Raw genomic sequence first — 52,574 nt, 5'->3', positions numbered from 1 at the left:
GCCGGCAAGCTCGTCCTGCAGCGGTGGGCCGGCATGCTCGCCGAGCTCGAGCTGACCTCAAGTCAGTACAAGCTCCTGCTGACCCTCGACGAGATCGGTCCACTCGGCCAGCAACGACTGGCCGAATTGGTGGGCATCGACCCCCGCAACGCGGTGCCGATCATCGAGACCTCGGTCGAACAGGGACTGCTGATTCGTCAGGTCGACCCCGCCGATCGGCGCCGACGGGTGCTGAAACTCGCGCCCACCGGCCGACGATTCGCCAAGAAGCTCCGATCACTGAACGCCGACATCGAGGAAGATCTACTGGAGCCGCTCGATCCTGCCGATCGCGTGACCCTGCAACGAACGCTGCGCGCTCTGCTCGACGCATCCGACCCGCACCCCTGAGTCCAGCCCAGCATGAAGTTCCCGACGAGAGGGGTGGCGATATCCGTCGCGGCGCACCTTGGCATGCGGCTCCTCTACCGAGACCGATAACCCGCTGACCAGCAGGTTCAGGTTCGGATATTGCCTTGTCGGGTGCGCACCTGATTTTACGGTCTTGCTGCCCGTTCCGGTGCCGTTGCGGCGACACCTTTAGCCGAGCACCGAAACAACGTACTTGGCGGCTTCGGCGATGATGGGGTACCGCGCTTCGGCGGTGTAGCCCGCGCGATCGGAGAGGATCGCGATGACGAGCGGGTTGCGGCCCGGCGGGGTCACGATGGCGATGTCGTTGGCTCGTCCGTAGTCGCCGTGCCCGGTTTTGTCGGCCACGCCCCAGCCGTGGGGCACTCCGGCGCGAATGCTTTGCGCTCCGGTGGTGTTGCGCTGTAGCCAATCTTTGATGAGGGCCCGTTTTTCCGGGGGAAGTGCGTCATCGAGCACGATCTTCCGGTAGTCGTGGGCGATCGAACGTGGGGTGGTGGTGTCTCGCGGGTCACCGGGAGGGTCTCGGTTGAGTTCGGGTTCGTACTGGTCCATTCTGCTGGCGGTGTCGCCGAGGCCGCGCAGGTAGTGGGTCAGCTGGCCCGGTCCCCCGATGTCGCGCATCAGGAGGTTGCCCGCGGTTCCGTCGCTGTACCTGATGGCGGCGTCGCACAGCTGACGGATGGTCATCCCGGTCCCGATGTGCCGCTCGGTGATGGGCGAGATGGAGTTCACCTCGTTCTTGTCGTAGGTGATGACTTTGTTCAGGTGGGACAAGGGATTCCGCTGCAGTACGGCCGCTGCCGCGAGTGTTTTGAAGGTGGAGCAGAATGCGAATCGCTCGTCTTCCCGGTATCCCAGGGATGCGCCGGTCCCGGTCGCGAGGGCGTAAACACCGAGGCGGGCATCGTATTTCCTTTCCAGGGACGAAAACCGCGTGCTGGCTTCCTCGGCGCTGCTTCGGGATTTTTCCGCGGATTTCGGCGCAGCAGGTGCTCGCCCCTCGACGGTCCCGCACGCTGCCAGTGGGAGCGCGAGCGCTCCCGTGAGCAGTGTTCTGCGCGCGAAAGAAGCGTCTCGAGATCCCATTTCCCCACCGTCCCCGGATCGGCATGCACTGTGTCGATGCCCGCAGTCTGGCCGATCCGTTCGCGGCTGTCCAAGACGGAAATGATCTGGCTCGATGCCGAAATGTCATCACCGCTGTACGGTCGCCGATCAGTCTTCGAGGCGTTCGATGATTTTCGCGATCTCGTCGAGGATCGTGAGGATTTTCGGGATGAGTCCCTCGATCTTGAACGCCCCCTCCACCGCCTTCGCGACGGCCTTCGCCGCGATCCCGCTGGCCCGCACGACCTCGCCCGTGGTCTGTTCGGGAATCGCCGCGGCGCCGACCACGGTCGCCGCCTCGACCAGGTCCTGGACGATCTGCCCGACAACGGCGGCGATGAGTTCTCTGATGAAGTCGTGCACGATGCCGACGATTTCGCTGACGATGCGGATGAGCGTGGCCCAGGAGTGGCACATGACACCGGCGGAAGCGAGGGCGCCGACCAGCTGCCGCGCGTGTTCCCGGTAGGCGTCCGCGGCATCGCCCTGCCAGAACTGCACGGTCCGTTCGACCTTGTCCGCGTAGTTCTTGGACGCCTCCTGCAGGGCCCCGGCCATGTTCTCCCAGGTGTTGGCGACCGCGTTGACGGTGTCCTGGTTGCCGGTCACCTCGTCGAGCAGTAGCCGCAAGGGTTTGACGTGTTCGAGCGCCCAGGACACGACGGGCGCCACCGCGGTCCCGCCCCAATCGCCTTCGGCCAGCGCCACACCGTAGGTGCCGAGGCTGTATCCGGCGGCGAACTGCTCGATCCAGTCGTGCACCTGCAGCTTTTCACCGTGCGCCGCCTTGTCGATGTTCTGGGCGATGGTCACGGCGTCATTGACGATCGGCGCCCCCTCGAACCAGTGGCTGAACCTGTCGAGATCGGTCTTGTCCGTGGTGTAGCCCTGCCCTGGGGTGAACGGGTTCCACCACTGCGTGCCGCCCTGGTCGCCGCCATCCTGGATGGGTGTGTAGTCGCCCCATTCGAACCGGGAGTTCTTGTCGACGAGTGGATTGTCCGAACCGGTCATGCCGCTCACTCCCCCTCGAGGCGCTCGTGGAACCGGCTGCGGCCCTGCGTTCGCTGCCGCTGCTCGTACACCCGTTCCAGTTCCTGCTTGTTGCGCCGTTCCTGATCGGCGTAGTCGGTCGCGGTCTGCTCCAGCTTGGTGGTACTCGTGCCGAGTACCTGATCGAGCCGCTTGATCAGGTCGAGATGGCGCTGCACATGGGCGCGCAGCGCGATCGGAAACCCTTGGCAGGCAAGGCCGTAGGCGTTGTCCCAGCCACCGGGTGTCACCTCGGTGCCGGCGTCGATCACTTGCTGGACCCGCGTGCGGACCTCGGCGATCGAGCTCGCGTGTTCACCGATCCGGTCCGGGTCGACGTGGAAGCCCTTGTCGTTCATCGCGCCTCCTCCGGACCGCCGAACGCCTCGCGCAGCAGCGAAACCGCGCGCTCGGCAGCGGCATCGTGCGCGCCGAACCGCTCCGCGTAGACTTCTTCGGCCAGCTCGGGCAGTTTCGCGTAGGCCCGCCGCACGCAGGCCAGGATCTCCGCGGACAGTTCGGACCGGGACCAGCGATCGGTGCGGTCCCCGAGTTCGAGATCGCGCAGCGTTCCGTTCGCCGCGACGGTCACCCGCACCTCGCCGCGCGCGGATTCAGCGCTGACCGTCCGGTTTTCCAGGTCTTCTCTGGCCGCCCGTGCCCGTTCGTAACGCTGCTCGGCCTCCGCGACGATTCCGTCGATCCGGCTCTGCGCTTGCCGATACGCCTCCTCCGAGGCCCAGGATTCAGTCATGACTCGCCTCCTGTCCGCAGGCCCGCCGACTGTCGGCGGACGGTTCAGACCTGAGACCCACACGGCACCGGCAGGCGTTCCATCGGAGCATGCCTTGTAAGAAGTCCGAAAGAAACCCCGATGCGCAATTCACCCAGGAATGCGTAGCCGCAAAATTACGCCGAGTAGGGGCCGAGAATTTCGCCGGCTGAGCCCCTCCCCCTCAGCGGGCCAAGTACCAGGGGTCCACGGTGACCGATCCCCCGGTTCCGGCCGTCGAAATCGAGGATCCGGCCGTACAGCTTGTACTGGCGCAGCACGATCTGCCGATCCGCGATGCGCCCGTGCGGGAACTGCCGCCGCAGGTTGGTGGCGACCTCGTGCAGGAACCGATCATGCGGCGAAATCCGAGCCGCACCTCGCGCTCGGCGCGCAACCCTCGACGCTGGACGAACAAACCACGACCGGCTCCCCGACCAGAGCGGAATTTCCACCGGACGATGCCACGAGGAGGTTCCGATGCTCCAGCAGATCGGTGTCCACGGCGCGGTGTGTTGCTGGAACCAGGAAACCACGCAGGAGGTGCGCTCGTGACCACGCTGCAGAAACCCGTGCTTTCCTGCGCAAGCATTTCCGGATCCGCACCAGCGGCGGGCTGTTCGCCGCGAAGCACACCCTGGGCGCCGTGGACGGTGTCTCCTTCGATCTACGGTCCGGCGAGACACTGGGCATCGTCGGGGAATCCGGCAGCGGCAAGTCCACCACCGGCAAGACGCTGTTGCGGCTCACCAAGCCGACCGGTGGCAGCGCCCGCTACCGTGGCCGGGCTGTGTTCGGTTCGGACACTCGGGAGCTGCGGGATTTCCGGCGTCGGGCGCAGATGGTGTTCCAGGACCCGTACTCCTCGCTGAACCCACGCAAGCGGCTCGGTGACATCCTTACCGAGCCGTTGGTGATCCACCAGATCGGCGCGCCCGATCAGCGCCAGGACCGGGTCGTGGAGATGATGCGGAAACTGGGGCTGCGCACGGGATTCTTCTACCGGTACCCGCACGAGCTCTCCGGTGGGCAACGCCAGCGCATCTGACTGGCACGGGCCCCGGTCTGCGGGCCGGAGATCCTGGTCTGCGATGAGGCGGTCTCCGCGCCCGATGTCTCCGTGCAGGCACGGATCCTGAATCTGCTCGCGGATCTGCGCGACGAGCGGCAGATCGCGGACCGGATCGCGGTGATGTACCTCGGCAGGGTCGTCGAACACGGACCGGCCGGGCAGGTGATCGAGGAACCGGCGCATCCGTACACCCGGGCGCTGCTCTCCGCGGTCCCGCGCGGCTTGCCGGGCCGCGAACGCGAACGGCGCATCCTGGCCGGAGACATTCCCTCCGGGTTGAATCCCCCGCCCGGCTGCCCGTTCCATCCCCGTTGTCCGGTAGCCGTGGACCGCTGCCGGACCGAAGTGCCCGCACTGCGCACGGGCACCGGGGACACCGGGGCCGCCTGCCATCTGGTGTGACATCCTTGGCGACGAAGGGAACCATGACAACACTGCACGAGGAACTGCGCGCGGAGGTCGCGGCCGCCGAGCTGCCCGGGATCGCCGTCCTGGCGAGCCGGGGCGATACCGCGGTTTTCGAGTTCGCGCACGGCACGCGCAGCGCGAGCGATACCGCGCCGATCGACCGGGACACGATCTTCGGGCTCGCCTCCATCACGAAGTCGGTGGTGGCAACGGCGATCCTGGTGCTGGAGCAGCAGGGCACGCTGCACACCGATGATCTCGTGACGCGCTGGCTGCCGGAGCTCAGGTTGCCGGACGAGCACCAGGATCGGCTGCGGATCAGGCACTTGCTCAACCACACCTCCGGATTCCCGGGTCTGCCGTTGATCAACGGTGCCCGCACCGCGAGCATCACCGCCGATCCGGACCGGGACCGCCTGGACCCGGCGCCACCGATCGAAACCGAGTACGCCGGGATCCGCACGGTGACCGATCTCGTCACCGCACTCGGCACGATCGGTTACCGCCCGCTTGCCGAGCCGGGTGCGCGGTTCAACTACTCCAACGAGGGCTACGGGCTGCTGCACGGGATCATCGAAGCGGCATCCGGAACGGATTTCGCCGGCTTCGTCACCGGTGCCGTGCTCACCCCGCTCGGCATCACCCGGGCCGCGTTCACCGTCCGGGAACTGTCGGGCTTCACCAATGTGGTCGGCCTCCACGCACCGATGCGCGATACCGAACAGCGCTATACCGCTTCGCCGCACTGGTGGGACGTCGCGGAGATCTACTCCAACGGTTCGCTGAAGACATCGGCGGCGGGCCTGTCCGCGTTCGCCGGGATGCTGTCCCGGCCCGGCGCGGTGCTGAGCGCGGAAAGCGTGCGGAAGATGACGACGGCGGACACATTGCCGGACGGTTCGCGCTACGGGTTGGGCATCGAGGTCGGTGCCTACGGTGATCACTCCTGGTTCGGGCACGGCGGCAGCGTGAAGGGCGTCGCCTCGCACTTCCGCTGTGTTCCCGGCGCAGACCTCACCGTCGCTGTGCTGATCAACGCAACCGGTGCGGACGCCGCCCGGATCGCCGATCTCGTCGCACGCCGGTTACTCGGCCTCGAACCGGAACCCGTTGCGCCACCGGTGGAACTGCCCGCCGAGGCCGCGCGCGACTACGCCGGGTACTACCGCTCGGCGGAGCAACAGGCGTTGACGGTCGCGGCCGATGGGCCCGCACTGCGGCTCGGGGCGAACTCCCGGCTGCACCCGGCCGGGCCGGATCTTTTCGTCGACGAAGCAGGCAAGAAACACGCCTTCCTGCGTGCCCCGGACGGCGCCGTGGACCGGGTCTTCAGCGCCAGAAGGGTACTGCCCAAACAATCCGAGCAGAAAGAAGCACACGAGTGAGCACGAACATCGAGCTGCCTGCCGAACTGCGGGAAGCGGTACGCGGATGGCGGCGAGAATTCCACACCTTCGCCGAGACCGGCTGGCTGGAGTTCCGGACCGCGTCCCGGGTGGCCACGGTGCTCCGCGAGCTCGGCTGCACGGTGCGGCTCGGTACCGAGGTCGTCGATGCGGACGCGCGGATGGGGGTGCCGAGCGAGGAAGAGATCAGCGCGGCCCGGAAACGCGCGGTGGAACAGGGCGCCGATCCGGATCTCGTGGACGCGATGGGGAACGGGTTCACCGGCGTGGTCGGGATATTGGACACCGGGCGTCCCGGACCGACGTTCGGTTTCCGGTTCGACATGGATGCCAATGACCTCAACGAATCCACCGCAGCCGAACACGTACCCGCGGCGAACGGGTTCGCCTCGGTCAATCCCGGGGCGATGCACGGTTGCGGCCACGATGCGCACACCGCCATCGGGCTCGGCCTGGCCAGTACGCTCGCCGCGCATCGCGAAGAACTGAGCGGGAAATTCAAGCTCATCTTCCAGCCCGCGGAGGAAGGGGTGCGCGGGGCGCACTCGATCGTCGCCGCCGGAGTGCTCGATGACGTCGATCTGTTCGTGGCCACCCATGTGGGCACCGGTCCGGAACTCGGCGAGGTGGCCTGCGGCGCCGTCGACTACTTCGCCACGACCAAGTTCGACGCCGTGTTCACCGGGCGCGCCGCGCATGCCGCGGGTGAACCCGAAGAGGGCCGCAACGCCCTGCTCGCCGCCGCCGTCGCCGCGGTCAATCTGCACGCGCTGCCCCGGCACAGCGGCGGAACCTCCCGGGTGAACGTCGGCACCCTGCACGCCGGGGACGGCCGCAACGTCATCGCGCCGAGCGCCCGCATCCAGGCCGAGACCCGGGGATCCACCTCGGCCATCAACCAGGACCTGTTCGCCCGCGCCGAGGCCATCATCGCGGGCGCGGCCCAGATGCACGGAGTCGAGGCCAGCATCGACATTCGCGGCGGGGCCTCCAGCAGCGATCCGTCCGAGGAACTGCTGCCGTTAATTCACGAACAATTCCGGAAGGTGCCCGGCGTGACGAACATTCTGCGTGCACATCGGGCGGACGGTTCCGAGGACGCCACCGCGATGATGGACCGGGTGAAGGAACGCGGCGGGCTCGCCAGCTACATCGTGCTCGGCACGGACCTGGCGGCCGGTCACCACACCGCGCGGTTCGACATCGACGAGTCGGTCCTGGAGATCGGCGTACTTTCCCTGTCCCACATGGCTTTCAATGCCGCGGACTGGTACCGGGGTTAGTCAGGGCCGCTGCACGAGGATCCGGCAGACCCGTTTCCCCGAGGAACCGCTCGTCAGCTCGCGGCGGTACAGCACGGTGAATCCGCCGAGCTGCTCGAGAACCTGGTCTGCCGTGATCGCCGTGTACAACCGGCCGCGTTCGTCGCGCCGATCCGTTCCGTCCAGCCGCCAGCTGAGGTACAGGCGGCCACCGGGCCGGAGCAGTTCGCCGAGCCGCCGCACGCTTTCCAGCGCGGCAGCTCGCCCGAGATGCATGATCACGGTCTCGCAGTAGACGTTGTCGAACACCGGCAATCCCGCGAGTTCCGGGAGCACGGCGGTCTCGAACGGCACCTCGGGATGTGCTTGCCGCGCCTGGTCGAGCAGGGCGGGGACGGCGTCGTATCCGGTGACCTGCCAGCCGTGCCCGGCAAGCCAGGCCGCGTCCCGCCCGGAACCGCAGCCGATGTCCGCCACGGTCCCGGGAAGCAGGAATTTCTCCAGCAACGCGTGCAGTTCCTCGTCCGCCGGTTGGGATTCCCAGTCCTGTGCGTAATCCGCTGCCCCGGTCGCGTAGGCCTCGATGGTCTCCCGGTCCGCGCGGCCGACCGGTTCGAAGGCCAGCTGTTTGCTCAACGTCGCCTTCACCGGGGACCGCTCGAGCCGGGCGGCGAGCATGGATCGGTGCGGCTCGAGTTCTTCCGGCAGCAGGAGTTCGTAGCGGAAGGTGGTCGCCGATTCCGCGCGGTCCAGGTGCACCCGCACCCGGACCCCGGCATCGGCGATCCCCTCCTCGGTCAGCGCCATCCGCGCGGAGATGGACATACAGGAGGCGAGCGCGGCCTCGAGCAGTTCGTGTGGCCGCATTCCCGCCGTGCCACCGATTCCGGATTTCTGGGTGTCGGCTATCGCGGTGTTCTCGCCCGCCTGCAACTCGACCTGCCACGGAATCGGGAGCGCTGCCGCGTCGACCACCGTCTCAACCTCTCTGTCACCATCTGCTTGATCCTGACCCTAGTCGCTTCTCACGGGTGCAGCAGCAGCTTTCCGGTGGTGTGCCGTGCTTCCAGTTCCCGGTAGGCCGTGGCAACCTCGTCCAGCGGGTAGTCCCCGCCGATCCGCACCGTCAGCTCACCATCAGCGACCCAGCCGAGCACCTGACTCGCCCTGGCGCGCAGCTGCGCGGTTTCCGCGGTGTAGTGCGCGATGCTGGGCCGGGTCACGTACAGCGATCCGCCGCTGTTCAGCCGCGGGATCTCCAGTGCGGGCGTCGGCCCGCTCGCCGTCCCGTAGATCACCAGCACACCGCGCGGCCGCAGGCTCGCCAGGCTGCCCTCGAAGGTCGCCGCGCCGACCCCGTCGTACACGGCGGCCACTCCGGCGCCATCGGTGAGCTCCCGCACCCGCGCGGCGAAGTCGTCGTAGCCGAGTACCTCGTCGGCCCCGGCATCCCGCACCGCCTGCGCTTTCTCCGCCGAGGAGGTGGTGCCGACGACCCGGCCGCCGCGCAACCGCGCGATCTGCACCAGCAGCTGCCCGACCCCGCCCGCGGCGGCGTGCACCAGCACCGGATCGCCCTCTCCGATGGGATAGGTGTCGGTGGCGAGGTACTGGGCCGTAATACCCTGCATCAGCGCGGCGGTGGCCTGCTCATCGGAAACCCCGTCCGGGATGGCGACGGCCCGCCCGGCATCGACCGTGGCGAACTCGGCATGGCTGCCACTGCCCCCGCTGAACCAGCCGATCCGGTCCCCGGCCGCGAATTCGGTGACCCCGGCGCCCGCTTCGGCCACCACGCCCACGCCTTCCACGCCGAGGGTGAACGGGGTCTGCCTCGGCACGGCACCGGTGCGCTGGTACACGTCCATGTAGTTGATCCCGGCGACCCGCACCTCGACGAGCACCTGACCGGGGCCCGGGGCGGGCCGGTCCACTTCGCTGAGCGCCAGCACCTCGGGTCCGCCGTGTTCGCCGACGATGACCGCTCGCATGTTCATTGCCCTCCGTTGTCCGTATCGGTTTCGGCGTTGATGGGCGCACCGGAGCAGTCCAGGCCCTGTTCGATCAGCCAGTGGTAGTGCGCGACCTTGTCGTCCAGGGCTTCCAGATCCGCCCGCAGTTCGGCCTGGCGGGCCAGGATCCGCTCCCGGTGCGCGGTCAGCAGTTCCAGCCGCTGCCCGTGGGTGGTCGCACCATCGGCGAGCAGTTCGCTGAACCGGCGCATTTCCCGTGTCGGCATCCCGGTACGGCGCAGCCGGGTGAGCAACCGCAGCAGGCCCACCTGGCGTTCGGTGTAGCGCCGCCGCCGGTCGGTACCGCGCAGCACGCGGGGGAACATCCCCTCGCGTTCGTACCAGCGCAGCGTGTTCTGGGTGAGTCCGGTGCGCTCGGCCACCTCGGCGATCCCCAGGTACTGCTCGGTCTCGCCCGCATTCACCGCCATAATCGCCACCTTAGGAATTGGAGTGCACGCGAAGACAAACCCGCGAGACGGAGAATCTATGCCCGAGCCCGGTACCACGGCGGTCCTCGTCCTGCTCCCGGAGGCCGATCCACTGCTCGCACTGGCCGATCCGGGCATGACGCGGCCGGGTATTCCGGCGCACATCGCCCTTTCGTACCCGTTCCTGCCACGGGATCAGGTCACCGCTGCCGTCACCGAGCGGATCGGCGCGCTGCTCGCGGGCACCGGTCCGTGCGAGGTGGTGCTCGAGGAGATCAGCACGGCACCGGGATTCGTCGCGGTGGACGTGCCTTCCCTGCAGCCGCTCGCCGACCGGTTGCGGCGCGCGTGGCCGGAACTGGTGCCCTACGGCGGCCGGTTCGGTTCCGCTCCCCGCACCCATCTGACGGTGGGCATGGGCGGCACGGACCACGAGGCGGCGTTGCTCACCGATCGGCTCCGCGAACGGCTGCCGGTGCGGGGCACGGTGCGCGAGGCGGTACTCGTCACGCTCGGCGGTGCGGGCTGGGAAACCCTGCACACGATTCCGCTGTGCTGAGCCGGTTCAGGACGCGGAATCCGGTTCGGCCGTGCTGCGTTCGAGGATGGCGCGCAGGTTCTCCCCGGTGATGGTGAAGTGCTCGCGCGCGATCCGGGCGGCCCGTTCGGCCTCCCCGGCGAGCACCGCTTCGGCGAGGGCGCGGTGCTCGGCAAGCGAGCGTTCGGTGAGGTTTCCGCTGTAGGGCTCGATGGGGAAACCCGCGGTGATCTCCTGCAGCAGCTGCCTGCTGTACACGGCGAGCGGCTCGTTGTGCGCGGCCCTGGCGATCGCCTCGTGCAGTCCCGCGCTCGTGCTGCGCACCTCGGCGGGCTCGCTCGCGGACTCGTAGGCCGCGAGCGCCGTCCGGATGTCGGTGGCCTCGTCCGCGCCACAGCGTTCGGCCGCGGTCCTGGCGATCAGCGATTCGATGAGACAACGGGTGTCCTGCAGGGTGTGCACCCGCTCCCATTTGGGCATCAGGGTGCGCCGCACCGCATCGGCGGATTCCGCGCGCCATCCGGTGCGCACGTAGTGGCCACCGGAACGGCCGCGCACCACCTCGAGGCAGCCGATCTCGCGCAGCCTGCCGACGGCGATGCGCACGGTCGGCCTGCTCACCCCGAGCTGTTCGGCGAGCTCACGTTCCGGAGGCAGCCGCTCACCGACGCTGAACTCGCCGAGCGCGATCGCGGTGAGCAACCGGTCGGCCACCTCATCGGCCGCGCTCGGTACCCGGACCGGCTCCAGACCGGCATGTCCGGCCCGCCGCTGGCCCTGCCCCATGCTCGCCCTCCTGCCTCTGCTTCCCGTTCAGCATGCCAGGTCGACCCGCCGAACCATTTTAAGGTCTTGTCTATTTACCTTTTATCGCTCAGGATGGGCCGGGCACAAGAACCACGGGAAGAGGTGACCATGGCGACGGACGCGCAGGCGGCGCGCGGAGCACCGGCATCCGGTGAACTCGCGGATTTCGGGTACACCCAGCAGCTCAAGCGCAGCCTCGGGCTCAAGGACCTGCTCGTCTACGGGCTGGTGTTCATGGCCCCGACCGCGCCGTTCGCGATCTTCGGCCCGGTGTTCAACGTCTCGCACGGCATGGTCCCGCTGGTGTACCTGATCGGCGTGGTGGCGATGATCTTCACCGCGATCAGCTACCGGGAGATGTCCCGGGCCTTCCCGATCGCGGGTTCGGTGTACGCCTACGCCGGGCGCGGGCTCTCCGCACCGGCCGGTTTCCTCGCCGGCTGGGCCATCCTGCTCGACTATCTGCTCATCCCCACCCTGCTCTACGTGACCGGGGCCGCGGCGATGTCCGCGATCGTACCCGCGATCCCGGAACCCGCCTGGGTGGTGTTCTTCGTCGTGGTGAACACGGTGATCAACATGCTGGGCATCGAGACGACGGCACGGGCGAACCGGATCATGCTCGCGGCCCTGCTGCTGGTGCTCGCCGCATTCCTGGTGCTCGCGGTCATCGCGATCGTGCAGGGCGTCAACGGGGCGCACTGGAGCACCGATCCGATCTTCAACCCGGCGACCTTCCACCCGGACATGATCTTCGGCGCGGTCTCGGTTGCCGCATTGTCCTTCCTCGGTTTCGACGCCATTTCCACGCTGGCCGAGGAAACCAAGGGCGGACCCAAGGTGGTCGGCAGGGCGACCGTGCTTTCCCTGCTGATCGTGGCGGGCATGTTCATCGTGCAGACCTATCTGGCCGCGTTGTTGTTGCCGGGCAAGACATCCTTTGTCGGCACGGAAGCGATCAACGACGCGTTCTACGGGGTCGCGCATCTGGTCGGCGGCGGCACGTTCAAGGCGATCGCCGCGCTCACCGTCGCCCTTTCCGCCGCGCTCGCGGATTCGCTCGTGGCCCAGGCCGCCACCTCCCGGCTGCTGTTCGCCATGTCCAGGGACGGGCAGCTGCCCCGGTTCCTGTCCCATGTGCACCCGAAACGGCGCGTGCCGCAGCGCGCGGTGCTGCTGGTCGGCGGATTGTCCGTGGTGCTCGGGATCGTGTTCGTCGGCCAGGTGGAGACCCTGTCCAGCCTGGTGAACTTCGGCGCCCTGGCCTCGTTCCTGCTGCTGCACGTCACGGTGTTCGGTTACTACATCGTCAAGCGCCGCAAGCGCAGCTACGGCATGCACCTGGTGATCCCGCTGATCGGGTTCGTGATCATCGGTTATGTGCTGTGGAACGCGGATCTGCACGCGAAGATCGGCGGACTGGTGTGGCTCGCGATCGGCTGCGTGATCCTGCTGGTGCGCAAGTTCACCGGCCGTTCGATCAGTCTGGCGCAGCCGTCATGAGCGAACTCGGGGACACCGCATCGGTGTGGTGCGGGCGGCCCGGTCACGCACCGGTTTTCGCCCACCGGGCCGAGATCGCACACTACGCGGCGAGCCTGATGAAGCTTCCGCTGCTGGCCGCCGCGTATCGAGCCGGTGCGCTGGATCTCACCGAACGGGTACCGGTGCACGCGGAGTTCGCCTCGGCGCACAGCGGCCGGTTCTCCCTCGACCGCGCGGACGACAATGACGAGCAACCCTGGGAACTGCTCGGTGACACGGCAACGCTCGGCTGGCTGTGCGAGCGGATGATCGTGGCCAGCAGCAACCTGGCCACCAACCTGGTGCTGGAACGGATCGGAATCCCCGCCGTGGCAAGGGAATGCCCGCCCGGGATGCGGGTGCGGCGGGGGATCGGCGATGCGACAGCCTCGGCCGCCGGGATCAGCAACACCGTCACGGCGGCCTCGGTCGCCACCTTGCTCGCGCGCTTCGCCGCGGACCGGGAACTGCTCGCCGTACTCGACGCCGCGCAGTACCGCGACTGCATCCCGGCCGCCCTTCCACCAGGAACCAAGGTGGGCAACAAAAGCGGCTGGGTGGACCGGTTGCTGCACGACGCCGCGATCATCCGCCCCGCCGATGCCCCGCCGTACGTGCTCGTGATCTGCACCAGCGGACTCGAGGAGGGCACCGCACTCGAACTGATCCACGAAGTGACCGCGACAACCTGGTCACTGCGCGCCGAGGAGCCGCATGCCGATCACTGAACTGCGCACCCACCGGGTCCGGATCCCGCTGCGCGAACCGTTCGTCACCGCGGTACGCCGGACCGAGGCGGTCGAGGCGGTGCTGGTCGAACTGCGCGATGAGCAGGGCAACCGCGGCTGGGGCGAGGGCACCGAGACCTGGCGGGTCACCGGGGAGAGCGGGGCGGGGATCACCGCGGCGCTCGAGGGACCGCTGCGCGAAACCGTGCTCGGCAGGGATCCCGCGGACACCGAGGAACTGTGCCGGGACATCGAACGCGCGATCGTGGCCAACACTTCCGCGAAATCCGCGCTCGACTGCGCGGTGCACGACCTGGCCGCGGCCCGCAGCGCGGTGCCACTCGTCCGGTTCCTCGGCGCGGTTCCGCGCACGATGCCGACCGATGTCACCCTCGCCGTCGGCGCCCCGGCCGCGATGGCGGAAACGGCGAAAACCCGCGCCGGAGAAGGGTTCGGCACACTCAAGATCAAGGTCGGCGACCGGGGCGAGGACGAACTGGACCGGCTGCGCCGTATTCGCGCGGCGGCGGGCCCCGGGGTGCGACTGCGGCTGGACGCCAATCAGGGCTGGACGGCCAAACAGGCGATCCGGCTGATCCGGCGTTTCGAGGACGCCGGACTGGATGTGGAACTGGTCGAGCAGCCGGTCCCCGCGGGCGATCTCGACGGGCTCGCCCGGGTCACCGCGGCCGTGGACACACCGATCCTCGCCGACGAATCCGTGTGTGTGCCCGCCGATCTGCTCGAGCTCATCCGGCGCGGAGCCGCCGATATGGTCAACATCAAGCTGGCCAAATGCGGCGGACTGCGCCCGGCCCGCGCGCTCGCCGCGATGGCCGAAGCCGCAGGCCTCGGCGTGCTTTTCGGTTCCATGATGGAAACCCATGTCGGCATCGGGGCCACCGCGGCACTCGCCGCGGCCACCCCCGGCGCCGATCCGGTGCCCGATCTGGACGCCGCCTGGTGGCTGTGCCACTCCCCCGTGCTCGGCGGGATCGGTTACCAGGGCAGCGAGATCACCATCCCGGACGCACCGGGTTCCGGGATCGAGCAGGTGCGCTAAACCGTGCCTTCGATGATCGCGGCGAGCGTGGTTCCGGCGCGCAGCAGCGCGCGAGCCCGCGCGCCGATCGCCGCGATCCGTTCGTCGAGCGCGGCAAGGGAGGGCTCGGTGTCCCGCAGCCCGCGAATAGCCGCGAGTGCGCGCTGTACATCGGGGATGCGGTACCCGGCAGCGCGCAGTGCCGCGGTGATGCGGGCCTCGTGAATCGCGGCGAGCGGGTAACTCCGAACCGAACCCGCCGCACTGGCGATCCGTTCGGGGTGCACGAGACCGGCGGTTTCCCAGAACCGGAGCGTGGAGGCCCGCACCCCGAGCGCACCGGCCAGTTCGCGGATGGTCATCGCATCTTTTTCAGTGGGCGCATCCGCCTCGGTGGCCGCCGCCTCCGTCACCGCTTCGGCGTGGATGGCCTGGAGGGCGTTCCGTGCGGCAAGGGTCTGTTCGCGTTCCTCGTTGAGTCGTGCGTGCAGCGAACACACCAGGGCGGCCGCCTCGTCCGATGGCAGTGCACGGATCTCGCGCATCGTGGCGCGGGCCACCACCGGCCCCATCGCCGCCGCCAGGTCCCGGTAGGCGTGCAGATCGCGCACGTGCACCGGGAAGAACCGCCGATACCCGTTGTCCGCGCGCTCCGCTGCCGGAAGGACACCGATCGCCTCCAGGTCCCGGATCTGCTGGGCCGAGTACCCGGTGGCGGCGGAGACGGCGGCCGTGCTCAGCGCTCGGTTCACGAACCCTCCATAAGCACTTCAACCTCATACTTGAACCATGAGTATGGAACAGATCCTGGAAACCGCACGCGGGCTCGACGGCGTTCTCGAGCTGGCGCCCACCGAAGGCAGCGCATTCCCCGAGATCGCCTGGGGTGACCGGTTCTTCTACTACGCCCCGGACGGACAGGTGCCGCAGCGCGAACAGCCCTATGCCACCGTGGTCACCAAGGACTACCCCGGTGACGCTCTCTCCGGTCTCGACCAGTCCGGTCGGCAGCGGCTGAACATCCACGTGGGCACGACGGCGTTCATCGAGCTCATCGGCGAGGAACCGCGGACCGAGGGCGCCGAGGCCGACTTCTCGGCCGTGGACACGGTCCTCCCGCATCCGCTCTATCGCAGGCAGGGCTGGATCGCGATCGTCGATCCGGGTGAGCACACGACCGCGCTGGCGTGCCGCCTCATCCGGCAGGCACACGAGGACGCCGCGCGGCGGGCGAACTCCTAACCGAAGAGGGTGCGCCACTCCTCCAGTGAACGCGGCCGGTAGACGAAGTTGGTGTCGCGCACCGTGGACAACGGCGCGGACGGCTCGGCGGAGTACTGGTGGCCCGGATAGACGACCGGGTCACCGGGAAGATCCGCGAGCGCGCGCAGGCTGTGGTACATCTCCTCGGCATCCCCGCCGGGGAAATCGGTGCGCCCGCAGCCTTCGAGGAACAGGGTGTCCCCGGCGATGATCCGGTCCTCGAGCAGGAAACACTGGCTGCCCGGGGTGTGCCCAGGGGTGTGCAGCAACCGGATCGGGATCTCCCCGACGGTCACCACATCGTCGTGATCGTGGGTGACCAGATCGCTGCTGGACAGCCCGGTCACGGTCTGCACCCAGTCCCGCTCGGCCTGCTGCACGTGCACCGGGGCCGGACGGCTGGCCATCAGCTCGGCGAGCCCGGCCAGGGTGAACCCCATCATCGATCCGCCGACGTGGTCCGGGTGGTGATGGGTGGCCAATACCCCGGTCAGCCGCATGTCGTCGGCGTCGAGCACGGCCAGCAGATCCTCGACCGCGTAGGCCGGATCGATCAGCACCGCCTCGCGCGTGACTCGGTCACCGATCACATAGGCGAAGTTGAGCATCTGGGTCGCGATCGGGTCACCAGAGGCGAAGTCCCGGCCGGAGAGCAGCTGACGGAAATACAAGCGCTCGGACACGCCCCGACCCTACCGCCGCGCTCCCCGGGATGGGCAACTCCCGGGCGGGTAGCCTGCGCACCGTGCTCCCGGTCGAACCCGCCACCGCCGAGGACGTCGCCGCACTGCACGGGCTGCGCCGCCGGCTCGAGGATTGGCTGCACGACAGGGGAATCCGGCAGTGGCCACGCGGCGAGGTCCCGCCCGAGCGGATCGCCGCGCAGCTCACCCGCGGGGAATGGCACGTGCTGCGCGGTGCCACCGGAGTGATCGCGGCCCTGCGGTTGCTGTGGTCGGATCCGGATTTCTGGGGCGCCGACGAGACTCCCGCGGTCTATGTACACGGGCTGATGGTCGACCGCATGCACGCCGGGCGCGGTCTCGGGGCATCCCTCGTGGACTGGGCGGCCGATACCGGCCGGGCCCGCGGCGCCGCGTTCTGCCGGCTGGACTGCGCGGAGAGCAACGGCGCGCTGCGGGAGTTTTACCGGCGGCTCGGGTTCCGCGAGGTCGGCAGGCGCGCGTTCGCACACCTGCACGACGTCACGCTGTTCGAGAAGCCGCTCAGTGCAGCGTCTGGATCGCGTCCTTGCTGAACGGGATCAGTTCCCGTTCGCGCCCCTCGAGGACCTTCTGCCCCCATTCCGGATCGGCGAGCAGCGCCCGCCCGACGGCGACCAGGTCGAACTCATCGCGCTCGAACCGCTCCAGCAGCCGTTCGATGCTCTCCACTCCGGCGACCGCTCCGCTGAAGGTGTCCATACCGAAGACCTTGTCCAGCCCGACCGAACCGACCGTGATGACGGGTTTGCCGGTCAGTTTCTTGGTCCAGCCCGCCACGTTCAGCTGCGCGTCGTGCTCCGGGAACTCCGGTTCCCAGTAGCGGCGCCCGGAGGCGTGGAACGCGTCCACCCCGGCCTCCGCGATCGGGGTCAGCAGCGCGGAAAGCTCTTCCGGATCGGCGCCGAGCTTCGCGTCGTAGTTGTCCGCCTTCCACTGCGAATAGCGGAGTACCACGGGGAAATCGGCGGCGACCCGCTCCCGGACGGCGGCCACGATATCGGCGGCGAACTTCGCCCGCGAGTTCCCGTACTCATCGCTGCGGCGGTTCGTGCGCTCCCAGAGGAACTGGTCGATCAGGTAACCGTGCGCACCGTGCAGTTCGATGCCATCGAAGCCGATGCGCTCCGCCTGCGCCGCGGCCTCGGCGAACGCCTCGATGATGCGGTCCACCTCCACGACGGACAGCGGTGTGCCCGCGCCTTCGGTACCGTCCAGGGCGATCCCGGACGGACCGACCGAGGGCGCCTCCGGGAACGGCGGTTTGCCCGCGGCTCGCTGAATGCCGACGTGCCAGAGCTGCGGCATGATCTTGCCGCCCTCCGCGTGCACCGCTTCGACCACGCGCTGCCAGCCGGCCAGCTGCTGCTCGCCGTGGAACCGCGGCACGCTTTCCACATCCCCGGCGGAGGGGTGATCGATGTAGGTGCCCTCGGTGATGATCAGGCCGGTACCCGCGGCGGCGCGCCGCGAGTAGTACCCGGCGACATCCTCACCGGGCACGCCACCCGGAGAGAAAGCCCTGGTCATCGGGGCCATGACGATCCGGTTCGGCAATTCGGCCGAGCCGAGGGTGAACGGGCGGGCGAGGGCCGCGGCCGCGCGTGTCGACATAGTGACTGCTCCTGGGGTTCGCGCTGAGACTTCGTCGTAAAACTGCTCCTGTCAAAGATACATATCTGCGGCGAAAGTGCAACTGTGTCGAGTACCATTTAGGGTGTACTGCCCGAAGCCGGGTAGGATTGGCCGAACGAAGACGGAGGGTGGTGAACCGAGGTGCTGGACATCCGGTTTTCCAGTGCCCTCAAGGCGATGCTGTTCCTCGCGGTCGCCGCCGAGGACGAACCGTCGACCCTGAGCTCCACCTATCTCGCCACGGGCCTGGGCACCAACCCGAGCCTGATCCGCAAGCTGCTGGTGCCGCTGCTGCACGCCGGGCTCGTGGAGTCGGTGAAGGGCCGCGGGGGCGGAACCAAGCTGGCCCGGCCCGCCGAGGAGATCACCCTGGCCGAGATCTACCGCTGTTCGGTCGGCGACAAACCGGTGTGGGCCTGCCGCCCGGACGGCGAGGTCGCCTCCTGCGAGGTGACCGCGAACGCGGCGGAGTACTTCACCCGGCTCATGACCGAGACCGAGCAGGCCATGCTCGACGTGCTCGAACGCCGCACGCTCGCGGACAGTGTGACGGAACTGCGCCAGCTCGGCCGGGAGACCGTCTGCTCAGGCGAGCACTGAGCAGAGCCGGGAGAGAATCCGGTACGACTCGAGCCGGTCCTCGTGGTCGTAGACCGGTGTGGTGATCATCAGCTCCCGCACGCCGGTCCGGTCGCGTAGTTCGCGCAACCGCGCGGCGACGGTCCCCAGTGCACCGGCGATCGGGGTGGGCCGGGTCCGGAGCAGGGCGAGCTCGTCCTCGGTGTACGGATAGGCCGCCGCCTCCTCCGGTGGCGGCAACAGGATCGATTTCCCCTTGACGCGGCACAGGGTTTTCAGTCGCGCGGATCCGGCGAGCCATTCGGCACGGGCATCGGTTTCGGCGGCGATGACGGACACACTGAGCAGGCTCGTGGTTCCGGAGTAAGCGGTGAGGGATTCCTCGGCGGCACTCGGGTCGATGTGGTGCGCGAAGGCATAGGGCAACCCGATTTCGCTTGCCACGGCGGCACTTCGCGGGCTCGAACCGAGAATCCAGATCCCGGGTTCGTTACCCCGCGCGGGAACGGCGACGGTCCTGCGCCCGTCCTCGTCCCGGAAGAACCCCAGCAGCTGCCGGATCTGTTCGGTGAACGCGTCCGGGACCGGCCGCAGTTCCTCGAGCGCGTATGCGGGCGAACCGCTCGCCCTGCCGAGGCCGAGATCGATCCGGCCGGGATGCAGCGCTTCGAGGGTGCCGAACTGTTCGGCGACGATCAGCGGGGCATGCTGCGGGAGCAGGACCCCGCCAGCGCCGACCCGGATGCGGTTCGTGCGCGCGGCGATGGCGGCGGTCAGCACCTGCGGCGCGGCACTCGCGACTCCCCGCATGCTGTGGTGCTCGGGAACCCAGTAACGGTGGTAGCCGAGCTCGTCCGCGAGGGTGGCCAGCTCGAGCGTGTTCCGCAGTGCACGCCGGGCCGTGGAGCCCTCCGCGATCGGCGAGGTGTCCAGCACCGAGCAGCGATTCTCGACCATGATGCCGCCAAGATACCCGGGTACCGACAGCGGAAACAGTTCAGTGTTGGATGTACTATTGCCTCCATGCTGACCTGTGAGACCCGTGGGGCGGCGCTGGCCCGGCTCGGTCGCGCCCTTGCCGACCCGACTCGCTGCCGGATCCTGGTGGCCCTGCTCGACGGGGTGAACTATCCGGGCCAGCTCGCCGAACAGCTCGGCCTGACCAGGTCGAACGTGTCGAACCACCTCGCCTGCCTGCGCGGTTGCGGGCTGGTGCTCGCCACCTATGAGGGCCGCCAGGTGCGGTACGCGCTCGCCGATGCGCACCTGAGCCGCGCGCTCGGTGAGCTCGCGCAGATGGTGCTCGCCGTGGACCCCGAACAGCCCTGCCTGGACGAGTCTCGATGACCGAGGCCGTGCCGTGCTGCGCGGCCCGGCGAACGCAGCTGGCCCGGCGGGTGCGGTGGCTGGTCGCCGCGACGATCACCTACAACATCCTCGAGGCGGTCATCGCGATCTCGGCCGGGGCCGGTGCGGATTCCACCGCGCTGCTCGGATTCGGCCTCGACTCGGTGATCGAGGTGGCCTCCGCGGCAGCCGTCGCCTGGCAGTTCTCCGGGCGTGATCCCCAGGCGCGGGAGCGCACCGCGCTGAAGGTCATCGCCGTCTCGTTTTTCGCCCTTGCCGCGTACATCACCGTCGATTCGGTTCGTGCCCTCACTGGTTCCGGGCATGCCGGGGAATCCCTGACCGGGATCGCGCTCGCCGCGGTCTCGATTGCCGTGATGCCCGCGCTTTCCTACGCGCAGCGCCGCGCGGGCCGCGAACTCGGCTCGCACAGCGCGGTCGCGGACTCCAAACAAACCCTGCTGTGCACCTATCTTTCCGTGGTGCTGCTCGCCGGGCTGCTGCTGAACGCGCTGCTCGGTTGGTGGTGGGCGGATCCGGCGGTGGGCCTGGTGATCGCCGTGCTCGCGGTGCGCGAGGGCCGCGAGGCGTGGCGGGGCCGGCATTGCTGCTGACCCCGCCATCGCTCAGCGCAGGGTGACCGCCAGTTCGTAGACCGGGTCGGCCTCCCCTACCGTTTGCGGGTCACACAGGAAGGTCTGCCGCGGGGCCCAGTCGGATTCCGCGCCGTTGTCCACGAGCCACTGGTGCAGGGACTCGAATCCGAGGGTTCCGCGCATATCCGATTTCGGCACCCGCACATAGATTTCCCGTGCCGCGGGTTCGGTGGTGCGGTTCATCTCGGGGAACCGCTGCGCGATTTCCCCGGCCCCGTCCTCGGTGACCGGGCCGCAGAACTCGACGGGCGCCTCGCTCTGCGGCCCGATTTCCCCGTGATAGCGCAGAAACGGGCGGCCCGCGGCGCCCTCCGGATGCGGCACATCGGGACCGGAGAACCTGGCCAGCAGTGGCCCGAGGAATTCCCCGATCTGGTCCGAGGTCAGTTGTTCGATACTGGTGAACAGGGTGCGCGCGGGCAGTTCGCGGCTGAGTACTTCGTACATTTCGGGACTCTTTCCGTCGAATCGATCGACGAGGAAGTCGACAACGGCCCGCTTGGCCGCCATGGTCCGCTCTTGCTCGCGCCAGAATTCCTCCAGCGCCCGCGCCGCGGATTCCGGTGCCATGCTGAGCAGTTCGCGGATTCTGGCCAGTGGCATGTCCACCTGGCGCAGCAGCCCGACCTGGCGCGCCGTGTCCAGCTGTGCCGTGGAATACCACCGGTAGCCCGTCTCCGGGTCCACGCGGGCGGGCGGAAGCAACGCCAGCTCGTCGTAGATCCGCAGCGCCTTCGGCGAAAGATGGGCCAGCTTGGCGAATGCGCCGATCGTCAGCAGCTCCATGCTCTCCTCCCTCGTCCCAGGCGGGATTGCCTGGTACACGCCACTGTGTGCCCGTCCCCAGGGTCAAGGTCAAGGCCGAGACTACCCCGCGATTCCGGCCAGGATGTCCGCCGCGCGCAGGCTCACCACCCCGATCCCGTCCAGGTCTCCGGCCAGCCAGCGGGAAAGCCCATCGCTGACCGCGACCGTGCGCAGATCCCGTTCGGTTGCGTCGATCAGCGTGGCCCGGGGACAGTTCGGGTAATTGCATCCGGCGACGGTCACCGTGTCGATCCCGAGCGCGGTGAGCTGGTCGAGCAGGGCGGTGCCGTGGAAGGCGCTCCACCGGGGTTTGTACAGCAGCCATTCCCGTGGGCCGAGCCGCTGGGGTTCCCCGCCGAGCAGCAGTTCCGGTTCGAGGATGGCATCCACCGTCGCGGGTTGCGAACCGGGCGAGTGCGGGGTGACAAGTTGCTCCCCGGCGCGCAGCTGCGCGCGGCGGCAGCGCTCGGCATTGCTGCCGTCCGGCAGGTACAGCCGGATCACGTGCACGATCGGCAGCCCGGCCGCGCGGTAGGCGGCGACCAGTTCGCGCACCGTTCCCAGGATGTCGGCGGTACCGGGCACCGCGTGGGCCCCGGTGCAGAATTCTCGTTGCATATCGATGGTGAGCAGCGCGCTGCTGGACCAGTTCGGTGCGATGTCCTCGTGCATGCCCGGCAGGTTATGGCGCGCGGCGCCGCCGGTCTTGTACGTGCTTGCGGGCGAACGTGCCCGGTGTGGCCCCGAAGGTCCGGCGGAAATGCCGATGCAGGTGCGCCTGGTCGTAGAACCCGCTCTCCACCGCGGCCCTGGCCACCGGCTGCCCGGCGGAAAGCACCTGCTGGGCCCGTTGCAGGCGCAGTTGCAGCAGATAGCCGTGCGGGGTCACCCCGGTTTCCCTGCGGAACGCCCGCAGCAACCGGAACCGCTCCAGCCCGGTGACCGCGGCCAGTTCGTCGAGCGAGGGGGTGCGCCGCAGATCCGCGTGCAGGTGGCGGATCACGTCGTCCACCACGGCCGGTGGCGCGACCGGTGGGGACCAGCGCCGCGCGTGCCGGGCGAGGATGGCCGACACCACGGTGTACAGCTGCTCCGCTGTTGCGGTGCCCGGTGCGCGCCGGTGCACGGTGGCCAGCAGCGCGGCCAGTTCCGGATCGTGCGGGACCGGGTCCGGGAACATCGGCCGCTCGCCGCCGAGCTCGGCCAGCAGTTCCGGCGCGAGGTAGCAGACCCGGTAGTCCCAGCCCGCCGCATCCGCGGGGCCACCGGTGTGCAGTTCCGCGGCGTCCAGCAACAGCAGACTGCCCGCGGGCGCATGGTGGGTGGCACCGCGATAGCGCACCGCTTCCACCCCGCGCACCACCGCGGCGACGGCGTACTCCGGATGCGCATGCGGCTGAAACCGGTGCGTCCGGAAGGATGCGGTCACCAACCGCACCCCATCCGGCCCGTACCGGTGCCGCACCCGGTTCCCGCTGTCGGTCACACCCCGAGGATAGGTCACGCGACCCGGTATTCGGGTGGGTTGAATGCGGGTTTGCCGTGCTGGATGCGGACTTGCCATTCGGTGTGGTGGATCAGGGTGTGGTGGTGGGCGCAGAGCAGCACCATGTTGTCTTCGACGGTGAGTCCGCCGTTGGCGTGATGCTGAATGTGATGGGCCTGCGTTAGGACGGGTGGTTTGTCGCAGTCTTCGGCGGAGTTTGGGTGGTGCGGTGCGATCCCGACAACCCATGTCGAGCACTTCACCCTCTGATCCGAGCACGGTGGGGATGATTCCCGCGTCGCAAGCGATGCGCCTGAGCTGCTGGGCCGGGATGGTGGTGCCGTCCATGGTGGTGGCCTGGCCGATACCGTCGCGCAGGCTCTGTTCGGTCATGGTGACCATGATGGTGAACGGTTCGCCCCCGTTTTCGGGAAGATTCTCCGGATTCGCTGCCAGTTGAACGATCTCGGCGAACGCATCGGCATCCCGTTCACACCGCGTAGTTTCAACCCCGTTTCCTGATCCAGGTGCCCTTCGATACGCCAATCATCATGACGCTGCCGCAACCAGATCTCCCGGCACGGCCGCACCGGCTCGCGATCATCCGGCACCTGCCCATCCGGATCCAGACGGGCATGCAGCTCCCTAATCGGACGACTCAACCCACGCGGCCCGGTTTCACTGGCCACCGTGGCCAAACAGTTCTCCGCGATCGGCCAGGATTCTCCGGTCAACACATCCGCGGGCAGTTCGGCAGCGAACTTGCGGATCCGATCCACATGCTCGGCACCAACCTCACCACGCACATACGCTTCCGCGGTATTCGGCAGATCCGGCGGCAACGGTTCACCGCTGATCCCCAGCGAACCAAACAATGCCCGCGCACGCTCCGCGATCCGCCGCGCCTCGGCCAAACCAACCCGTGCCACATCCTCGACCATCCGCGCAGGCGAACCCCGATACCCGAACTCCACCGCAGCACCGCGTTCGTCAAGCAGCGCAACAAGTTCCAGCATCTCCGCCTCCGCGCACCGCACCACCACGGCCTGCTCGCTGAGCCGATCAAGCAACTCCCGATTCGACAACATCGCCGAACACTCCCCAGCGTTCATGACATCTATAATACCGCAGTACGCCACGATCTCCCAGGGACAGCACCAGGAATCGCCTCAACGGAGTAATCCAGGGAGCGTCAGGGTTATCGGGACAGAGCCGACGCTGATCAGCACGAGCCTGGTGATCAAGAGACTCGGGGACGGCAGTTCCCCTATCGCATACGGCCGGCATGGTGATGGCCGTGGCACCACACTCTGTTCACCTGCCGTGCGTACGAACCGCAGCGACAGCTCATGGGACTGCGGTCGAGGCAGCAGCAGAACAAGTCATATCCGCCATCGATGCTGGGCTATGTCCTCGGCATGGCGTCTCACTCGGTGTGCGACGAGGGCGGCAGGATCGTGGTGTGGGCTCGGACGGTGGATGCTCCGGTTGCGTGTCCTGGCTGTGGGGCCGATTCCGGGCGTATGCATGGCCATCACTGGCGTTGCGTGACCGATCTGCCGCTCGACGGGCAGCCGGTCACCGTCCGGGTGCAGGCCCGTCGCCTCTTGCGCCCGACGACGGTTTGCCGGCGTACGTTTCGGGAACAGGTTTCCGCTGCCCGACGGGATCGCTGAGCTGGCACCGTTCCTGCGCGGGCCCGTCGAAGGAATCAACCACGAAAATTGAACTGATCAAAAGGCAAAGGTGCGGGTATGCCGGATACCGGATCCTAGGCAACCGGATTCTCCTCGGATAACCAATCCCGCCACCGGAACCGAGCCAGAACCGAACCCGTCACGGACCCGTGCGCTTGAGAGAATCGCTAGGCGGCAGCCGGTCTCATGCCGAGGTGGTCCATGACGAAGGCGAGTATCTCCGCGTGGTGTTCGATGGCCTGCGCTCGCGTCGCCGGCAGATGTCCGTAGTCCTTCCTGACCCGTAGCAGTGGCTTGTTGGCGGCGCTGGCCGCGCGCAGCCGAGCAGTGAAGACGCGGCCGTGGAATGGCTCGCAGGCGAAGTCGTGCTCCCCGAAAATCTGCAGCACTGCTGGGTGCCGAATACCGATGCGAACGTTGTGGTACGGGGAGAAGGCGGCGAGGCGATGGGAGTCCTCGGGGTCGGTGACGTCTCCGTAGTCCTCCAGGAAAGCCCCGCGCGCCTCCGTGGCCGCCGGGTTGTCGGGGCTCTGGAACTCCAGCATGTCCAGCAGCGGGACATCGGCGACCACCGCGCCCCAGAGATCCGGGCGCCGGACGAGCGCGACACCGGCGAGCATGCCGCCGTTGCTCTTGCCGTAGAAGGCCAGCTGTCCTGGTTTGCTGACGCCGGTCGCGATCAGTTCGCCGGCGACGGCGAACAGGTCGTCGAAGGTGTTCTGCTTGTTGGCCAGTCGTCCGGCTTCGTACCACTGCCTGCCGTATTCGGCACCACCGCGAAGGTTCGCCTGCACGTACACGCCGCCTGCCGCGAGGAACGGTCCGACATTTCCGAGATAGTGGGGCATCAGCGCCTGGTTGAAACCTCCGTAGGCTTCGATGAAGGTCGGCAGTGGCTTGGTGCGATCGAGACCGGCCCGGTGGGCGAGAAAGTACGGTATCCGGGTGCCATCCCGGCTGGTGGCGAATGCGCGCTCGACGGTCAGGTCCGGAAATGCCTTGCTGGTCTCGCTCAGTGCGACGATCTCGTTCGTCTCGGGCAGATAGCGATAGTCCACGGATGCCTGTCGGAAGGTCTCGTGGGTGAACGTCAGCTCGGTGGAGCGCTCGAAGCGGCGGGCGGCCATCGCGGTGGGCGAGGAACCGGAACCGGGCAGCGGGATAGACGCCTTTGCCTTGCCGGTTGCGGCGACCACCCGGAACTCGACCGCGATGTCCCGTATCTCGCAGACGACCAGGTCCTCGCCGAGCTTGCGGACGCACCGCAGGACCGCTTCGGACTCCGGTACCAGTTCGCGCCAGGTGTGTTCCTGGGTGGAAGTGGCGACGGGGATCGCGACCACTCTGCCGCGTGGCGCATTGGCGGTGACCACCGCGACGTAGGTGTCGTCGTCGTACCACACACCGTGGCACTCACCCGGGTAGTCCGCGGGGAGGAAAGGGCGCCACTGGCCGGTGGTGCGGTCCAGGATGCGGCAGGCGATCTGCTCGTGCTGTCCGGCGAGGGCGATGACGTGAGCGCCGTCCGGGGACACCTGCGCGGTCAGGGTGAAGGTGTTGTGCGGGAGCTGGGTGCGGGGGAACACGGTGTCGGCCTCGTCGGGGACACCAGGGTCCACCGGGACGAAGCGCATCCGGTACTCCCCGGTATCCGTCCGGTCGGCCGTGTAGAAAGCGGTACCGTCCGGCAGCCATCCGGGGGTCGCGCCGGCGGCGACATGTCGTGGCGCCTCGATGGGCAACACGCTGCCGTCTTCGGTGCTGACGACGTGCAGCGTGCCGATCGTCTGTCCCAGCGGGTAGGCGGCGAACACGACGCGTGATCCGTCGGTAGTCGGTTCGTACCAGAGCAACTGCGCATCCTGGCCGAACGCGGGGTCGCGCGGGTCGACGATGAGCGTGCGGGGCCCGTCCGCGGCCTCCGAGATCCACAGGCCCAGCGTCGGATCATCGGCGGCGACCGCGGCGAGATGGAACCAGAACCGGCCCATGCGGCGCGGCGTCGTGGTTCCCCAGATCTCCGCGTTCGACGGCTGGTCCGCGATGGTCCGATCGAGTTGGTCGCGGATCTCGCCGAAATGCGTCCAGCCGTGAATCGCGGCCGTGGTGGCGGCATTCTCCTGTTCTTGCCAGGCGAGTGTCTCGGGTGTGTTCTCCCGTAGCCAGCGGTTCTCATCGGTGAACGTCACCGCCCCGATCGTCACGATCTGCTCGCCCGTCTTTCCGTACGCCGGTTCAGTCGTCACCCGTACTCCTCGGCTGTTCGGCGGCCAGGAACGCGCTCCTCGCCAATGGTGCCGTTCAGCCTAGGATTCGTCGACGCTTCTCGGTCGTAGACAAGCGTTGCGACTCGCTGTCACAGGACGCGACAGACGTCGGATGCGCCAGATGTCGGATCGCCGCACCGAACTGCACGACGTTTGTCCAGTTCTCATCGGCGAGGCCACACCGCAAGCTGTGTACCAGGTTCGACGTCTTCGACACCGCGCTTCGCCGTTACCTGGAGGTATTCATGTCCTCACGTATCGTCGACCTCGTCACCCACAACGTCGTCGAGATTCTCGCGGAACCGGTAGCGATCTGGCCATTCCTCCTCGACACGGACAGCTGGAAACAGGGCGCGAAACCGGTCCGGGAATCCGGCGAGCCGGATGCCGTCGGGGAGGTCCGGGTCGCCCGCGAGGTGATCGACGGCGTCGAGTACAGCCTGACCGTCGAGACGGTGGTGCTCGAACCGCCATTCCGCAAAGTCGTGAAGCTCTCGACCGGCGCACCGGAGGATCCAGGGTGGGCGGCGTGGCAGCTCGTCCCACTGGTCGGCTCGACACTGGTGAGCTACGACGTCTACAGCCGGCACGAAATGGACGGCGTGATGACCGCAGACGACTATCGAGCCGCGAACCGGCACCGCTTCGACGCCGAGCTCGCCACGCTCAAGCGGCTGGCCGAAGCCGAGGTGGCTCCCGATGAACGATGAAACGGTGGCCAGCGGCCTGTCGGCGACGCAGGGCCGCACGCGATCGGTGAGCACACTGCTGGTCGGTGCCGTGCTCGTCTATGGCTTGCTCGAGGCCATGATCGTGCCCGCGCTGCCGCTCATCCAACACGGGATCGGCGCCACGCAGGCGCAGGCCGGATGGATCATCTCGGCGATGGCGCTCGTCGGGGCGGTCGCCACCCCGGTCGTCAGCAGGCTTGCCGACATCCGTGACCGGCGAGGCATCTTCCTCGGCGTCCTCGCGATCGTCTTCGTGGGGATCGGGACAGCGGGGCTGGCCCCGTCAGTGGTGGTGTTCGCGATCGGACAGGGCTTGCAAGGCGCCGGGGTCGGTCTGGTGCCACTGGCCGTCGGTATCGTCCGGGACACCGAACCACCCGGGCGGTTGCGCAGAACGAACGGCCTGTTCGTCGGAGGAATGGCCGTCGCCAACGCGGCCGGTGTGCTACTGGCCGGGCCGATCCTCGCCGTTCTCTCGTACCAGTGGCTGTACTGGATGGCTTTGATCGTGCTGGTTCCGCTGCTGGTCTTCGCGGTCATCGTGATGCCCTCCTATCCGCCCTCGGTGCGCGGCAGGGTCGATTGGGCAGGCGCCGCCCTGCTCGGCATCGGCCTGGTCGCGCTCCTGATGGGAATCACGTTCGTCGCCTCGACAGGGTGGGCCTCGGCTCCCGTAATCGGGCTGGGCGCGGCGGCGATCATCGCACTGGCCGGGTTCGTTCTCGTCGAGCGACGGGTCGCCGACCCCCTTGTGGACCTGCGGCTGGGTGGCTCTGCGGTGCTGATCGTGCATGTGACCGCGTTCGCCGCGGGGTTGTCCTCGGCGGTGTTGATGATCGCGGTCCCGAGGATCGCGGCCGCACCGGCAGCAACCGGGTACGGGCTGGGTTCGACCGCGGTCGTCACCGGGCTGATCATGTTCCCGCTCGGCGTGCTCGGCGCGATCGCCGCCCCGCTGACCGGCCGATTGGAACGGCTTGTCGGATCGCGCATGGTGATGGTCGGTTCCGGGGCGCTGCTGCTCGTGGCGGGTCTGATCATGGTCAGCGGCCGGTCCAACGCATTCGTGCTCGCCGTTGGTGCCGGACTGGTCGGCGTTGCCGTCAGCACCGGGCTCACCCAGGGCGTCAACATCATCGCGCTCACGCTTCCCGCCGACCGCGTCGCCAGCGTCACCGGGCTCGCCTACGTGCTGCGTGCCGTCGGCAGCGCGGTCGGTGCCCAATTGGCCGCCACCATCATGGCCCTCGAGTTGATTCCGAACACCCAGCTGCCTACCTGGAACGCCATCACCTGGGTCTTCCTCGGCGCGGGCGCCATAGGCGTACTCGTGGCAGCAGTGTCCTTCCGGCTCCCCGCCCGGCTGACCGCCGCCCACTGAACCGTGCGCATCCGACCGACCAAGGAGACGATCATGGCCCCGACCGTCCGCGCCCTCGCCGACCAAGTGTGGGACCACGTCCTGCGTACCGAGCCGCACTACACGCTGCGCACCGGCCGCCCCGTCGAGCATCTGCCGAGCGGATCCCTCGCCGAAGCGGAAGACCGAGCCGCGATGGGCCGGTCCATGCGTGTGGCACTCGCCGGGATCGATGAGGCCGCACTCGAACGGGACGAGCGGGACACGGCCGCGCTGCTGCACTTCATCGCCGATCATTGGGCGGGCGCCGACCAGTCGTGGTGGTGGCACTTCCCGGTAGCGCCCTACCAGATGTACGAGCTCAGTTTCACCGCGCCGCAAGCATTCGACGTGATCACCTTCACCGACCCGAACACCGATGTCGAGCGTTTCCGTTCCCTCGCGGGGGATCTCGCTCGACGAGTACGCGGCGCGGAGGCGAAGCTTCGCGCGCAGGCCGCGAGTGGTTGGGGAACCCCCCAAGCGGCGTTACCAGGATTCGTCTCCACCGTCGTCGGCCTGCGCGCCGCGATGCAGCGGTGGCTCACCCTGGACGAGCATCGCATCGAGCCCCTCTCCCCCGCACTGCGAGGCAGGCTCACCGACGGGCTGCGCCGCACCGCAAGCAACGACATCCTGCCCGCGATCGACTCCCTGCTGCGCTACCTCGACGGCCCGGCACGAGACACCGCAGTGCCAGGGGCCGGACTCGGCCAATACCCCGGCGGCGAACAAGCCTACCGGCAACTGGTGCGTCAGTATGCCTCCTACGACATCTCGCCAGAGCAGGTGCACGCCATCGGGCAGGCCCAGGTTGCCGAACTCACCGAGAAGATGGCGCAACTGCGCTCCGAGACCGGGTTCGACGGCGATGAAGCCGCCTACCGGAATATCCTCGAAACAGACGAACGATTCCACGCCCGCTGCGCCGAGGACGTCGCCGCGACCTACCGGCGCCACCTCGCCGCCATCGAGCCACGGATCGGACAGTGGTTCTCGGTAACGCCCAAGGCGCGGCACGCAGTCGAACGCCTCGATCCCGAACTCGAAGCCGGACTGTCCTACGGCTACTACGAACAACCAGGACCAGCCAACCCCGTAGGCCGCTACCGCTACAACGGATCCGGGCTCGACAGCAGATCCCAGATCAACGCGGCGACCCTGATCTTCCACGAACTCGTCCCCGGCCACCACTTCCACCTCGCGCGCCAAGAAGAAGACACCGCACTGCATCCGATCCGCGGCATGTTCGCCCCCGAACTACTCGGCGCCTACACCGAAGGCTGGGCCGAATACGCCGCCTCGCTCGGCACCGAGATGGGCCTCTACACCGACCCATGGGATCGGTACGGCCACTATGTGCACCAGCGCCTCACCGCGCAACGACTCGTCGTCGACACCGGACTCAACGCGTTCGGCTGGTCCCTGGAGAAAGCTGCCGCGTACATGGCGTCCACGACCATGGAATCATCGCAACAAATACACACCGAGACGCTGCGCTACTCGACCGATATGCCCGGCCAAGCGCTCGGCTACCGCCTCGGCTTCCTCAAGTTCTGGGAACTGCGCGAACACGCCGCGCAGAAACTCGGGCCCGCATTCGACATCCGCGCCTTCCACGAGGTCATCCTCGGCCCCGGTGCCCTCCCATTCACCGCTGTCGGCGAAAACATGGCAAACTTCGTCACGGAGCAGACCGCCGGATGACATCGCCGGGGAGTGCCCGAACAAGGTTTATGGCGCCTTTTGCGTGAAGACACAAGGGCATTTCTGTCCACTATAGACAGTTTGGGTGAAGCTTTCGCTCCCCCTCACCGACGCCGTCCGCAGCTGCCGACGTCGACTTCCTCCGCAAAAGGGTTCTGCTCACATAGCCCATTCACGGAAAGTGCGTCAGAAACGACCACAGGCCTTGGTCTCGTCGATAGGGCCATTGAGGTACTGGGCATGCACGATCGTGCAGTACTCGTGGACACCCGGCGACTTGTTCAACCAGATAGGTGTGCCTTCGCAGACATTGGCGGCATTTCCTTCCACTCCGCCACAGATCTTGTTCGTCTTGGTCACAAATTTGCCGTCAATATAAGCGAGGAGTTGCACGTCTTTGTCCCCGATGTCGCTACAGCTGTAGGAACCGAGGAACTCGACCTGGTTCAGATTCGCAACCGCGGGGAACCCCTGGCAGGTGGTCGTGACGGAGGTTGCGTCAGTGTGCTGAGCCGCCGATGCGGCTCCCCCGGTGGTGACAGTCAGGGCGATACCGAGGGAACCGGCGGCGACGGCGATGCTTTTCCATACCCGCATAATGAGACTCCATTCATCTCGGATGGATCGGGTCGACACAGATAATGTGCCCGATGCGCGAACATTGGCCTTGGTGAGCGTGTCCCGGTTCTTGAACGGGACGTGTCGTAGTAGACAGGACGGCCATGCCCACGGCAAGGTAATCACCGATACTTCGACAAACCTTGAAGCGTCTCCGAATTTCCCATGCACGGCCCGGATTTGCCGTCCGGGTTGGCCACGCAGAACTCGTGCGAGCCGACCAGGCCACATTTCGAATCGGGATGGTGACGAGGTCGGCGTTTCATGACGTCGGGTTACCGCCCGACCACGGTGGTCGGCACGTCCGGCGTCACGGTTGGAGAAGTTCGACCACAACGTCCGCGCCGGAGCCGACAGGGAAACCGCGGACCGGGTGCGCGAGGCGGTACTCGGCCTCGGCACCGGATCGGCGCGCGAGTTCGCCGAGGCCTGCCGCCGGATCAGCGGGCCATGAGTTCCGGCAGCGCGAGGCTACTCAGTCCGGCTGGTGGGCTCCGGTCATGATCTCGGCGAGATCATCCGGGGCGAGGAAGGAGGGCGGCGGTGGCGGTCCCCAGTTGAACAGGCCGCGCGCTCCCTCGAGCGTCTCCGGTGTCCAGAGCTGATCGTCCACGATGCAGTCCATATCGGAGTAGTACTCGGAGAAATTGCCCGCGGGATCCTTCAGGTACCAGAAGAAATTCGATCCGGCGTGGTGCCGCCCGAGTCCCCACACGTGCCGTTCGGGATGCTCGGTGAGCATGCTCGCGGCCCCGCGCCCGACCTCGTCGATGTCCTCCACCTGCCAGGAACTGTGGTGCAGAAAGGCCACCGGCGCGTTCAGCACCAGGACGTTGTGGTGATCGGTGGAACAGCGCAGGAACGCGCCGTGGTCCTTGATCCGGTCACTGGTCTTGAACCCGATCAGCTCGGTGAAGAACCGGATCGTCGCCGCGTAGTCGGTGGAACCGAGCACCACGTGGCCGAGCTTGCGCGGGCGAACCGCGGTTGCCCGCGACAGACCGGGAGCCCGGCCGGTGCCCCGCTCGATCCGGCCCGGGCCGTTGTACGGCGTCGCCGGTTCCTGGGCTTGCGTGACCGCTTCGGCGACCCGGACCACGACCCGGGTTCCGGTCACCGGTTCGACGGTGCGCAAGCCGGTCCCGTCCGCCTCGACCGGTGCTCCCTCGGCGCGCAGCCGGTGCGCGATCGCGGCGATATCGTCCGGGTGCTCCGCGCCGATCCCGATCTCGAGCAGCCGCCGTGTCGGCGCGGGCCGCACCCGCAGCTGTCTCCCACCGTCCACACTGGACAGCCAACCCTCGGCATGCGGGGTCAGCCCGAAATCGGTGTAGTACGCGATCGTCTCCGCGACATTCGGTACCCCCATGGTGATCGCGGTCAGTCGATGTAATGCCATCCCTACTGTCCTTCCACCAACTGATGGCGCATCTCCCCGATGCCGTGCACATAGCTGCGGAGTTCATCGCCCGGGTTGAGCCAGCGCGCGGGCTTGCGGCCAAGACCGACACCGGACGGGGTTCCGGTGAAGATCACGTCCCCGGGCAGCAGCGGCGTCACCGCGGACAGCCGGGCGATCAGCTCGGGCACCGGGAAGACCATGTCCCTGGTGCGGCCCTGCTGCATCTGCTCACCGTTGACCAGGCAGCCGAGCTCGAGATCGTCCCGGTCCGGCAGTTCCTCGGGGGTGACCAGCACCGGACCGATCGGCCCGAAACCCGGATGCGATTTGCCGAGGCTGAACTGCGGGGCCGGGCCGCTGAGCTGGAGCACCCGCTCGGAGAGGTCCTGCCCCACCGAAAGGCCAGCCACATGCGACCACGCGTCCTCGGCGGCCACCCGGTGCGCCCGCGCCCCGATGACCACGACCAGCTCGACCTCCCAGTCCACTTCCCCCTGGGGCACCGGAATCCTGCCGTACGGCCCGGTAAGCGAGGTCACGAACTTGGTGAACACCGGCGGATGTTCGGGCACCGCAAGCGCGGATTCCGCCGCGTGATCCGCGTAGTTCAGCCCGATGGCGAACACCTGGCGTGGCGTGGGAACCGGGTTCTCGTAGGACTCCTCGGACACCGCACGATCCCCGTCCGCCGCACCTGTTCCCGCCGCGAAGTCCAGTACCTCGGACCAGCGCGCATAGGCCTGCTGCGGATCGGCGGGCAGGCTGCCGCCGCTCGCGGTGTGCAGATCGAGTACCCGGCCGGGGGCCGTGACCTGGTGGAGCCGACCGGATAGGGAGGCAAATCGCATGCAACTACTCCTCGTCAAGGGCCGCACTGGCTTCGCCGCCGATGTCTTCCTGTCTACGCCGGTCAAATCGAATGGTCAATAAACTTTCGAAAGTTACACCCATGTTCGCACCATCGGGTAGGGTGCGAGGCGTGGCGAAACACGGAACGGCCGGGACCCGCACCGATGATGTGCACCGCGAACTGCGCAGCGACATCCTCGGCGGACGATTGGTGCCCGGCTCCCGCCTGAAATTTCCCGAACTGTGCGAGCGCTACCGCGTCAGCGTCGGAGCCGCACGGGAGGCCCTGACCCGGCTGATCGCCGAGGGACTGGTGAAGAACCAGGCCCACCAGGGCTACATCGTGACCCCGCTGTCCCACGAGGACCTCGCGGACCTCACCCGCGCCCGGGTCGAGATCGAGTCACTCGTGCTGCGGCTGTCCGTGCTCGAAGGCGATGTGCAGTGGGAATCCCGGGCGGTCGCGGCACATCACGTGCTCGAGCGCGCGGTCTTCCTCAGCAAGGACGAACCCGGCCACCCCACCGACGAATGGACCGCCGCGCACGCCGCGTTCCACCTCGCCCTGATCGACGGCTGCACCAACCGCAGGCTGCTCGGCACCGCGCGCAGCCTCCGCGAAGAGGCCGAGCTCTACCGTCAGTGGTCGGTGTCGTTCGGCCAGGAACCCGACCGGGACTTCGCCGGGGAGCACCGCGCGCTGCTGGAGGCCGCGATCGGGCGCGAGGCGGACCGCGCGGCCGAGCTGATCCGCGAACACATCGCGCACACCGCGCAGCTGCTGATCAGCGTCGCCACCGACGAACCGGGAACGGGTCAGGACACCGGAACCGCGCCGAGTCCGGGCATCCGGTAGTCCGGCAGGGTGATCGCTTCCTGGCTCGGTTTCCGGAACTTGCCGAGGAACCCGGAGATCCCGCGGTAGAGCGGGGTCGCCCCGGCGCGCATGACGGCGTGGAAGGCCTTGTTCTCCAACCGGCCACGCGGTGCCGTGCTGCGCGGGGTGCCGATGGGAAGCCGCTGTGCCTGCTCGACGAGCGGGCGCAGCCGCTGTTCGTAGCGGGCGAACGCGAGGCGGGGGTCATCCTGGCCGATGAGCTCACCGGCCAGGATGTACGCGCCGGTGAGCGCGAGCGTGGACCCCATCCCGCTGTACGGGGACGCACAGTAGGCGGCATCACCGACCAGCGCGATCCGGCCCCTGCTCCAGGTGTCCAGCCGCATCTGGCCGATGCCTTCGAAGTACATCGAGCCGTTGTCCAGCGCGTCGAGCACCCGTGGCCCCGCCCAGCCGACGTCGGCGAAAGTCTTGCGCAGCAAGGCGATCTGGTCCTCGCGGTCCAGCCGCTCCAGTCCGCGCACATCGCTGAGGAACTGCAGCGCGGCGCGGGTGCCACCCACATTGTCCGGGCGCAGGTAGACCTGCCTGCCGCGCCCGCACAGGTGCATGGCCCACCAGCTGTCATCGGTCTCGGCCCGCGGTATCGCCAGATGGGCGGTGTAGACGCCGAGCTCGTGCACCGTGGCTTCGGGCATGAGCTGCGCCCTGGTGTGCGAGCGCAGCCCTTCGGCCAGGACCACGATGTCGAACCGCCGCCGGTCGCCACTCCGGAACCGCACATCCACCCCGGCGCCATCGTCGTGCAGCGCGGCGATCTGATCACCGAAACGGTAGCTCGCCTTGTCGGCGGACTGCCGGTAGACCAGCCCGCCGAGCTGCCCGCGCAGGATCTCCAGTTCGGCGGTAGCTCCCCTGGATTCGTCTGTGCCAGCGGGAAAAGCGGCGATCGCGCGGCCGTGTTCGTCCACCAGCTTCATTCCCGTCTCACCGGTGTGCGCGGCCATGGCGACGTCCTCGAGGCCCATCCGGCGCAGTACCTGGCGCCCGACACCGCGGATGTCGACGTTCTGCCCCTCCGCACGCAGGTGATCGAAACGTTCCACGACGGTGACATCCCAGCCCGCCGCGCCCAGCCAGGACGCGAGGACGGGACCTGCGATGCTGGCACCGGAGATCAGGATGCTGTGGTCGCCCATCGCTATCGGCTCCCCTCCGAGACAATCGAGAAGTATGTAGTTAAACTATCTATTAGCCAAACTAGCAACATCGGGAGGGCGGTGCAACGTGGACGAGGAAGCGGCCCTGCGCCGGATGAGCGCGACCACCTTTGCCGTGCGGGACCTGATCGACGCCAGCCGCAGCCTGGTCACCCGGGCCGCGAAGCTCACCGGGATGAACGGGAACGACCTGACCGCGCTGGGTTTCCTGCTCGATCTCGGGCCGATGGGCACCGCCGAGCTGGCCCGCCGCCTCGCGATCAGCGGTCCCTCGGCCACCGCACTCGTGGACCGATTGGAACAGGCCGGTTACATCGAGCGAGCCCCCAGCGACACGGATCGCCGCAGGGTGACCATGACCGCCACGGCGGCCGCCCGGGACCTGGTGGTCTCGGCCTGGCTGCCCGCGATCCAGCGGATCGACGCGGTGTCCCGCGCGCTCAGTGAGTCCGAGCAGGCCATCGCCACGAAGTTCCTCGCCGAGGTGACCGAGGCACTGGACCGCAGTTTCCGGGAGGAGTGAGCACTCAGCGCGCCCGGATCGCGGCCACCAGCGCCGGGATCACCTCGTGCACATCGCCGAGCACCGCATAGGTGGACCGGGTGACCATCGGCGCCTCAGGATCGGTGTTGATCGCGAGAATGTGCTTGGCGTGCATGCAACCCACCCAATGCTGGGTGGCCCCGCTGATCCCGCAGGCGATGTAGAGCTCGGGCGCGATCTTGGTCCCGGTGAGCCCGACCTGATCGCTGTGCGGACGCCAGCCGTTGTTGGTGGCCACCCGCGAGCATCCGACGGCCCCGCCGAGCAGCGCGGCGAGTTCCTCGAGCGCGGCGTATCCCTCCGCGCTGCCCACACCGCGCCCGCCCGACACGACAACGGGCGCGGTCGCGAGGCTGATCCCGCCGCCGCGTTCGGTGCGCTCCACGAGCCGGGCCCTCGGCAGCTCCGGATCGAGCTGCGGAACATGCTCGGTCACCGAAGTCTCCTGTACCGCCACGGTTTTCGTGACTATCGCCGCGCCCTGCCCGATGCTGCAGAGCTTGACCTCCGCGGTGAGTTCGGCGTCCTCGAACAGCACCCCGCCACCGCGGCTCCTGGTCAACGTCCAGGGTTCGCCGGTGCCGATTTCCAGGCAGTTGGCGGCGAACGGCAGCCCGAGGCGCGCGGCCGTGTTCGCGAGCAGTTCGTTGCCGTGCGCGGATCCCGGCGCGAACACCGCCTCCGGGGCGAGCTCGGTGATCAGTCCGGCCAGTGCGGCGGATTCGAGCTGCGGGGAATGCTCGTCCAGCAGTTCGTGGCGCACCACATGGAGGGTGCCGATGCCGTACGGGCCAAGGGATTCCGCACAGTCCCCGAACGCGAGCGCGGCGACCTCGATCCCGTTCGCCGCACCGAAAGCCGCCGCGAACCGCAGTGCCTCGACCGAATCGGCGGCGACGGTGCCGTTGTCGACATCGACGTGGACGAGCAACATCAGCGCAACACCCCCAGATCCTCGAGCACGCTCAGCACGGCATCGGCCGCCTCGGCCCCGCTCCCGAGTACCTTGGTCTCGGTGCCGATTCCCGGCGGGGTACGCAACCGCAGCGCGCGCAGGCCGCCCGCCGCCACTTCGGGCGAGATCCGGTGCAGCGGCGCCTTTTTCGCCCGCAACCGGCCCTTGATGCTCGGATAGCGCGGCAGGTTCAGCCCTTCCGCGACGGCGGCCACGGCGGGCAGCGGTGCCCGGTACACCTCGACACCGTCCGGGACATCCCGGCGCAGCGTGACTTCCTCAGGTCCGAGCTCGATCCCTTTCACCCCGGCGAGTACGGGCAGGCCGAGCCCGTTCGCGACGCGTGCACCGACCTGATACTGGCAGGCATCGGCGGATTCGTTGCCGAACAACAGCAGGTCATAGGGGCCGATTTCGCGCAGCGCGGCGAGAATCGCGGACGCGGTCGCCTGCGGATCCTCCCCCGCGCCCTCGACGAGCACCCCGTGATCGGCGCCCATGGCCATGGCATACCGCAGTTGTTCCTCGGCCTCCGGCGGTCCCACGGTGAGCACCCCGGCCGAACCCGAGGTCCGCTCCGCGATCCGCACCGCCTCTTCCACCGCGCATTCCTCGTGCGGTCCGATGGTGAACCCCAGGTGCCTGGTGTCGAGCTCGCCGTCCTCGGTGAGCACGACCTCGGCGCCGAAGGCGGGCACCCGTTTCACGCAGACGAGCACATCCATGGTTCACACCCGCATTCGCGTATCGTCCGGATCGAACAGCGGGGTGCGCCCGGCCCGTGCCACGACGACCGGGTACCGCTCCCCCATGTACTCCACGGTGAGTTCGGTGCCCTCCACCGCGTACTGCGCGGGCAGGTACGCCATCAGCAGATAGGTGCCCAGCGTCGGCCCGGATCCCGCGCTGGTGACGTAGGAACCGCGCCCCTTGCGGTCCACGATCCGCTCGCCCTCGGTGGTCAGGATCGGCTCGCCGCCCTGCGGAAACCGTTGTGTGCCACCATAACTGAGGGTGCACAGGGTGGCGACCGGTTCACCGTCGCGGGCGCGCAGGTACGCCTCCTTGCCGATGAAGTCCGCGCTCTTCACCTTGGGCAGCGCGAGCCCCGCCTCGACCGGGCTGTATTCGAGTTCGAGCTCGGCACCCATCAGTCGGTAGCCCTTCTCCAGCCGCCCGGTGGTGCCGTACACCCCGATTCCCGCGGGCACCAGTCCGTGCGGGCGCCCCGCGGCGTAGAGCGCGTCCCACAGTCGCGCGCCCTGTTCGAAGGGGGCATGCAGTTCCCAGCCCAGATCGCCCACATAGGACAGTCGCATGGCGAGCACCGGAACCGAACCGACGGCGATCTCGCGCGCGGTACCGAAGGGGAATCCGTCGTTGGACACATCGTCCTCGGTGCACGCGGCGAGCACATCCCGGGCGCGCGGTCCCCACAGGCCGATCGTGCACACCGCGGAGGTCACATCCCGCAGTGCGGCATCGGCGGGCAGGTTCTGGGTGAACCACTTGAGATCCCGCGCCCCGTCCGCGCCGCCGGTGACCACCCGGAACCACCGCTGCCCCAGACGAACCACGGTGAGGTCGCTGCGGAATCCGCCGTTCGGGGCGAGCACCGGGGTGTACATGATCCTGCCGACCGGCCGGTCCATCTGGGCCACGGTCATCCACTGGATGAACTCGAGCGCGCCCGGTCCGGTGATGTCGAACTGCGCGAAGGCGGTCAGGTCGATCATGGCGGCGTGCTCGCGCATGGCGAGATGTTCGGCGGTGCTGATCGGCGACCACCAGCGGGCGTCCCACTCGTGCGGCCGGTCCGCGACCGGATACCGTTCGAGCAGTTCCCGGTTGCTCTCGTACCACTGCGGGCGTTCCCAGCCCCCGACCTCGAAGAACCGCGCACCGAGCTCGACTTCCCTGGTATGGAACGGGGAGAGCCGCTGTTCCCGGTTGGATTCCCACTGCTCGCGGGGATGCACGATGCCGTAGGTCTTGTTGAAGCCCTCGTTCGCCCGCGCGCGCACATGGGCGCGGGTGCGCTGGTGCGGGTAGAACCGGGCGATGTCCGCGGCGTGCGGGTCGATTTCCGGGGCACCATCGGTCATCCACTCGGCGAGCATCCGGCCTACCCCGGGGCCCTCCTTGATCCACACCGCGGCCGCCGACCACAGCCCGCGCACCTCGGGGGTCTCGCCGAGCAGCGGGCCGCCGTCCGGGGTGAGCGAGAGCAGCCCGTTGATCGCGTGCCGGATCCCGGCTTCGGGGTCCCCGAGGATGTCCGGGAACAGTTCGAGTGCCTGCTCCATCTGCGGGTCGAAATCCGCATCGGTGAACGGCAGCTGGGTCGGAGAGAGCGCGGCTGCCGCGATCGAGGGGATTTCATCCGGCTCGTGCAGGATCGGGCGGTGCGCGTAGGAACCGACCTCCAGATCGGCGCCGCTCTGCCGTTCGTACATCAGCGGATCCATATCGCGCACGATCGGATAGGCGATCTCGGCGTTGGTCTTCTCCAGTTCCGGGATCGGGCCGACATCGATCATCTGGTGCACCGCCGGGGTCAGCGGGATGTGTGCCCCGGCCATGCGGGCCAGCCGCGGGCTCCACACCCCGCAGGCGATCACCACGGTGTCGGTCTCGATGTCCCCGCGATCGGTGCGCACCCGCCGGATCCGGCCATCGGTGGTTTCGATGGCCAGCACCTCGGTGTTCGCGGCGGTGTGCAGCGCGCCGAGCTGGCTCGCCTGTTCGCGCATGAGCACCCCGGTCTGCAGCGGGTCGACAACCGCGACCGAGGGAGTGTGGAATCCGGCCAGGATCACTCCCGGATCGAGGAACGGCATGAGTTCGTGCGTCCGCCGCGGGCTGATCAGTTCGGCGTTGATGCCCCAGGACTTCGCCGATGCCATGCGCCGCTTCAGTTCCTCGACCCGCTGCGGTTCGCGGGCCACCTCGATCCCACCGCAGGTGGTGAGCGTGTTGAATTTCTCGTACTGGCGCATCGAATCCAGCGTGAGCCAGGTGATCTCCTTGGAGTGGTCGACCGGGAAGATGAAGTTGGATGCGTGCCCCGTCGAACCGCCCGGATCGGGCAGCGGCCCCTTGTCGAGCAACACGATGTCCCGCCAGCCGCGGTCGGCGAGGTGGTACACGAGCGAGTTGCCGACGATTCCCGCTCCGATGACGACGACGGTGGCGCGGTCGGGAAGTTCAGCCATGGCAAGCTCCTAGTGCAGGCTCCTAGTACAGCCCGACGATCTGGCCGGACTCGTCGATATCGATGTGCTCGGCGGCCGGTGTCGAGGAAAGCCCGGGCATGGTGCGCATTTCCCCGCAGATCGGGTAGACGAATCCGGCCCCCGCGGAGGCGCGCACCTCGCGAACCGGGAGCAGCCAGCCGCTCGGTGCGCCCTTGCGGGCCGGGTCCGCGGAAAGCGAGAGGTGCGTTTTCGCGATGCACACCGGGAGATTCCCGAAACCGTTGCGTTCGTAGCCGCGCAGCTGGCGCTTGGCGAGCGGGGAGATGTCCAGCCCGTCCGCCCCGTAGATCCGCCGGGCGACCGTGTCGATCTTGTCCACGAGGGACAGGTCATCCGGATAGAGCGGGTGGTACTCCGAGGGTGTCGCACAGGCATCGGCCACTGCCTCGGCGAGCGCCGCCGCACCCTTTCCGCCGTCCGCGACATGCGTGCTCACCGCGGCACGGGCCCCCTCCTCGGTGGCGATTCGCAGTATCGCGCGATGTTCGCTCGGATAGTCACCGGGGAAGGCGTTCACCGCGACGACCGGGGTGACCCCGTGCGCGCGGATGTTCGCCAGCTGCCTGCGGAGGTTCGCCGCACCCGCGTACACGTCATCGGGATTCTCCGCGAGCAATTCCTCGGGTAGTGGTTTCCCCGCGACGATGCGGTATTTCCCGGAGTGCGCCTTGAGCCCGCGCACCGTGGCGACCACGACCGCGGCGTCCGGCACCAGTCCCGAGGCACGGCATTTGATGTTGAAGAACCGTTCCGCGCCCATGTCCGCGCCGAACCCGGCCTCGGTGACCAGGTAGTCGCCCGCATGGATGCCGATCAGGTCGGCCACGATCGAGGAGTTCCCGTGCGCGATGTTCCCGAATGGTCCACAGTGGACGAGCACCGGGGTCTGTTCCACTGTCTGCATCAGGTTCGGTTTGATCGCCTCCCGCAGCAGCACGCACATCGCGCCCGCCGCGTGCAGGGATTCCGCGGTGACCGGATGGCCCGCGCGGTCGTAACCGACCACGATCCGGCCGAGCCGGTCCCGCAGATCACGCAGTGAGGTGGCCAGCGCGAGCACCGCCATGACCTCACTCGCCGCGGTGATATCGAACCCGGTCTGGCGCGGATTGCCGTCCCCTGGCCCGCCGAGGCCGGTGACGATCTGGCGCAGATCGCGGTCATTGGAGTCGAGCACCCGCCGCCAGGTGATGGAGTGCGGGTCGAGATCGAGCGCGTTTCCCTTGTCCAGATGGTTGTCCACCATCGCGGCCAGTAGATTGTGCGCGGCGGTGACCGCGTGCAGATCCCCGGTCAGATGCAGGTTCATCGACTCCATCGGGACGACCTGGGAGTACCCGCCGCCGGCAGCCCCGCCCTTGATGCCGAAGGTCGGGCCCATGGAGGGCTGGCGGATCGCGATCACTCCTCGGCTGCCGATGTGCGCGAACGCCTGGCCGAGCCCGACCGTGGTGGTCGTCTTGCCCTCGCCGAGCGGGGTCGGGGTGATCGCGGAGACCACCACGTATTTCGCGCGCGGGCGGGATTTCAGTTCCTCGACCGCGTCGAGCGAGATCTTGGCGACCGCGTCCCCGTAGGGTTCGAGCAGCCCGGGGCGGATTCCCATTTCCGCGCCGAGTTCGGTCAACGGCCGGCGTACCGCGTTCCGCGAGATCTCCAGATTCGTCGACATCGTGGTGCCACCCCCTTCAGGCCACCGCTCGGCGGCGCGCGGTGAGCCAGCGCACCGTCGGACCGATGTGGTTGAACGTGTACACATGCAGTCCGGCGATCTCGCCGTGCGCGCCGAGCTTGCGCACCAGCGAATCCGGGCGATATCCACCGGGCCGCAGCAGTTTCCCGGCCACCGCACGGTTTCCGCGCACGAATCGCACCGAGTCCCCGACCCCGATGCGCATGCTGACCCGCAGCAGTTTCCGCGGATCGACCACCCCGGGAACGCCCGCGATGATCGGCAGCCGGATTCCCCTGCCCCGCACGGTTTCCGCGAACCGGCACACCAGCTCGGCATCGAAACAGAGCTGGGTGACGGTGTAGTCGGCATACTCCTGCTTCGCCTCGAGCGCATCGAGCATGCCGGTGAACGTCACCGCGTGGTGCCCGTCCGGATAGGAGGGAACCCCGACCCGCGGTGGGCGCTTGCCGAGTTCGGCCATGGCGCGCAGCAGATCGAGCCCGCTCTCGAACTCGCCGAGCGGCTGCGCGCCATCACCGCCGACGACGAACACATCCCGGATCCCGGCAGCGGCGATCCGGTCGAGCAGATCGGCGAGCTCGGCACGATCGGTCACCAGCCGCGCCGCGAGATGCGGCACCGCGTCGAATCCCAGCGCGCCAAGGCTTTCCGCGAGCTCGATCGTCTCCCGCACGCCCCTGCTCGGCGAGGAGGTCACGGTGACCGTCGCCCCCGTTGGCAGCTCGGCGGTCTTGTCGAGCACCCCGCGAAGCGGCATCACCTCATAGCGCGGAGCGGCGAGCAGGGCAGCCCGGACCCGCCGCTTTCCCGCTCTCGTCAGGGATTCGGTCATGGTGACCCCCTTGGTATCGCTAACTCTTCGGGGTGTCCTTGTGGGGATCCACGAACGGCTTCTCCACGACGGTTCCGCCGCGGACTCCCTCCGGGGTCAGGATCCGCAGTTCGGTACCGAGCGCGGTGTGCTCGATCGGCACCATCGCGAGCCCGATGTTGCGCTCCAGCCTCGGGGAGTGGCACGCGCTGGTCACCGAACCGATCACGGTGCCCGCGGTGTCCTGCACGCTGAACGGTTCGATCATCGAGCCGTCGTTGTACGAACCGACCGAGGGACCCTCGATCTCCACCCCGACCATGGATCGGGAGACGCCCTTTTCCTTGGCCCGGATCAGCGCTTCCTTACCGATGAAATCGGCTTCCTGGTTCAGGTCCACCATCCACTTGTAGTCGTAGCCGACCTCGAGCGGATTGGTGTCCAGGGTGATATCGCAGCCGTAGGCGAGCATGCCCGCTTCGATGCGCCGCATGTGGCACGGCCCGATCGGACGGATCCCGTGCGGCTGCCCGGCTTCCCAGACCCGGTCCCACAGGGCGACCGCGTTCCGGCTCGCCTCGTAGAGATAGATCTCGTAACCGATCTCGCCGCTGTACCCGGTGCGGCTGATCACCACATCCATCCCGTCGATGGTGTCGTGGCGCAGCGCGTAGTACGGCATGTCCAGTACTTCGGGACCGAAAAGATCGGACATGACCGCCTTGGCCTTGGGACCCTGGATCTGGATCGGTGCCACATCGACCTCGCCGACGTGCACATTCCAGCCGCCCGCATGGGCGAGCGCCAGTGCCCACAGGCCCACATCGCTGTCCGCGAGGGAGAGCCAGAACCGGTCCTCCTCGACGCGGAGCAGAATCGGGTCGTTGACGATCCCGCCGTCCGGTGCCGTGATGAACACGTACTTGCACTGGCCGACGGCGCACTTGTGCAGATCGCGTGGCACGAGCGTATTCGTGAACGCGAGCGCGTCCGGCCCGGAGATCTCCAGCTGCCGTTCGACGCCGACATCCCAGATCGTCACGTCGTTGAGCAGTGTCCAGTACTCGGCAACCGGATCGCCGTAGTGGCGTGGGTGATAGGTGTGGTTGTACACGCTGTACATCGCCACACCGTGCCGCCGGGAAGCCCAGAAGTACGGGGATTTCCGCAGGCGGGTGTAGAGCATGACCGCTGGCTTGTCGACGACCTGCTGCGTCGAATCCGTAGTCGAATCGTTCGCGAGCCGCGGCTTGAGCACGTCCGTCATCGCTCGCCTCCTGACGCCGGTGGTCGCCCCACCGGCTGCGCAAGGGAGTAGTTTAGAGAAGCTATTTAGTTGCGTATGATGCAGCCAGTTGTGGCTGATGCAACAAGTGTGGACCGGCTCAGAAAGCCTCGTCAAGGGCTGTCAAGACCCAATTTTTACCGGTTTCCGGTGGTTACAGGGTGCGTCCGGGAGATACGGAGCGCCGCCCGGAGGTGTTACGACCGCGTCCGCGATCGGCTGACTCGTTCCAGCGTTGTGTCATCGCCCGGCCACGTACCGGGGCTGGTCCGCGGCCCAGATCCCGCCCTCGTCGAGATGCTTCACCAGCCGCCGCTCACCGTCGAGCACGTGCTTGGCCATCGCGGAGCGGGCAGCCTGCTCGTCGGCCGCACGCAGTGCTTCGAGGATCGCGCGGTGCGCGGTGCCCAGTCCGCGCCGCCAGCCCGCATCCGAGGAGTAGAAGGACTGTGGGAGATACAGCGAGGCACTGCGGAGCACCCAGGCGAGCTTGCGGGAGTCCGCGACGAGGTTCACCCCGCGATGAAAGGCGAACTCCAGGCGTTCGATCCGCTCCGCGTCCTTGGTCCGTACCGCCTTGGCCAGTTCGGCCTGGATCCCGGTCAGTTCCTCGAGTTGCTCCGCGGAGACCAGGGCGGCCGCCCGCCCGGCGAGCCGTCCCGCGATGTCCGCCTGCACCTGGAACAGATCCTGGACATCGCGGCGGGAAAGCGGATTCACCGCGAACCCCTTGCTCGGTTGCAGCGAGACCATGTCCTCACCGCGCAGCGCGGCAAGCGCCTCACGCACCGGGGTCGCGCTGATCCCGAGCTCGCCGGCGAGTTGATCGATACGGATGTAGCTGCCCGGCTTGAGTTCCCCGGACATGATGCGATCCCGCAGATGCGCGGCCACCTCATCGGAAAGCTGTCGCCGGTTCAGTCCCGGTTTGCCCGCATCCATCGTCTCTCCTTTGAGCCTGGATTATCTGTCCTCTATCATATATGATCTACGTCTCGGCTATCGAAGGAGCTGGTCGATGACTGCGGTGCTCACCGACCTCCAGGAAGACAGCGGGACCTGGTCGCTGGTGTCCTCGGCCCAATCCGGGGACATGGCCGCCTTCGGCGCGCTGTACCGGCACTACGCACCCCAGGTCTTCGGGCAGTGCCTGACGCTCACCCGGGATCGGGTACTCGCCGAGGACTGCACGAGCGAGACCTTCGTGCGCGCCCTCGCCCGGATGGATTCGCTGCGCTATCGGGGAATCGACATCGGAGCCTGGCTCGCCACCATCGCGCGGAACATCGTGCTCGACCATCTGAAGTCCGGGCGCAGCCGCCGCGAAGTGCTCACCGACGAGAACCCGGAAACCGGGGCGTACGAACCACAGCCCGATTCGATCGTGCTCGCCGATATCGCCCGCGCCGCGGTCCGGGCCGCGCTGGACAACCTGGATCCGTCCCGGCGCCACTGCCTCGTGCTGCGGTTCTTCCACGGATACAGCGTCGTGGAAACCGCGCGGATGATGAACCGCACCCCGGGAGCGGTCAAAGCCTTGCAGCACAGGGCAATTCGCGCACTGGCATTCGATATTCCCAGTGATATCAAGGAGTTCTTCGGAGTGAGCTGACGGATCGGCGGCTCTCATCCGTTACTGAGGCGCGGCGGCGCGGAGAACTGTTTGGCACAGATCCCCACCGAAACCGGGCTGAGACTACGCAGTGTCCTCGACGAGCTGAACAAAGGCTGCGGACCCGAGCTTCGGCGCCCGAGTGAACGGGACGCCGATGCGTTCGACGAGATCGTTCAGTTGGCGGCGAGTTCGTCACGCAGCTACACCGGATCGCCTGCGAACGGGGATGTGCGCATCCGGACTGCGACAGACCGCCAAGCCTCACCCAAGCAAGTCCACATCCACCACGGCAAACCCGAATTCACCCTGCCCGAATACCGGCAGCGCATCGCCGAACTGCGCGCACCCTGCGTGGTTCCCGCGTGACGGAACTCGCTTGGAAAACGTGCGATTCTTGCTATGCTCGAACGCGCTGATGGTTCACCGCCCCATCCCAGGGGCGAGTGAGGCAAGAGGGAACCCAGTGTGAATCTGGGACTGCCCCGCAGCGGTGAGCGGGAACGACCGCCGTCATGGAGCACTGGGCACGGCCCGGGAAGCGACGGCCAGTAGGTCCACCGGATCCGGTGGGTGCCCGCGAGTCCGAAGACCTGCCATCGGTGTGCAAGTCCGACGGCCTCGAGGGCGGCAAGGGCGGACGTGGTGCGGCGCTGTCCTGCCCACCTGTCCTCCACCACTCCCGCGCGGCCGCCGGAACACCGCGAGCTCGCGAGGAGAGAGCCCATGGAGCAAGGAAAATCGACGATCGGTTCGACCGTACTCGGCTACCCGAGGATCGGGCCGCGCCGGGAACTCAAACGTGCCGTCGAACGGTACTGGGCCGAGCGCATCGACGCCGGACAACTCGAACAGGTCGCCGCCGAACTACGTGCCGGAACGATCTCCGAGCTGTCCGCTGCCGGGCTCGATTCGGTGCCGTGCAACACCTTCTCCTACTACGACCACGTGCTCGACACCGCGGTACTTTTCGACGCGGTACCGCAACGGTTCCGTGAACTCGGCCTCGGCGCGCTCGACGAGTATTTCGCCATGGCTCGCGGGCGCGCCGAGGTCACCCCGCTCGAACTGACGAAGTGGTTCGACACCAACTATCACTACCTGGTCCCCGAACTCGCCCCGGACACGAAATTCCGCCTGGCCGGGGACAAGCCGCTCACCGAATACGCCGAGGCGAAAGCGGCCGGTGTGCAAGCACGCCCGGTGCTGCTCGGCCCGGTGACCTTCCTGCTACTGGCCAAGGCCGCCCCGCACGCGCCCGCCGGGTTCGACCCGCTCGATCTGCTCGATCCGCTGCTCGAAGCCTATTCCGAACTGCTCGGTAAACTGGCCGAGGCCGGGGCGCAGTGGGTGCAGCTGGACGAACCGGCCTTCGCCGCGGACCGCTCCAGCGGCGAACTCGATGCCCTGCGCCGGGCCTACGATCGGCTCAGCGGCCAGCAGAACCGGCCGAAGCTCCTTGTCGCCGGGTACTTCGGCGATCTCGGCGACGCACTCCCGGTACTCGCCGAGACCGGTATCGAGGCCATCGCACTCGACCTGGTCACCGCGCCGCAAACGGTGGATCGCGTTGCCTCGCTTGGCAAACTGCGGGACAAGACCCTCGTCGCCGGGGTGGTCGACGGGCGCAACGTCTGGCGCACCGATCTGCGTTCGGCCGCGTCGACCTGTGCCGCACTGCTCGGTTCGGTCGGCGGGCTCGCGGTGTCCACCTCGTGTTCGCTGCTGCACGTGCCCTACGACCTGAACGCGGAACCGGCGCTGTACGAGGAATTGCGAGAGCGGCTGGCGTTCGCGCGGCAGAAGGTCGACGAGGTCGTGCTGCTCGGGCGCGCCATGGAAAACGAGGACTCCGGGATCGCCGAGCAACTGGCCGCCGCCTCGGATCGAGTCCGCAAGGCCACCGCACGGGCGCGCAAGGACGAACAGCTGCGCGGCCGGATCGCCGCACTGCGCCCGGAACAGCGCAAGCGGGTCGACTACGCGAGCCGGGCACAGGCGCAGCAGGCCCGGCTGAACCTGCCGCCGCTGGCCACCACGACGATCGGGTCCTTCCCGCAGACGCCCTCGATCCGCAAGGCACGCGCGGAACTGCGGGACGGCAAGATCGACGAGGCCACCTACACCGAGCGGATGCGCACCGAAATCCGCGAGGTGATCGAGTTCCAGGAGAGCATCGGGCTCGACGTGCTCGTGCACGGTGAGCCGGAACGCAACGACATGGTGCAGTACTTCTCCGAAGGGCTGGAAGGCTTCTTCTCCACCGAGAACGGCTGGGTGCAGTCCTACGGTTCGCGCTGTGTGCGCCCGCCGATCCTGCACGGGGATGTATCCCGCACCGCCCCGCTCTCGGTCGAATGGAGCACCTACGCCCAGTCGCTGACCGAGAAACCGGTCAAGGGCATGCTCACCGGTCCGGTCACGATCCTCGCCTGGTCCTTCGTGCGCGATGACCAACCACTGGCCACGACCGCCGATCAGGTCGCACTCGCGCTGCGCGACGAGATCCACGACCTGGAGACCGCGGGCATCCGCGTCGTGCAGGTGGACGAGCCCGCGCTGCGCGAACTGCTGCCACTGCGGGAAAGCGAGCGCCCGGCCTACCTGGAGTGGGCGGTGAATTCCTTCCGGCTGGCCACATCCGGTGCGGCTGCGGCGACCCAGATCCACACGCACCTGTGTTACTCGGAGTTCGCCGATGTGATCGAGGCGATCGACGGGCTGGACGCGGATGTCACCACGATCGAAGCGGCCCGCTCACGCATGGAAGTACTCGAGGATCTGCGCGCGATCGGGTTCGCCAGGGGTGTCGGGCCGGGCATCTACGACATCCATTCCCCGCGCATTCCCGAGCTCGGTGAGCAGTCCGAGCTGCTGAGCGCCGCCAAGGCAGCGGTGCCCGCGGAACGCCTGTGGGTCAACCCGGACTGCGGCCTCAAGACCCGCGGCTATTCGGAGGTGGAGAAGGCACTGCGGAACATGGTCGGCGCGGCCACCGCACTGCGGTAAGGCTCTCGATCGGCGGGGTGGACCGGACGGTTCGCCCCGCCGATTTGTCGACATATCAGCACCTACTTCTCAGACGTCTGACGACTTGCTAGGCTCCTTCCCGTGACAGGAGCCAACCAGGGCGCGGTGCACCGGATCAATCACGGGCCGATCGTGCCGCAGATCGAGCAGGCACTCCGGGAACAGCTGCGCGAACGGCGCTGGGCGCCGGGGCAGAAGCTGCCGAACGAGTCCGCTCTCGCCGCCGAGCTCGGCGTCGGGCGGTCCTCGGTGCGCGAGGCGGTCCGGCTGCTCGCCCGTGACGGGCTGCTCGAGGTACGCCACGGCTCGGGCACCTTCGTGCTCGAGCAAGCCAAGAACGAACCGGATGTGGGCGAACTGCTGCGCAAGGCCCGGCTGCTGGAGGTCTACGAAGTGCGCCGGGGCATCGAGGTGGAGGCGGCGCGCCTGGCCTCGGCGCGGGCCCGCCCAGGGGAACTCGGCGCGGTGCGCGACAAGCTCGCCGAACGCAATCAGGCAGGCGATGCGGCCCGTTATGTGGACAGCGACCTGGAATTCCACCGGGGCATCGTGGCGCTGTCCGGGAACGCCCTGCTGCTCGGGCTCTACGACGCGGTGCTGCCGACCATCCGCGCGGCCACGCTGGACCGCATCACCGAGGACGCGGATGTGCCGGACACCGCCTGCGCGCACGCGGACCTGCTCGCGGCCATCGAACGCGGGGATGCGGCTGCCGCGATCGCGGCGACCCTGGCGAATCTGGATTCGATCTCCTCCCCGCTGCGGGAAACCGGCTGATGGCCACTGACCGGCTCGGCACGGCGAGTGCCACGGTCCTCGGCGGGATCGGCGCGGCCGTCGGCGGTTTGCTCGGCGGCGGCAGCGGCGTGATCTACGTGCCCGCCCTCGACCGGCTCACCACCTTGCCGCGCGCGGTGCTGCACGGCACCTCGGCGGCCGCGAACATCGCGGTGTGCCTGGTCGGCCCGGTGGTGTTCGCCCTCGGTGGCGGCGGAGTCGATCTGCGCAGCGGCTCCGGCCTCATGCTGGGCAGCGTGATCGGCGGGTTCTTCGGCGCCAAACTCCTCACCCGGCTCCCGGAAACCTTGCTGCGCGTGCTGTTCCTCGCGGTGTTGCTGGTCACCGGGACGAAGCTGTTCCTGGACGCCTTCGGGCTCGATCCCAGTGGCGGTGCGGCGCTGTTCAGCCAGCAGCTGCTCGCCGAACTCTGGTTCGTGCTCCCGCTCGCCACCGTGACCGGGGTGCTCATCGGTGCCTGGGCGGGCGCGATGGGCCTCGGCGGCGGGTTGCTCGCGGTACCGGCGCTCGTGCTGCTGTTCGGCACCGATCTGCACACCGCGGAGGGCACCTCGCTGCTGATGTTCCTGCCGACCTCGATCGTGAGCACCGTCGTGCACCTGCGCCAGGGCACCGCGGACGGGCGGCTGTCCGTGCTGCTCAATCTCGGGGCCGTCCCGGGCGCGATCGCGGGCGCCCTGCTCGCGCTCGCGCTGTCCGGAACGGTGCTCTCCCTGGTGTTCGGCACGTTCGCCATCGCGATGGCGATCCGCGAACTGTTCGCTATGCGCCGAGCTCCCGCAGTTTCGGCACCACATCCTCGGTGAACTGGGTGAGGAACCGCTCCTGGTCGTTGCCCGGGCCGTGGAACACCAGGTGGTCGAAGCCCGCGTCGAGGTAAAACTTCACCTTCTCGATCGCTTCCTCCGGATCGGAGGCGACGATCCACCGGCTGGCGATCTGCTCACTGGTCAGGGCATCGCCTGCCTTTTCCATCTCCACCGGGTCGGAGAGGCTGTGCTTCTGCTCGGCGGAGAGCGCGAGCGGTCCCCAGAACCTGGTGTTCTCGATGGCCCGCTCGTGATCGCGGTCGTAGGAGAGCTTGATCTCGATCATCTTCTCGATCGAGCCGGGTTCCTTGCCCGCAGCGGAGAGCCCTTCCTCGACGGCGGGAAGCAGCTTGTCCGTGTACAGTTCCGGGCCTTTTCCGCTGGTGCAGATGAATCCGTCACCGGCGCGGCCGGCGTACTTCGCGACGACCGGCCCACCGGCGGCCACGAACACCGGGATGCGCTCGTCCGGGCGGTCGTACACGGTGGCGTTGTCGGTCTGGTAGTAGTCGCCGTCGAAGCTGACCCGTTCGCCGTCCCACAGGGCGCGCATCAGGCGCACCGATTCCCGCAGCCGCGCGAACCGCTCCTTGAAGGCGGGCCACTCGAACTTGGCGACGGCCAGCTCGTTCAGTGCCTCGCCGGTGCCGATCCCGAGCATCACCCGGCCGGGGAACAGGCAGCCGAGGGTGCCGAAGGCCTGCGCGACCACCGCGGGGTTGTACCGGAAGGTCGCGGTGAGCACGCTGGTGCCCAGCTGGACCCGCGAGGTCCGCTCCCCGACCGCGCCCATCCAGGCCATCGAGAAGGGTGCGTGCCCGCCGTTGTGCCGCCAGGGCTGGAAGTGATCAGAGACCATGACACTGTCGAGGCCAAGTTCTTCGGCCCGCACCGCGTACTCGACGAGATCCCGGGGGCCGAACTGTTCCGCGGATGCTTTGTAACCGATCTTCACTACGTCATCCTGCCACGCAGCGCGCGGACCCCGCCAATGTTGCGGATCGCTACCCAGGGTTGCGGCGCAACAAGTAGGTATCCATGATCCAGCCGTTGCGCTCGCGGGCCTCGGCGCGGACCCGCTTGATTTCCTCGGCCACCTCGGGCAGCGTGCCGGACACCGTGACCTCCTCGGGAGTACCGAGATAGGCGCCCCAGTAGATCTCCATTCCGGCGTTCTCGATCTCGGCGAACGTACAGTGCGCGTCCAGCATGACGACCACGTCGTCCACGCCGTCCGGGAACCCCTCGGCGAGCCTGCGGCCGGTGGTGATCTGCACCGGACGCCCGATCCGGTTCAGTCCGGTGCGGTGCCGCGCCACCAGCGAGGAGACGCTGCTGACCCCGGGAATCACGGTGTACTCGAAGCTGAGCGTGCCGCGCGCGAGAATGTCCTCGAGGATGCCGAGGGTGCTGTCGTAGAGGGTCGGATCGCCCCAGACGAGGAATGCGCCGGTCTCGTCCTCGCCGAGCTCCTCGGCGATCATCCGCTCGCAGACGTCCGCCCGCCGCTTGCGCCAGTCCTCGACCGCGGACACGTACTCGGCGCTGGACCGGTCCCGTGGCGGGTCGTTCGCCTCCGCGATGCGGTACCCGCCCTCGGGCACGTACCGGCCGAGCACCTCGGCGCGGAAGTCCACGAGCTCCTTCTTGCGCTCGCCCTTGTCCAGGATGAAGAACACATCCACGCTGCGCATCGCCTCGACAGCGCGCACCGTCAGATGTTCCGGGTCACCTTCGCCGATTCCGATCAGCACAATATTCCGCACAATGGCTGATTATGCGCGAGTGCGGTTCGGCACCCGGGAGCTACCCACGAGCACCCCGGGTGACCGCCGAATCAGTCCCAGTAGCCGAGATTCGCGGAGAGCTCCCGCGCCGCCCGGATGATCTCCACGCTGACCTGCCTGATGCGCTCGCGGGTGAGCCGATAGGCGGGCCCGGAGGCGGAAAGTGCCGCGACCACGTCACCGTGGTCCCCGCGTACCGGAACCGCGACCGC

Annotated in this window: 57 protein-coding genes, 1 pseudogene and 1 riboswitch (1 of these 59 cut by a window edge); of the genes and pseudogenes, 26 read left to right on the top strand and 32 right to left on the bottom strand. The window is 68.0% G+C overall.

The window, feature by feature from the left end:
- The coding region (locus AD72_RS17855) for a MarR family winged helix-turn-helix transcriptional regulator (RefSeq protein WP_051898730.1) at positions 1 to 390 on the top strand (390 nt) is incomplete at its 5' end.
- Positions 391 to 579: 189 nt separating this feature from the next.
- On the opposite strand, the gene bla is transcribed toward AD72_RS17855, so the two are convergent.
- The 4 genes from bla to AD72_RS17835 form a co-directional block, all read right to left on the bottom strand.
- Entirely contained in the window at positions 580 to 1,500 is a 921-nt protein-coding gene (gene bla, locus AD72_RS17850) for a class A beta-lactamase (RefSeq protein WP_031467665.1), read from the bottom strand.
- A 129-nt stretch (positions 1,501 to 1,629) separates the two neighbouring features.
- Positions 1,630 to 2,535, bottom strand: a complete 906-nt coding sequence (locus AD72_RS17845; RefSeq protein ID WP_031467664.1) for a WXG100 family type VII secretion target — start codon at positions 2,533 to 2,535, stop codon at positions 1,630 to 1,632.
- Between the two features lie 5 nt (positions 2,536 to 2,540).
- On the bottom strand, positions 2,541 to 2,912 hold the full coding sequence (locus AD72_RS17840) for a type VII secretion target (RefSeq protein WP_031467663.1): 372 nt from the start codon (positions 2,910 to 2,912) through the stop codon (positions 2,541 to 2,543).
- Positions 2,909 to 3,307: a YbaB/EbfC family nucleoid-associated protein gene (locus AD72_RS17835; protein WP_051898729.1), complete on the bottom strand. Its 399-nt coding sequence runs from the start codon at positions 3,305 to 3,307 to the stop codon at positions 2,909 to 2,911. Before AD72_RS17835 ends, AD72_RS17840 begins: the two co-directional genes overlap by 4 nt.
- Positions 3,308 to 3,971: 664 nt before the next feature.
- Here AD72_RS17835 and AD72_RS37630 point away from each other — a divergent pair.
- The 4 genes from AD72_RS37630 to AD72_RS17820 all read left to right on the top strand — a co-directional run bounded on the left by AD72_RS37630 (position 3,972) and on the right by AD72_RS17820 (position 7,494).
- Positions 3,972 to 4,373: an ATP-binding cassette domain-containing protein gene (locus AD72_RS37630; protein ID WP_231644879.1), complete on the top strand. Its 402-nt coding sequence runs from the start codon at positions 3,972 to 3,974 to the stop codon at positions 4,371 to 4,373.
- Positions 4,374 to 4,445: 72 nt separating this feature from the next.
- A complete protein-coding gene (locus tag AD72_RS37625; RefSeq protein WP_231644878.1) occupies positions 4,446 to 4,799 on the top strand; it encodes an oligopeptide/dipeptide ABC transporter ATP-binding protein in 354 nt (117 codons plus the stop codon).
- A 23-nt stretch (positions 4,800 to 4,822) separates the two neighbouring features.
- Positions 4,823 to 6,190 carry a serine hydrolase domain-containing protein gene (locus tag AD72_RS17825; RefSeq protein WP_031467661.1) on the top strand — a complete coding sequence of 456 codons (1,368 nt, stop codon included), beginning with the start codon at positions 4,823 to 4,825 and terminating at the stop codon, positions 6,188 to 6,190.
- Complete coding sequence (locus tag AD72_RS17820) at positions 6,187 to 7,494, top strand: amidohydrolase (RefSeq protein ID WP_051898728.1); 1,308 nt, start codon at positions 6,187 to 6,189, stop codon at positions 7,492 to 7,494. The genes AD72_RS17825 and AD72_RS17820 overlap by 4 nt, the downstream gene beginning before the upstream one ends.
- Here the strand turns inward: AD72_RS17820 and AD72_RS35720 are convergent, their stop codons facing one another.
- The 3 genes from AD72_RS35720 to AD72_RS17805 are packed head-to-tail and all read right to left on the bottom strand — an operon-like array spanning position 7,495 to position 9,916.
- Positions 7,495 to 8,448, bottom strand: a complete 954-nt coding sequence (locus tag AD72_RS35720) for a methyltransferase (protein WP_082469004.1) — start codon at positions 8,446 to 8,448, stop codon at positions 7,495 to 7,497.
- Positions 8,449 to 8,498: 50 nt separating this feature from the next.
- A complete protein-coding gene (locus tag AD72_RS17810; protein ID WP_343123725.1) occupies positions 8,499 to 9,470 on the bottom strand; it encodes a quinone oxidoreductase family protein in 972 nt (323 codons plus the stop codon).
- The gene (locus tag AD72_RS17805; RefSeq protein ID WP_031467657.1) at positions 9,467 to 9,916 is read right to left on the bottom strand and encodes a MerR family transcriptional regulator; all 450 of its coding nucleotides are present in this window, start codon (positions 9,914 to 9,916) and stop codon (positions 9,467 to 9,469) included. Before AD72_RS17805 ends, AD72_RS17810 begins: the two co-directional genes overlap by 4 nt.
- Before the next feature lie 58 nt (positions 9,917 to 9,974).
- On the opposite strand from AD72_RS17805, the gene AD72_RS17800 reads away from it, so the two are divergent.
- A complete protein-coding gene (locus tag AD72_RS17800) occupies positions 9,975 to 10,475 on the top strand; it encodes a 2'-5' RNA ligase family protein (RefSeq protein ID WP_037346203.1) in 501 nt (166 codons plus the stop codon).
- 6 nt (positions 10,476 to 10,481) lie between these two features.
- Here the strand turns inward: AD72_RS17800 and AD72_RS17795 are convergent, their stop codons facing one another.
- Positions 10,482 to 11,240: a FadR/GntR family transcriptional regulator gene (locus tag AD72_RS17795; protein ID WP_037346200.1), complete on the bottom strand. Its 759-nt coding sequence runs from the start codon at positions 11,238 to 11,240 to the stop codon at positions 10,482 to 10,484.
- A 93-nt stretch (positions 11,241 to 11,333) separates the two neighbouring features.
- On the opposite strand from AD72_RS17795, the gene AD72_RS17790 reads away from it, so the two are divergent.
- Genes AD72_RS17790 through AD72_RS17780 form a run of 3 tightly spaced genes read left to right on the top strand, consistent with a single transcriptional unit; the run spans position 11,334 to position 14,576 of the window.
- Positions 11,334 to 12,764 carry an APC family permease gene (locus AD72_RS17790; protein ID WP_231644877.1) on the top strand — a complete coding sequence of 477 codons (1,431 nt, stop codon included), beginning with the start codon at positions 11,334 to 11,336 and terminating at the stop codon, positions 12,762 to 12,764.
- Positions 12,761 to 13,513: a serine hydrolase gene (locus AD72_RS17785; RefSeq protein WP_031467653.1), complete on the top strand. Its 753-nt coding sequence runs from the start codon at positions 12,761 to 12,763 to the stop codon at positions 13,511 to 13,513. Before AD72_RS17790 ends, AD72_RS17785 begins: the two co-directional genes overlap by 4 nt.
- Positions 13,500 to 14,576: a dipeptide epimerase gene (locus AD72_RS17780; protein WP_031467652.1), complete on the top strand. Its 1,077-nt coding sequence runs from the start codon at positions 13,500 to 13,502 to the stop codon at positions 14,574 to 14,576. Before AD72_RS17785 ends, AD72_RS17780 begins: the two co-directional genes overlap by 14 nt.
- Here AD72_RS17780 and AD72_RS17775 read toward each other — a convergent pair.
- Positions 14,573 to 15,307, bottom strand: a complete 735-nt coding sequence (locus AD72_RS17775; RefSeq protein ID WP_051898727.1) for a MerR family transcriptional regulator — start codon at positions 15,305 to 15,307, stop codon at positions 14,573 to 14,575. The two genes, AD72_RS17780 and AD72_RS17775, sit on opposite strands and share 4 nt — an antisense overlap.
- Before the next feature lie 37 nt (positions 15,308 to 15,344).
- Between AD72_RS17775 and AD72_RS17770 the strand changes: the two genes are divergently transcribed.
- On the top strand, positions 15,345 to 15,797 hold the full coding sequence (locus AD72_RS17770) for a DUF6194 family protein (protein WP_037346195.1): 453 nt from the start codon (positions 15,345 to 15,347) through the stop codon (positions 15,795 to 15,797).
- On the opposite strand, the gene AD72_RS17765 is transcribed toward AD72_RS17770, so the two are convergent.
- Positions 15,794 to 16,501 carry an MBL fold metallo-hydrolase gene (locus tag AD72_RS17765; RefSeq protein WP_031467649.1) on the bottom strand — a complete coding sequence of 236 codons (708 nt, stop codon included), beginning with the start codon at positions 16,499 to 16,501 and terminating at the stop codon, positions 15,794 to 15,796. The genes AD72_RS17770 and AD72_RS17765 overlap by 4 nt on opposite strands.
- Before the next feature lie 29 nt (positions 16,502 to 16,530).
- Between AD72_RS17765 and AD72_RS17760 the strand changes: the two genes are divergently transcribed.
- Positions 16,531 to 17,076 carry a GNAT family N-acetyltransferase gene (locus tag AD72_RS17760; protein WP_051898726.1) on the top strand — a complete coding sequence of 182 codons (546 nt, stop codon included), beginning with the start codon at positions 16,531 to 16,533 and terminating at the stop codon, positions 17,074 to 17,076.
- Here the strand turns inward: AD72_RS17760 and AD72_RS17755 are convergent.
- The gene (locus tag AD72_RS17755; protein WP_031467647.1) at positions 17,045 to 18,154 is read right to left on the bottom strand and encodes an NADH:flavin oxidoreductase; all 1,110 of its coding nucleotides are present in this window, start codon (positions 18,152 to 18,154) and stop codon (positions 17,045 to 17,047) included. The two genes, AD72_RS17760 and AD72_RS17755, sit on opposite strands and share 32 nt — an antisense overlap.
- Before the next feature lie 162 nt (positions 18,155 to 18,316).
- Here AD72_RS17755 and AD72_RS17750 point away from each other — a divergent pair, with 162 nt between their 5' ends.
- Positions 18,317 to 18,775, top strand: coding sequence for an RrF2 family transcriptional regulator (locus AD72_RS17750; RefSeq protein WP_031467646.1), 459 nt, complete (start codon positions 18,317 to 18,319; stop codon positions 18,773 to 18,775).
- Here AD72_RS17750 and AD72_RS17745 read toward each other — a convergent pair.
- Positions 18,761 to 19,711, bottom strand: coding sequence for an LLM class flavin-dependent oxidoreductase (locus AD72_RS17745; protein WP_031467645.1), 951 nt, complete (start codon positions 19,709 to 19,711; stop codon positions 18,761 to 18,763). The two genes, AD72_RS17750 and AD72_RS17745, sit on opposite strands and share 15 nt — an antisense overlap.
- Positions 19,712 to 19,777: 66 nt before the next feature.
- On the opposite strand from AD72_RS17745, the gene cmtR reads away from it, so the two are divergent.
- On the top strand, positions 19,778 to 20,101 hold the full coding sequence (gene cmtR / locus AD72_RS17740) for a Cd(II)/Pb(II)-sensing metalloregulatory transcriptional regulator CmtR (protein ID WP_031467644.1): 324 nt from the start codon (positions 19,778 to 19,780) through the stop codon (positions 20,099 to 20,101).
- Positions 20,098 to 20,715, top strand: coding sequence for a cation efflux transmembrane domain-containing protein (locus tag AD72_RS17735; protein WP_031467643.1), 618 nt, complete (start codon positions 20,098 to 20,100; stop codon positions 20,713 to 20,715). The genes cmtR and AD72_RS17735 overlap by 4 nt, the downstream gene beginning before the upstream one ends.
- 12 nt (positions 20,716 to 20,727) lie before the next feature.
- Here AD72_RS17735 and AD72_RS17730 read toward each other — a convergent pair whose 3' ends face one another.
- The 5 genes and pseudogenes from AD72_RS17730 to AD72_RS35715 form a co-directional block, all read right to left on the bottom strand.
- Positions 20,728 to 21,543, bottom strand: a complete 816-nt coding sequence (locus AD72_RS17730) for a MerR family transcriptional regulator (RefSeq protein WP_031467642.1) — start codon at positions 21,541 to 21,543, stop codon at positions 20,728 to 20,730.
- 81 nt (positions 21,544 to 21,624) lie between these two features.
- On the bottom strand, positions 21,625 to 22,236 hold the full coding sequence (locus AD72_RS17725) for a cysteine hydrolase family protein (RefSeq protein ID WP_031467641.1): 612 nt from the start codon (positions 22,234 to 22,236) through the stop codon (positions 21,625 to 21,627).
- Positions 22,237 to 22,246: 10 nt separating this feature from the next.
- A complete protein-coding gene (locus tag AD72_RS17720) occupies positions 22,247 to 23,050 on the bottom strand; it encodes an AraC family transcriptional regulator (protein WP_031467640.1) in 804 nt (267 codons plus the stop codon).
- A gap of 14 nt (positions 23,051 to 23,064) precedes the next feature.
- Positions 23,065 to 23,313 (bottom strand): HNH endonuclease signature motif containing protein, encoded by a 249-nt coding sequence (locus tag AD72_RS38115; protein WP_343123724.1) that lies wholly within the window; start codon positions 23,311 to 23,313, stop codon positions 23,065 to 23,067.
- A pseudogene (locus AD72_RS35715) lies at positions 23,309 to 24,066 on the bottom strand (DUF222 domain-containing protein); the annotation flags it as partial. The gene AD72_RS38115 and the pseudogene AD72_RS35715, both read right to left, overlap by 5 nt.
- 333 nt (positions 24,067 to 24,399) lie before the next feature.
- On the opposite strand from AD72_RS35715, the gene AD72_RS35710 reads away from it, so the two are divergent.
- Positions 24,400 to 24,726, top strand: a complete 327-nt coding sequence (locus AD72_RS35710; protein WP_082469003.1) for a transposase family protein — start codon at positions 24,400 to 24,402, stop codon at positions 24,724 to 24,726.
- Positions 24,727 to 24,914: 188 nt separating this feature from the next.
- Here AD72_RS35710 and AD72_RS17710 read toward each other — a convergent pair whose 3' ends face one another.
- Positions 24,915 to 26,993, bottom strand: coding sequence for a prolyl oligopeptidase family serine peptidase (locus AD72_RS17710; protein WP_031467638.1), 2,079 nt, complete (start codon positions 26,991 to 26,993; stop codon positions 24,915 to 24,917).
- A 266-nt stretch (positions 26,994 to 27,259) separates the two neighbouring features.
- Here AD72_RS17710 and AD72_RS17705 point away from each other — a divergent pair, with 266 nt between their 5' ends.
- From AD72_RS17705 to AD72_RS17695, 3 genes are read left to right on the top strand one after another with little or no spacing between them, the layout of a single operon-like run.
- Positions 27,260 to 27,724 (top strand): SRPBCC family protein, encoded by a 465-nt coding sequence (locus AD72_RS17705; protein WP_031467637.1) that lies wholly within the window; start codon positions 27,260 to 27,262, stop codon positions 27,722 to 27,724.
- A complete protein-coding gene (locus AD72_RS17700; protein WP_082469002.1) occupies positions 27,714 to 29,126 on the top strand; it encodes an MFS transporter in 1,413 nt (470 codons plus the stop codon). The genes AD72_RS17705 and AD72_RS17700 overlap by 11 nt, the downstream gene beginning before the upstream one ends.
- Before the next feature lie 33 nt (positions 29,127 to 29,159).
- On the top strand, positions 29,160 to 30,851 hold the full coding sequence (locus AD72_RS17695; RefSeq protein ID WP_051898724.1) for a DUF885 domain-containing protein: 1,692 nt from the start codon (positions 29,160 to 29,162) through the stop codon (positions 30,849 to 30,851).
- A 186-nt stretch (positions 30,852 to 31,037) separates the two neighbouring features.
- On the opposite strand, the gene AD72_RS17690 is transcribed toward AD72_RS17695, so the two are convergent.
- Entirely contained in the window at positions 31,038 to 31,448 is a 411-nt protein-coding gene (locus tag AD72_RS17690; RefSeq protein ID WP_031467634.1) for a hypothetical protein, read from the bottom strand.
- A 337-nt stretch (positions 31,449 to 31,785) separates the two neighbouring features.
- On the opposite strand from AD72_RS17690, the gene AD72_RS36650 reads away from it, so the two are divergent.
- The gene (locus AD72_RS36650) at positions 31,786 to 31,923 is read left to right on the top strand and encodes a hypothetical protein (RefSeq protein WP_156365242.1); all 138 of its coding nucleotides are present in this window, start codon (positions 31,786 to 31,788) and stop codon (positions 31,921 to 31,923) included.
- 21 nt (positions 31,924 to 31,944) lie between these two features.
- On the opposite strand, the gene AD72_RS17685 is transcribed toward AD72_RS36650, so the two are convergent.
- Together AD72_RS17685 and AD72_RS17680 are read right to left on the bottom strand one after the other, a co-directional pair.
- A complete protein-coding gene (locus tag AD72_RS17685; protein WP_031467633.1) occupies positions 31,945 to 32,868 on the bottom strand; it encodes a VOC family protein in 924 nt (307 codons plus the stop codon).
- Positions 32,869 to 32,870: 2 nt separating this feature from the next.
- A complete protein-coding gene (locus AD72_RS17680) occupies positions 32,871 to 33,719 on the bottom strand; it encodes a fumarylacetoacetate hydrolase family protein (RefSeq protein WP_031467632.1) in 849 nt (282 codons plus the stop codon).
- 131 nt (positions 33,720 to 33,850) lie between these two features.
- On the opposite strand from AD72_RS17680, the gene AD72_RS17675 reads away from it, so the two are divergent.
- Positions 33,851 to 34,576 carry a GntR family transcriptional regulator gene (locus AD72_RS17675; protein ID WP_037346193.1) on the top strand — a complete coding sequence of 242 codons (726 nt, stop codon included), beginning with the start codon at positions 33,851 to 33,853 and terminating at the stop codon, positions 34,574 to 34,576.
- Here the strand turns inward: AD72_RS17675 and AD72_RS17670 are convergent.
- Positions 34,537 to 35,757 (bottom strand): FAD-dependent monooxygenase, encoded by a 1,221-nt coding sequence (locus AD72_RS17670; protein WP_031467630.1) that lies wholly within the window; start codon positions 35,755 to 35,757, stop codon positions 34,537 to 34,539. The two genes, AD72_RS17675 and AD72_RS17670, sit on opposite strands and share 40 nt — an antisense overlap.
- Before the next feature lie 88 nt (positions 35,758 to 35,845).
- Between AD72_RS17670 and AD72_RS17665 the strand changes: the two genes are divergently transcribed.
- The gene (locus AD72_RS17665) at positions 35,846 to 36,301 is read left to right on the top strand and encodes a MarR family winged helix-turn-helix transcriptional regulator (protein WP_051898723.1); all 456 of its coding nucleotides are present in this window, start codon (positions 35,846 to 35,848) and stop codon (positions 36,299 to 36,301) included.
- A gap of 4 nt (positions 36,302 to 36,305) precedes the next feature.
- On the opposite strand, the gene AD72_RS17660 is transcribed toward AD72_RS17665, so the two are convergent.
- The 7 genes from AD72_RS17660 to AD72_RS17630 all read right to left on the bottom strand — a co-directional run bounded on the left by AD72_RS17660 (position 36,306) and on the right by AD72_RS17630 (position 45,268).
- Positions 36,306 to 37,256: an electron transfer flavoprotein subunit alpha/FixB family protein gene (locus AD72_RS17660; protein ID WP_031467628.1), complete on the bottom strand. Its 951-nt coding sequence runs from the start codon at positions 37,254 to 37,256 to the stop codon at positions 36,306 to 36,308.
- Positions 37,256 to 38,002, bottom strand: a complete 747-nt coding sequence (locus tag AD72_RS17655; RefSeq protein WP_031467627.1) for an electron transfer flavoprotein subunit beta/FixA family protein — start codon at positions 38,000 to 38,002, stop codon at positions 37,256 to 37,258. The genes AD72_RS17660 and AD72_RS17655 overlap by 1 nt, the downstream gene beginning before the upstream one ends.
- A gap of 3 nt (positions 38,003 to 38,005) precedes the next feature.
- Complete coding sequence (locus AD72_RS17650) at positions 38,006 to 40,492, bottom strand: GcvT family protein (protein WP_031467626.1); 2,487 nt, start codon at positions 40,490 to 40,492, stop codon at positions 38,006 to 38,008.
- Positions 40,493 to 40,514: 22 nt separating this feature from the next.
- A complete protein-coding gene (locus AD72_RS17645; RefSeq protein ID WP_031467625.1) occupies positions 40,515 to 42,206 on the bottom strand; it encodes a formate--tetrahydrofolate ligase in 1,692 nt (563 codons plus the stop codon).
- Positions 42,207 to 42,222: 16 nt separating this feature from the next.
- On the bottom strand, positions 42,223 to 43,062 hold the full coding sequence (locus AD72_RS17640) for a methylenetetrahydrofolate reductase (protein WP_031467624.1): 840 nt from the start codon (positions 43,060 to 43,062) through the stop codon (positions 42,223 to 42,225).
- Between the two features lie 19 nt (positions 43,063 to 43,081).
- Positions 43,082 to 44,308 (bottom strand): glycine cleavage T C-terminal barrel domain-containing protein, encoded by a 1,227-nt coding sequence (locus AD72_RS17635; protein WP_031467623.1) that lies wholly within the window; start codon positions 44,306 to 44,308, stop codon positions 43,082 to 43,084.
- Positions 44,309 to 44,566: 258 nt separating this feature from the next.
- The gene (locus AD72_RS17630; protein ID WP_031467622.1) at positions 44,567 to 45,268 is read right to left on the bottom strand and encodes a GntR family transcriptional regulator; all 702 of its coding nucleotides are present in this window, start codon (positions 45,266 to 45,268) and stop codon (positions 44,567 to 44,569) included.
- A 76-nt stretch (positions 45,269 to 45,344) separates the two neighbouring features.
- Between AD72_RS17630 and AD72_RS17625 the strand changes: the two genes are divergently transcribed.
- The 5 genes from AD72_RS17625 (at position 45,345) to AD72_RS17605 (ending at position 50,572) form a co-directional block, all read left to right on the top strand.
- Positions 45,345 to 45,938 carry an RNA polymerase sigma factor gene (locus tag AD72_RS17625; RefSeq protein WP_051898722.1) on the top strand — a complete coding sequence of 198 codons (594 nt, stop codon included), beginning with the start codon at positions 45,345 to 45,347 and terminating at the stop codon, positions 45,936 to 45,938.
- A 51-nt stretch (positions 45,939 to 45,989) separates the two neighbouring features.
- The gene (locus tag AD72_RS17620; RefSeq protein ID WP_031467620.1) at positions 45,990 to 46,307 is read left to right on the top strand and encodes a hypothetical protein; all 318 of its coding nucleotides are present in this window, start codon (positions 45,990 to 45,992) and stop codon (positions 46,305 to 46,307) included.
- 33 nt (positions 46,308 to 46,340) lie between these two features.
- Positions 46,341 to 46,553: riboswitch (cobalamin riboswitch) on the top strand.
- 111 nt (positions 46,554 to 46,664) lie between these two features.
- Positions 46,665 to 48,947: a 5-methyltetrahydropteroyltriglutamate--homocysteine S-methyltransferase gene (gene metE / locus AD72_RS17615; protein ID WP_031467619.1), complete on the top strand. Its 2,283-nt coding sequence runs from the start codon at positions 46,665 to 46,667 to the stop codon at positions 48,945 to 48,947.
- A gap of 102 nt (positions 48,948 to 49,049) precedes the next feature.
- On the top strand, positions 49,050 to 49,745 hold the full coding sequence (locus AD72_RS17610) for a FadR/GntR family transcriptional regulator (protein WP_082469000.1): 696 nt from the start codon (positions 49,050 to 49,052) through the stop codon (positions 49,743 to 49,745).
- Positions 49,745 to 50,572, top strand: coding sequence for a sulfite exporter TauE/SafE family protein (locus AD72_RS17605; RefSeq protein WP_031467617.1), 828 nt, complete (start codon positions 49,745 to 49,747; stop codon positions 50,570 to 50,572). Before AD72_RS17610 ends, AD72_RS17605 begins: the two co-directional genes overlap by 1 nt.
- Here AD72_RS17605 and fgd read toward each other — a convergent pair.
- The 3 genes from fgd to AD72_RS17590 form a co-directional block, all read right to left on the bottom strand.
- Positions 50,529 to 51,530: a glucose-6-phosphate dehydrogenase (coenzyme-F420) gene (gene fgd, locus AD72_RS17600; protein ID WP_031467616.1), complete on the bottom strand. Its 1,002-nt coding sequence runs from the start codon at positions 51,528 to 51,530 to the stop codon at positions 50,529 to 50,531. The two genes, AD72_RS17605 and fgd, sit on opposite strands and share 44 nt — an antisense overlap.
- A gap of 49 nt (positions 51,531 to 51,579) precedes the next feature.
- A complete protein-coding gene (gene cobF, locus AD72_RS17595; protein ID WP_031467615.1) occupies positions 51,580 to 52,341 on the bottom strand; it encodes a precorrin-6A synthase (deacetylating) in 762 nt (253 codons plus the stop codon).
- Between the two features lie 71 nt (positions 52,342 to 52,412).
- Positions 52,413 to 52,574, bottom strand: the 3' end of a protein-coding gene (locus AD72_RS17590; protein ID WP_031467614.1) for an IclR family transcriptional regulator. It continues 624 nt past the right edge of the window; 162 of the gene's 786 nt are visible here — the last part of the coding sequence; its start codon lies off the right edge, out of view — the gene reads right to left on this strand; the stop codon is at positions 52,413 to 52,415.

It is taken from the genome of Sciscionella sediminilitoris (assembly GCF_000737195.2).
Taxonomy (GTDB): domain Bacteria; phylum Actinomycetota; class Actinomycetes; order Mycobacteriales; family Pseudonocardiaceae; genus Sciscionella; species Sciscionella sediminilitoris.
Note: the sequence above shows the minus strand (reverse complement) of the source record. Positions and strands in the feature narration are given on the sequence as shown.

Coding starts and splice junctions, on each gene's coding strand:
- bla (WP_031467665.1), bottom strand. CDS start 1,500: ATGGGATCTCGAGACGCTTCTTTCGCGCGCAGAACACTGCTCACGGGA.
- AD72_RS17845 (WP_031467664.1), bottom strand. CDS start 2,535: ATGACCGGTTCGGACAATCCACTCGTCGACAAGAACTCCCGGTTCGAA.
- AD72_RS17840 (WP_031467663.1), bottom strand. CDS start 2,912: ATGAACGACAAGGGCTTCCACGTCGACCCGGACCGGATCGGTGAACAC.
- AD72_RS17835 (WP_051898729.1), bottom strand. CDS start 3,307: ATGACTGAATCCTGGGCCTCGGAGGAGGCGTATCGGCAAGCGCAGAGC.
- AD72_RS17825 (WP_031467661.1), top strand. CDS start 4,823: ATGACAACACTGCACGAGGAACTGCGCGCGGAGGTCGCGGCCGCCGAG.
- AD72_RS17810 (WP_343123725.1), bottom strand. CDS start 9,470: ATGAACATGCGAGCGGTCATCGTCGGCGAACACGGCGGACCCGAGGTG.
- AD72_RS17805 (WP_031467657.1), bottom strand. CDS start 9,916: ATGGCGGTGAATGCGGGCGAGACCGAGCAGTACCTGGGGATCGCCGAG.
- AD72_RS17800 (WP_037346203.1), top strand. CDS start 9,975: ATGCCCGAGCCCGGTACCACGGCGGTCCTCGTCCTGCTCCCGGAGGCC.
- AD72_RS17795 (WP_037346200.1), bottom strand. CDS start 11,240: ATGGGGCAGGGCCAGCGGCGGGCCGGACATGCCGGTCTGGAGCCGGTC.
- AD72_RS17790 (WP_231644877.1), top strand. CDS start 11,334: ATGGGCCGGGCACAAGAACCACGGGAAGAGGTGACCATGGCGACGGAC.
- AD72_RS17785 (WP_031467653.1), top strand. CDS start 12,761: ATGAGCGAACTCGGGGACACCGCATCGGTGTGGTGCGGGCGGCCCGGT.
- AD72_RS17780 (WP_031467652.1), top strand. CDS start 13,500: ATGCCGATCACTGAACTGCGCACCCACCGGGTCCGGATCCCGCTGCGC.
- AD72_RS17770 (WP_037346195.1), top strand. CDS start 15,345: ATGAGTATGGAACAGATCCTGGAAACCGCACGCGGGCTCGACGGCGTT.
- AD72_RS17760 (WP_051898726.1), top strand. CDS start 16,531: ATGGGCAACTCCCGGGCGGGTAGCCTGCGCACCGTGCTCCCGGTCGAA.
- AD72_RS17755 (WP_031467647.1), bottom strand. CDS start 18,154: ATGTCGACACGCGCGGCCGCGGCCCTCGCCCGCCCGTTCACCCTCGGC.
- AD72_RS17745 (WP_031467645.1), bottom strand. CDS start 19,711: ATGGTCGAGAATCGCTGCTCGGTGCTGGACACCTCGCCGATCGCGGAG.
- cmtR (WP_031467644.1), top strand. CDS start 19,778: ATGCTGACCTGTGAGACCCGTGGGGCGGCGCTGGCCCGGCTCGGTCGC.
- AD72_RS17735 (WP_031467643.1), top strand. CDS start 20,098: ATGACCGAGGCCGTGCCGTGCTGCGCGGCCCGGCGAACGCAGCTGGCC.
- AD72_RS17730 (WP_031467642.1), bottom strand. CDS start 21,543: ATGGAGCTGCTGACGATCGGCGCATTCGCCAAGCTGGCCCATCTTTCG.
- AD72_RS17725 (WP_031467641.1), bottom strand. CDS start 22,236: ATGCACGAGGACATCGCACCGAACTGGTCCAGCAGCGCGCTGCTCACC.
- AD72_RS35710 (WP_082469003.1), top strand. CDS start 24,400: ATGGGACTGCGGTCGAGGCAGCAGCAGAACAAGTCATATCCGCCATCG.
- AD72_RS17705 (WP_031467637.1), top strand. CDS start 27,260: ATGTCCTCACGTATCGTCGACCTCGTCACCCACAACGTCGTCGAGATT.
- AD72_RS17700 (WP_082469002.1), top strand. CDS start 27,714: ATGAACGATGAAACGGTGGCCAGCGGCCTGTCGGCGACGCAGGGCCGC.
- AD72_RS17695 (WP_051898724.1), top strand. CDS start 29,160: ATGGCCCCGACCGTCCGCGCCCTCGCCGACCAAGTGTGGGACCACGTC.
- AD72_RS17690 (WP_031467634.1), bottom strand. CDS start 31,448: ATGCGGGTATGGAAAAGCATCGCCGTCGCCGCCGGTTCCCTCGGTATC.
- AD72_RS17685 (WP_031467633.1), bottom strand. CDS start 32,868: ATGGCATTACATCGACTGACCGCGATCACCATGGGGGTACCGAATGTC.
- AD72_RS17680 (WP_031467632.1), bottom strand. CDS start 33,719: ATGCGATTTGCCTCCCTATCCGGTCGGCTCCACCAGGTCACGGCCCCC.
- AD72_RS17670 (WP_031467630.1), bottom strand. CDS start 35,757: ATGGGCGACCACAGCATCCTGATCTCCGGTGCCAGCATCGCAGGTCCC.
- AD72_RS17660 (WP_031467628.1), bottom strand. CDS start 37,256: ATGTTGCTCGTCCACGTCGATGTCGACAACGGCACCGTCGCCGCCGAT.
- AD72_RS17655 (WP_031467627.1), bottom strand. CDS start 38,002: ATGGATGTGCTCGTCTGCGTGAAACGGGTGCCCGCCTTCGGCGCCGAG.
- AD72_RS17650 (WP_031467626.1), bottom strand. CDS start 40,492: ATGGCTGAACTTCCCGACCGCGCCACCGTCGTCGTCATCGGAGCGGGA.
- AD72_RS17645 (WP_031467625.1), bottom strand. CDS start 42,206: ATGTCGACGAATCTGGAGATCTCGCGGAACGCGGTACGCCGGCCGTTG.
- AD72_RS17640 (WP_031467624.1), bottom strand. CDS start 43,062: ATGACCGAATCCCTGACGAGAGCGGGAAAGCGGCGGGTCCGGGCTGCC.
- AD72_RS17635 (WP_031467623.1), bottom strand. CDS start 44,308: ATGACGGACGTGCTCAAGCCGCGGCTCGCGAACGATTCGACTACGGAT.
- AD72_RS17630 (WP_031467622.1), bottom strand. CDS start 45,268: ATGGATGCGGGCAAACCGGGACTGAACCGGCGACAGCTTTCCGATGAG.
- AD72_RS17625 (WP_051898722.1), top strand. CDS start 45,345: ATGACTGCGGTGCTCACCGACCTCCAGGAAGACAGCGGGACCTGGTCG.
- metE (WP_031467619.1), top strand. CDS start 46,665: ATGGAGCAAGGAAAATCGACGATCGGTTCGACCGTACTCGGCTACCCG.
- AD72_RS17605 (WP_031467617.1), top strand. CDS start 49,745: ATGGCCACTGACCGGCTCGGCACGGCGAGTGCCACGGTCCTCGGCGGG.